This window comes from Methylobacterium sp. Leaf93, assembly GCF_001422345.1.
Taxonomy (GTDB): Bacteria; Pseudomonadota; Alphaproteobacteria; order Rhizobiales; family Beijerinckiaceae; genus Methylobacterium; species Methylobacterium bullatum.
This window is the reverse complement of the sequence record NZ_LMMS01000023.1, coordinates 223,464-278,764: the sequence shown is the minus strand read 5'-3', so window position 1 is coordinate 278,764 and position 55,301 is coordinate 223,464. Positions and strand designations below refer to the sequence as shown.

Below are 55,301 nucleotides of genomic sequence, written 5' to 3'. Positions count from 1 at the left end.
CTCCCTTCGGTGCGAGGCCGGGCGGAGAGTGTACTATGGCCTCGATGGGCCGAGGGCCGTCCCGGTCCGGCCGGATGTCCCGTCGATGGGGGGAGCACTCGACATTGTCGGCGTCGAGCCATCCCCGATCACTGATCCTGGCGTCGGCACGCCGAGTTTTCATGTCTCGCTGACGGCCGACAGGCCCTTCCGAGGGGTGATTCCGCGCCGTCCCCGCATCGGTCGAACACTTCAAGCCGGAGGGAGACACCTTGATGGATAGGGCGATGCAGGCGTTAAAGGCCGCGGATGCTGGCCGGTTTCTCGAGAAATAGTCATAAAACTCAAGTACAAAATTCATATTGCCTGGCTGTTGGCGCAGAGATAGGCTAACGCCGTAATCCTATCCTCTTTGGCGGGTGTGACGGAAAGGAACGTCATGGCGTATGTAATGGGTACTGGTCAGGCCGATCTCATCGACTACGGCGAGGGTGTCACCGACGAGGAAGACTATATTCTCGGCTATGGTGGCAATGACGTGATCTACGGTCGAGGCGGGGACGATACCATTTTTGGCGACTCCGATTCGGCGACGAATTACATCGGCAGCGACACCCTCCATGGCGGCGGTGGCAACGATCTACTGATCGGAGATAACGGCGTCGATACGCTCTACGGCGGATCTGGCGACGACCGGTTCGTCATGCGCTACGACTTGTTCGTCGACGACGTCTACGGCCAGTCGGGTACAGATACTCTCGCGTTTTTCGCTTTCGACCGAGCCGCCAACGTCAATCTGAGCCAGAAGTCTTATTTCATTGTCGGTGGTGAGGAAGGCAAGCACACCGTCTCCGGCGTTGAGAACGTCAGTGGGACCGACCAGAACGATAAGCTCACGGGCGATGCCGCCAACAATCTCCTGAGCGGCAACATCGGGGACGACCAACTCAATGGCGGTGCCGGCAACGACACGCTTCAGGGTGGGGACGGGGTGGACCGGGTCGTGGGCGCCAGCGGCGACGATGTCCTCTCGGGGGATGGCTCGTCGGACAAGCTGTTCGGGGGCGACGGGAAGGACGTGCTGAACGGGGGTTCCAGCGACGACACCCTGTTCGGCGATTCCGGCAACGACTCGCTCCGAGGCGATGACGGCAATGACACGCTGATCGGCGGGGCCGGCAACGACAGACTGACCGGCGGCGCCGGCCGCGATACCTTCGTTTTCGATCGCCTCACGGGCAATGACATCATCACCGACTTCAGCCCCGGATCGGGCCCACCCGACGTCATTCGCCTGGAGAAGGATGTTCTGCGCTCCTTCGCCGCCGTGCTCGATCATGCCGAGGACACAGGCGCCAGCGTCGTCATCCAGTACGACGAGGGCAGCATCCGGCTCGCCGACCTGCATGTCGCGGATCTGCACGCGAGCGATTTCCTGTTCGTCTGAGCCTCTCCCACGCCGCCTCCCTCGTGCGATGGGGCTCGAAACGAGGGCCTCGCACGAGGAGGAGCTTTTCGGTGCGCGTCAGGGACCGGGCGGCAGGCGCTTACCGGCCGGGTGCCGCCTGTCGGGCTCCCGTCGGAACGAAGGCGGCGAGCGCGGCCAGCAGCCAGCCGGCCATCAGCAAGAGTCCGCCGGCCGGGGCGGCCATGGGAAAGAGCGGAATGCCGTGCATCGCCCGTAAGGACAGATCGCCGGAGAACAGAGCGAGCCCCATCACCAGGGCGGCGGCGGCGCCTCGGGTCGTGAGGCGATGAGTGATCCCGGTTGCGGTCAGGGCCACCAGAGCGATGATGGCGGGCGCGTGGAACAGGAGGAATTGCGCCGCCGTCTTCAGGCTGTCGGTGCCAGGAATATGGGCTGCCGCCGCGCTCGCGGCGACGCCCAGCAGGCCGGCGAGAGCGCCGAGTGCGAGAAGGGCGCGGTCGAAGCCGGTCATGCGCCGCGCTCGGACAGGAGCCGGGCAACGCTGGCGCGCAGTTCCGGCACGCCGCGATCGTCGCGGCTCGATGTGAGCAGGATTTCGGGGTAGGCCGCCGGGCGTTTGGCGATGGCCGAGCGGATGCCGGCGATGCGCGCCTCGATCTCTGCCTTCTTCAGGGCATCGCCCTTGGTCAGGACGATCTGGTAGCTCACGGCGGCCTTGTCGAGCCCGTCGAGCACGTCGGTATCGATGCTCTTCAGCCCGTGGCGGGAATCGATCAGCATGAAGACGCGGGCGAGGTTGGCGCGGCCCTTCAGGTAATCGTGGATCAGATCGGTCCAGGCCTCGACCTTGGTCTTCTCCACGGCGGCGTAGCCATAGCCGGGCATGTCCACCAGGGTCAGGCGCCCGCCGATATCGAAGAAGTTGAGCTGCTGCGTCCGCCCCGGTGTGTGCGATGTCCGCGCCAGGGTGTTGCGGCCGGTCAGGGCGTTGACGAGACTCGACTTGCCGACGTTCGAGCGGCCGGCGAAGGCGATCTCGACGCCCTTCATCGGCGGCAGGGCGGCGACGGTGGGCGCGGAGGACAGGAAGTCGGCCACGCCCGCGAACAACAGGCGGCCGGATTCGAGGAGGGCCGCGTCGGCTTCGGCTTGGGACATGGTGCGGCTCCGGCGTCAGGCTCTGGTCGGGGCGTCCCACATCGCCACCTCATCCGGAGGTGCTTTCGTGAAACGAAGGCCTCGAAGGGGGCCTCCATGGCCCTTTACGGGTTCTGGAAGCCTCCTTCGAGGCCGCTGCGGGGCATCTCAGGATGAGGGCATCGGTTGGGAAACGTCCGAGAGTGGACGACTCAACTCTTGGCCGGCGCGCTCTTGTCGGCGGGCTTCTTCTTGAACATCCCGCCGAGGTTGTCCCACAACTCCACCTTCACGCCGTTGCGGCGCATGATGACGTATTGCTGGATCACCGAGAGGGTGTTGTTCCAGGCCCAGTAGATCACCAGACCGGCCGGGAACGAGCCGAGCATGAAGGTGAACACGATGGGCATGAAGGTGAAGATCTGCGCCTGGACCGGGTCCGGCGGCGCGGGGTTCATCTTCATCTGGATGAACATCGTGATGCCCATCACGATCGGCCAGATGCCGAGATGGATGAAGTCCGGGGCGGCGAAGGGAAGGAGCCCGAACAGGTTCAGGATGTTGGTCGGATCGGGCGCGGCGAGATCCTGGATCCAGCCGAAGAACGGCGCGTGCCGCATCTCGATGGTGATGAACAGGACCTTGTAGAGCGCGAAGAAGACCGGGATCTGGATCAGCACCGGCCAGCAGCCGGCGACCGGGTTGATCTTCTCCTTCTTGTACAGCTCCATCATCGCCTGCTGCTGCTTCATCTTGTCGTCGCCGTAGCGCTCGCGGATCGAGGCCATCTCCGGCTGCACGGCCTTCATCTTGGCCATGGACTGGTACGACTTGTTGGCGATCGGCAGGAACAGCAATTTCAGGCAGAAGGTCACCACCAGGATCGACACGCCGAAATTGCCGAACAGGTGGAAGAAGAAGTCCAGCGCCCGGAACATCGGCTTGGTGATGAAGTGGAACCAGCCCCAGTCGATCATCAGATCGAACTGCTTGATGCCGAGATCCTTCTGGTAGTTGTTGATCGTGTTGACTTCCTTGGCGCCGGCGAAGAGCTGCTGGGTCGCCGTCACAGTGGAGCCCGGCGCGACGTTGCGGCCATCGCCGCGCACGCTGGCTTGATAAACCTTGGTGGCGCCGTCGGTACGCTCGGTGAAGCTGCCGGTATAGGGCGTGGCCTGGTCGGGGATGGTGGCCGCCGCCCAGTACTTGTCGGTGATACCGACGAAGCCGCCCGTCACGTTCGCCCAGGCTTTGCCCTTGGTGGCGGCGTTTCCGAGCACCGGCTCCTTGGCGACGTGATCGTAGGTGTATTCCTGCAGGCCGTCGGCGCCGACCACGCCGATCATGCCCTCGTGCAGCACGTAATAGCCCTGCGTCGTCGGCTTGCCCCAGCGCGAGACGAGCCCGTAGGGATACAGGGTGACGGCGTTCGCGCCCTTGTTCTCGACCTCGTCGCGGATCGTGAACATGAACTTGTCGTCGACGGCGATGACGCGGCGGAATACAAGGCCGGCGCCATTGTTGTAGCTCAGCGTCAGGGGCTTGGTCGGCGTCAGAACGGTCTCGTCGGCGGTCCACACCGTGTCACCGGTGGGGAGGGGGCCGGTATTCTGCCCGACCCAGCCGAACTCGGCGTAATAGGGATTGGCGCTGCCAGTGGGCGAGAGCAGCACGATGCGCGGGCTCTTGTCGTCCACGGTCTCGTGGTAGCCCTTGAGCGAGACGTCGTCGACGCGGCCGCCCTTGAGGGCGATCGAACCGGCGAGCGCCGGGGTGTCGATGGTCACGCGCGGCGAGCGGGCGAGCGCCGCCTCGCGGCTTTCCGCCGGCGTCTGCGCATTCGGCAGGGTGCCCGGCACGGGGGCCGAGGGGCCGCCTTCCGCCGGGCTCGCCGAGGGCGCGCCGTTGGGGTTGGCCGCCTGTTGCGCCGCCTTGCTCTGCAGGGCGGCTTGACGCTGCTCTTCCACGCGCGGGGCGGCGATGAAATAGTTCCAACCGAGCAGGACCGCCAGCGACAAGGCGATCGCGACGATCATGTTCGTCTTGTCATTACCCATCGAGAGATCCGTCGCGTGTGTTCGGAGGAGGGGAGGGAAGGCAAGCGTCGCCTGAGGCAGGGGGCATCGTCCCCGCCTCGTTTCGCGCGGGCGAACGCGCCGACGTCAGGGCGAGTGATGCGGTTTTGGAGGATGCAATTCCATCGGAGCCCGAGCCGGGCTTGCCCGCATCGGGCTTTCCGGACCTGCGCCGTCCCCGCGAGGAGGAGCCCGATTCGCCACCCTTGGTCCCGCCGGGCTTGATCACCGCGCCGACGGAACGGCGCAGGTCGGCGATCAGCGTCTCGAACGGGGCATGGAGCGCAGGACGTCTCGCGATGAGAACGATGTCCGCCGAGGCATCGGGAAGGTCCGCCGAGGCACAGGCTACGGCATCGCGCAGCCGGCGGCGAATCCGGTTGCGCTCGGTGGCATGCCCGACACGCTTCGTGATCGTGAAGCCGATTCGCAGCCCCGCGATCGGCTCGGCATCGGCGAGTGGCGTCCCGGACGCCGCATCGCGCAGCCGCCCCTGGGCGCTCATGAGCTCAGTGTGAAACCGTCGCCCCCCAGCGGCAGCGAGGAAGTCCGGTCGCCGCTTGAGCCGTCCGATCGTCGACACTGCCGGTTCGATCCTGCGGCCTAGGGGCGAGGTCATGGTCTGAGCGGGGCTGGCCTCGGCGTTCCGTGCCGCCGAAGGCACGGATGCCTTAGGCCGAGAGCTTCTTGCGGCCGTGCGAGCGACGGGCTGCGATGACCTTGCGGCCGCCGGCCGTGGCCATGCGGGCGCGGAAACCGTGGCGGCGCTTACGCACGAGCTTGCTGGGCTGATAAGTTCTCTTCATGGCGCGATCTCCGATGGCCGAGGATCGATCCGGCTGGCTGCAGGAGCCCCACCGACATCTTCACTCGCCCTGAAATGTGTCTGCAAGCGCGAAGAGCGCCCACATGGGGCGCGGCGACGCGATGGCGCGGCTTATGACGGAGAGGGGGGGCGAAGTCAATTCTGGCGCGGGTATTTCCCATCGCGCGCGCCGCCGTCCGAGCGGGGTCGGCGTTAGCCGTGCATTAACCTTTTCAGCTTATGAAGGAATCATGTCCGGTTTTCCGGATGTGGGGCAGATTTCGATCTGCCGCTGTTTTTGATGCCTCTGTCGACTTTATCAAAGCCGCCCCTCCCGGGCGGCTTTTTTTTCGTCTTCGCTCATCCGCGCGTCCAGCGCCGTGCGACTCTGCTCGTTTGGCACGATGTCCGCTTGTTAACGTTAACCCTCGGTCAACGGCGCGGGGCGGCGCGTTCGGCGCTAGTGTTGCGCCTCTGGTCGCGAACGCACTGATCGTGTCCCAGGTCGGGACACAACGGTCCGATAGCGGCACAGGAGGCAGGATGAACGAGTTCAACGTCACCTTTCGCGACGAGCGCGACTGGGTCAGCTTCGGCGACACCTACGTGAACTCGGAGGCCTTCCGGGTTCTGTTCCGCGAGGGCATGACCATGGTCGAGGAGGCGGCGGCCTATCTCGATGGCGATGGGCGCGAGGAATCCCGCCTCCTGTCGCGCGACAGTACCCTGTCCTATGCCAGCGAGAGCATGCGTCTGACCACGCGGCTGATGCAGATCGCCTCCTGGCTGCTGGTGCAGCGCGCCGTGTCGGAGGGTGAGATCACCCCCGCCCAAGCGCTTCAGGAGAAGACCCGCGTCCGCCTCGCGACGCCGGAGGCCTTCCGCGCCGAGACGTTCGGCGCGCTCCCGGCCCGTCTTCAGGACCTCACCATCCGCTCGCGCCGGCTCCACGCCCGCATTCTGCATCTCGACGGGCTCATCTCCGACGACCACCCGACCCCGATGGTCCGCGAGAGCCCCGTCGCCGCCCAGCAGGGCCTGCTGCGCAGCGCCTTCGGCGTGGCGCATTGAGACTTGCGCATTGAGATGTGGCGCGTCGAGGCCCGGCGTGGCCTCGATGCCTGGAAACGCGAAAGGGCGGCGCCTCGTCAGCGCCGCCCTTTCGCGTTTCGAAAACCCTCCGCCGCCACCAGACGGTCGCGTCGGTCAGTCCGCAGAGATCACTTCTTGCCGAAGGAGAGGGCGCCGAAACGCGAATTGAACCGCGAGACGCGACCGCCGCGATCGAGCATCTTCTGCTCACCACCGGTCCAGGCCGGGTGCGTGTTCGGATCGATGTCGAGGTTGAGGGTGTCGCCCTCCTTGCCGTAGGTCGACCGGGTCATGTAGTCGGACCCATCGGTCATCACGACCTTGATGAAATGGTAGTCGGGATGCTCGGTACCCTTGGCCTTGTCGGCCGCACTCTTTGCCATGACGAAATCCTTGAATAGCCACGCCGACCGGCCCGCCTGGCGGCCCGCGGCCTTAGATCACGCGCAATCGGATGAAGGCGGGCCTATACCCCACGTGCTTCCTCCGAACAAGCGCCCGGGCGCGGGAGATCGCCCGGGCGCGTATTTTCTTGAGACGATGACGAGGCAAGATGGCTCGCGGGCGTAACAAAATTTCCGGCGGCGATGGCCGTGGCAAGGCACCCCTCGGGTCGCTGAAGCCGCTGATCCCGTTCGCACTGGTCTATCGCGGCCGCATCCTCGCGGCGTTCCTGTCGCTACTGGCGGCTTCCGGGGCGACTCTGGTCGTGCCCATCGCGCTCCGGCGGGTGATCGATCACGGCTTCTCGCCGGAGGGCCACAGCGTCATCGACGCCTATTTCATGGCGCTGATCGGCGTGGTGTCGGTCCTCGCCCTCTCGAGTGCCGCCCGCTATTACACCGTGGTGACGCTGGGCGAGCGCGTGGTCGCGGACCTGCGCAGCGCGGTCTTCGCCCGCCTCACCATCCTCGATCCGGCCTTCTTCGACCGCTCGCAATCGGGCGAGATCGTCTCCCGGCTCACCGCCGATGCGACGCAGGTGAAGGCGGTCTTCGGGGTCTCGATCTCCATTCTCCTGCGCAACGCTTTCCTGTTCGTCGGCGCGGTGGCGATGATGGTCATCACCAGCCCGAAGCTGTCGATCCTGGTGCTGGTGGCGATTCCCCTCATCGTGTTCCCGCTCATCCTGTCCGGGCGCGGCGTGCGGCGGCGTTCCCGCGCCGCGCAGGATCGGCTGGCCGATGCCTCGGCCTATGCGGCCGAAGCCATCGGGGCGATTCGCACCATGCAGGCCTTCGGCATGGGACGCGCCACGGCGGAGCATTTCGGGCAGGCCTCCGAGAATGCGTATTCCGCTGCGCGCAATTCGGTGCAGGCCCGCGCCCTCCTCACCGGGGTGGCGATCTTCCTGATCTCGGCCAGCGTCGTCGGGGTGATGTGGTACGGCGCGCAAGGGGTGCTGGCCGGCACGATGACGGCGGGCCAGCTCTCGCAATTCGTGCTCTACGCGGTGTTCGGCGCCAGCGCGCTGGGCCAGCTCTCCGAGGTCTACGGCGAGCTCGCCCAGGCGGCCGGCGCCGCCGAGCGCCTCGGCGAGATCCTGGCCGCCGAGCCGGCGATCCAGGCGCCTGCCGATCCGGTGCCGCTGCCGGTGCCGCCGCGCGGCGAGGTGGCGTTCGAGCAGGTGCGCCTCACCTATCCGACCCGGCCCGAGCACCCTTCGCTGGACGGGATCAGCTTCCAGGTGGCGCATGGCGAGCGCGTCGCTCTCGTCGGCCCCTCGGGCGCCGGCAAGACCACGGTGCTGCAGGCGCTGCTGCGCTTCTACGATCCGCAATCGGGGGTAGTCCGCGTCGACGGGGTCGACATCACCGCCGTCGATCCGGATTCGCTGCGCGAGCGGATGTCCCTGGTCCCGCAGGACCCCACCGTGTTCTCCGGCTCTGTCATGGACAACATCCGCTACGGCCGGCCCCTCGCCAGCGAGGCCGAGATCCATCGCGCCGCCGAACTCGCCCATGCGGACGGGTTCATCCGCGCCCTGCCGCAGGGCTACCACACCCAGGTCGGCGAGCGCGGCGTCACCTTGTCTGGCGGTCAGCGCCAGCGCGTCGCCATCGCCCGCGCCATCCTCAAGGACGCGCCGATCCTGCTCCTCGACGAGGCGACCTCGGCGCTGGACGCCGAGAGCGAGCGCGCGGTGCAGACCGCGTTGGATACCCTCATGCGCGGGCGCACCACCCTGGTCATCGCCCACCGTCTGGCCACCATTCGGGCCGCCGACCGCATCCTCGTCCTCGACGGCGGCAGGATCGTCGAGACCGGCACGCATGAGAGCCTACTGGCGCGAGGGGCGCTCTATGCGCAGCTCGCCGCGCTCCAGTTCACCGATGCGCTGGACGAGACCGCCCGCGGCAAGGAGCCGAGGCCGAAGCGCCTGGCGCTGCCGGCCGAATAGGCAAAGGCGGGGGAGGGGGGCTGTGACCCGAAAGGCCCTCTTCCACAGGCAATTGCGCCGGACGTGGTAATGGTAATGGACCGTGAACCGCGACTCGGGATGGGTTGAGTCATGGCGCGCATCCTCAAAGATCCCGGTTTCGTCCACCTCCACGTCCACTCGTCCTTCTCGCTCCTCGAAGGGGCACTGAAGGTCGCCGACATCGTCAAGGCGGCCGCCGCCGACCGGCAACCGGCCCTGGCGCTCACCGACACCAACAATCTGTTCGGGGCGCTGGAATTCTCCGAGAAGGCCGCCGGAACGGGCATCCAGCCCATCGCCGGCATGCAGCTCTCCGTGGCCTTCGAGGCGCCGGACCCGATGGCGCGGCTGTCGCAGATCGTCACCTCCAACGTCGTGGTGCTGGCCCAGAGCGAGGCCGGCTACGGAAACCTCCTGCGTCTCGCGAGCCGCGCCTATTTCGACGGCCCGCTGGGGGATGCGCCCCGGCTCACCGTGGAAGCCCTGACGGAGAACGCGGAAGGTCTCATCGCGCTCACCGGCGGCACAACCGGCCCCCTCGACACGGCCCTGCGCGGCGGACGTGTCGAACTCGCCGCCGCCCGCCTCGAGCAGCTGAAGGGAGCGTTCGGCGAGGACCGGCTCTACGTGGAGATCCTGCGCCACGGACTCGACGACGAGCGCATGGTCGAGCGCGAATTGCTGAGGCTCGCCGATTCCAATGGCCTCTCGATCGTGGCCACCAACGAGCCGTTCTTCGCCAAGCCCGACGATTACGACGCGCACGACGCGCTGCTCGCCATCGCCGAGGGACGCCTCGTCTCGGACGAGCGCCGCCGCAAGCTCACCCCGCGCCACGGCTTCAAGACCCGGGCCGAGATGGCCAAGCTGTTCCACGACCTGCCGGATGCCCTGTCCGCCACGGTGGAGATCGCCATGCGCTGCGCCTATCGCGTGCGCACCCGTAAGCCGATCCTGCCCAATTTCGGCGTCGTCGCCGCCCTCGATGCGCTCCCCGTGGAGACGGTCTCGCCGGATATCGCGGCGGAGATCGCCCTCGACGAGCCGTCCGAGCTGCGCCGTCAGGCCGAGGCCGGTCTCGAACTGCGTCTGGCCCAGCACGGCCCCTGCGAGGGCATGACCGAACAGGTCTATCGCGACCGTCTGGCCTTCGAGCTCGACGTCATCGTGAAGATGAAGTTCCCCGGCTACTTCCTCATCGTGTCGGACTTTATCAAATGGGCCAAGGACCACGACATCCCGGTGGGGCCGGGCCGTGGTTCGGGTGCCGGCTCGCTGGTGGCCTACGCGCTCCTCATCACCGATCTCGATCCGCTGCGCTTTGGCCTGCTGTTCGAGCGCTTCCTCAACCCCGAGCGCGTCTCGATGCCGGATTTCGACATCGACTTCTGCGTCGACGGCCGTGAGCGCGTGATCCAGTACGTGCAGGAACGCTACGGCCACGAGCAGGTGGCGCAGATCATCACCTTCGGTACGCTGCAGGCGCGCGGCGTGCTGCGCGACGTCGGCCGCGTGCTGGAGATGCCCTACGGGCAGGTGGACAAGCTGACGAAGCTGGTGCCGCAGAACCCGGCCAACCCCGTCACCCTGGTCCAGGCCATCGAGGGCGAGCCGAAGCTTCAGGCGGCGATGGAGGAGGAGCCCGTCGTCGCGCGCCTCATGCAGATCGCCAAGAAGCTCGAGGGGCTGCACCGCCACGCCTCGACCCACGCGGCGGGCGTGGTCATCGGCGACCGGCCGTTGGAACAGCTCGTACCGCTCTACCGCGACCCGAAGACCGGGATGCGGGTGACCCAGTTCAACATGAAATGGGTCGAGGCGGCGGGCCTCGTGAAGTTCGACTTCCTCGGCCTCAAGACCCTCACCATGCTGCGCTGCTGCACCGATCTCCTGGCGCAGCGCGGCATCATCGTCGATCTCGCCTCGCTGCCGCTGGACGATCCCAAGACCTACGCGCCGATGAAGCGCGGCGAGACGGTGGGCGTGTTCCAGGTGGAATCCGCCGGCATGCGCAAGGCGCTGGTCGAGATGCAGGCCGACCGGTTCGAGGACATCATCGCCCTCGTGGCGCTCTACCGCCCCGGCCCCATGGCCAACATCCCGGTCTATTGCGAGCGCAAGCTCGGCCGCGATGCCGGCAACGAGGCGAGCTGGTATCCGCACGAGAAGCTGGAGCCGATCCTCAAGGAGACCTTCGGCATCATCGTCTACCAGGAGCAGGTCATGGAGGTGGCCAAGCTTCTGGCCGGCTACTCGCTCGGCGACGCTGACATGCTCCGCCGCGCCATGGGCAAGAAGATCAAGGCCGAGATGGACGCCCAGCGCGACCGTTTCGTGAAGGGCTCCGTCGCGGGCGGGCTCACCGAGGCGAAGGCCAACGAGATCTTCGACCTGCTGGCGAAATTCGCCGATTACGGCTTCAACAAATCGCACGCCGCCGCCTACGCTCTGCTGACCTACCAGACCGCCTATCTCAAGGCGAACTACCCGGTGGAGTTCCTGGCCGCCGCGATGCAGCTCGACATCGACGTTACCGACAAGTTGGCCGAGTTCCGCCAGGACGCTCAGCGCCTCGGCATCCCGGTGGACCCGCCCTCGATCAACACCTCGGGAGTCAATTTCGAGGTCCATGACGGCCGAATCGGCTATGCGCTTGCCGCGATCAAGGGCGTGGGCCGGGCCGCCGTCGAGGCCGTGGTGGAGGCGCGCGGCGAGACGCCGTTCAAGGACCTCGCCTGCCTCGCACGCCGGCTCAACCCGCGCCTCATCAACAAGCGTACCCTGGAGAATCTCGTAGCGGCCGGCGCCATGGATTGCATCGAGATCGACCGGGCGCGGGCCTGCGCCGCCGTCGAGCCGATGATGAAGCTGGCGCAAGGGGCGGCGGAGGCGGCCAGTACCGGCATCGTCGACATGTTCGGCGGCATCGCCTCGGCCGACGTGACCCTGCGCGTCCCCGCCTACGAGCCCTGGCCGATGGCCGAGAAGCTGAAGAAGGAATACGAGGCCATCGGCTTCTTCCTCTCGGGCCATCCCCTCGACGAATATGCCGGCCTGCTGGAGAAGCTGCGCGTCCAGAGCTGGGCCGAGTTCTGCCGCTCGGTCCGCGCCGGCACGTCCAGCGTCGGCAAGGTCGCCGCCTCCGTCCTCGACCGGTCGGAGCGCCGCACCAAATCTGGCAACAAGCTCGGCATCGTCACGCTCTCGGACCAGACCGGGCATTTCGAGGCGATCATCTTCCAGGAAGGCCTCGGCCAGTACCGCGAGATCCTCGAACCCGGCCGCCCGCTGGTACTCCAGATACAGGCCAATCTCGAAGGCGAGGACGTGCGCGCGCGCATCGTCACCGCTGAGCCTCTCGACGAGGCGGTGGCCCGGTACCAGAAGGGCATGCGCGTCTATCTCCGCGACGAGCGCCCCATCGTCAGCGTCCAGCAGCGCCTGCAGGTGCGCGGCGAGGGCGAGGTCTCGCTGATCCTCCTCCTCGACGGCGGCGACCGGGAGGTCGAGGTCAAGCTCCCCGGCCGCTATCAGGCGACGCCGCAGATCGCCGGGGCCCTGCGCGCCGTGCCGGGGGTGGTGCAGGTGGAGGTTAACTGACGGGGTGCGTGACCGCCGAGAGTGTCAGCCTCCCGAGGGGAGGGGCCCGTCAAACGTCTCGCGCGCCGTCTCCACCGCCGCGAGGTTCTGCTCGGCCCAGATCCACACGCCGCAGAAGGCGGCGCCGAGGCTCTGGCCGAGTTCCGTCAGCCGGTACTCGACCTTGGGCGGCACCACCGGATGCACGGTGCGGATCACCAACCCGTCCCGCTCCATGTGGCGGAGCGTCTGGGTCAGCATCTTCTGGCTGATCGTGCCGATGGACCGGCTGAGTTCGGTGAAACGAAGCTCGCCCTTTTCCTCCAGGATTTCGAGGATCAGCATCGTCCATTTGTCGGCGACGCGGCCGATCAGGTCGTGGACCAGCGCCTCGACGCGTGGATCCGCATCGACGGGTGGGGGTGGAGCCGCCATCTCACGCTCTCCTTTTGGTAAGTACAAATCTTTTTGGTGCCTTCTACCCATCGGAGAGTAGGCGCGGCATCTCTTTGGGGCAACCAGGAGGGAAGTCCCAATGAAGACGAGCGGCAACACCATTCTCATCACCGGCGGCGCATCGGGGATCGGCCGCGAACTGGCGGAGCGCTTCCAGGCCCAGGGCAACACGGTGATCATCGCCGGCCGCCGCCGCGATCGGCTCGATGCGGTCACGGAGGCCAATCCCGGCATGGTCGGCTATGTGCTCGATGTCGAGGACCGGGCGGCAATCGACGCCTTCGCCGCGACGGTGATCGCCGCCCACCCCGACCTGAACGTCCTGATCAACAATGCCGGGATCATGCAGTTCGAGGATCTCACCCGCTCCCGCGATCTCGCGGATGCCGAGGCGATGGTGACCACCAACCTGCTGGGGCCGATCCGCCTCACCGACGCGCTGATCGACCATCTCTCCGCTCAGCCGGACGCGGCGGTCGTCAACGTCTCGTCGGGCCTCGCCTTCGTGCCGCTGGTCTCGACCCCGACCTATTCGGCGACGAAGGCGGCGATCCATTCCTACACGATCAGCCTTCGCGACGCCTTGAAGGGCAGGGTCGAGGTCATCGAACTCGTGCCGCCCGCCGTGCAGACGGAACTCACGCCCGGCCAGTCGACGCGGGAGGGGTACATGCCCCTCGGTGACTTCATGGACGAGGTGATGACGCTCTTCGCGACGCAGCCGACCCCGCCGGAAATCCTCGTGGAACGCGTAGAATTTCTACGCTTCGCCGAGGCCGAGAAACGGTTCGAGCAGACCTTCGCCACGGTGAACGAGGTCGCCGGGACGGCGGGCACGGAGCAGCACTGACGATCCGTAGCGGCCATGCGAGCCGGCTTGCCGGTCGGAAAGAGACGCGGCGGGAAACATCCGCCGCGTAACCGCGTCTTAATAATACCTTCAGCATGGTCGAGATCAGGCTGGACCCGGTGCTTGCCCGACAAGTCCCGGCATGACGCGAACTGGCGTCGCGGTTCGGTGGCACGCTTCGATGACGAGAACTCTCTTGCGCCTGTCGGTCTTCGTCATCCTCGCGATCCTGGTCTTCGTGACGCTGTCGCCGATCGGGCTCCGGCCGGTCGTCGCCTCGGCGAATGTCGAGCGGATGAGCGCCTACGCCCTGTTCGGCTTCCTGTTGATCCTGGCCTATCCCAAGCGCTGGTATCTCGGGCTCGTGACCGGAATGGCGGTGGCCGGCATCCTCGAATTTGGCCAGGAATTGTCGCCGACCCGCCATGCCCGGATGTCCGATTTCCTGGTCAAGGCGGTCGCCGCGGCGTTCGGCAGCCTCGTCGCTTACCTCGCCCTGGCCGCCTATGCCCGGTTCGAGCGGCCTTCGGCCTCGCGCTGACACAGGTGCCTGACGTGGATATCTCCGACGATCCCGGTTTTTACGCGCTCCTGACCGGGAGTTTCCACCGTGCCGTCGGCCGGCCGCTGGTGCCGGAGCCGGGGCGCGACGCGGCCTGGCTCGATGCCGACGCCCCCTTCGCGGTCCTCGCCCATGACGGAGGGGACGACCCGCGTTTCATCTATGCGAACCTGACCGCCCTGCGCGTCTTCGGCTACGAGAAGGCCGAGCTCATCGGCCTGCCCTCCCGCTTCTCGGCCGAGGCCCCGGAGCGGGCCGAGCGGCAGCGCCTCCTCGACGCGGTCACCCGCCACGGGTTCGTCGACAACTATGCCGGCATCCGCATCCGCAAGGACGGAACCCGCTTCCCGATCCGAGACGCCATCGTCTGGCAGCTCGTGGACGAGGCCGGCCTGTTCCACGGTCAGGCCGCGACCTTTTCCGTCTGAGCGGGGTCGCCGCTGTCGACGCGGGAAGGGCGTAACGATCCTCCTCCTCCACCCGACGACCTCATCCTGAGGCGCCGCGTAGCGGCCTCGAACGAGGGATCCAGAACCCGCTGTGCGAACTGGAGGGCTCCTTTGAGGCCTTCGCTGTGCGTCGGCACTTCAGGATGAGGCGGCGGGTGGGATCGCGATCGCATTGCTATCCTCGCCGAGTGTCATCAGGGCGGCATTGCCGCCTGCCGCTGCGGTGTTGGTGCTGACGCTGCGCTCCCGGAGCAGCCATTCGAGGGAGTAATCCTCGACTCCCTTCTTCAATCCGTCCGGCGACACGGCGAGGACCGGGATGATGGGGCCGGGCAGCGCGGCGGCTCTCCGCGTCGCCGTGAGGGTCGCCTCCGCTCCGCCCTCCACCAGGATCGCCGCGCAGCCCATGGCGTCCGGCCCATCGGCGATGTCGATCGTACCCCGAACCGCACGGGGCAGCAGGTCGAGCATGGGTCGCAGGCCGGCGGGCGGGACGAGGCGGATCGTGTTGCCGGTGGCGAGGCACGTCGCGATCTGTGCGAACAGCCCGGTCTCGCTGGCCGGCAGGCACAGGACCGTGCCGCGCGGATGCAGACTGTAGCGGTTGCTCTCGCCCACCGGGCCGGGCAGGGCGATGTCGAGCCCGAGGAGGCTCCGTTCGGCATAGGCGTCGCAGCGCGCCGCCTCCCTCTCCCTGCCCGCCGCCGACAGGGCGTCGCGCAGGGACGCCAGCGCCTCGGGCATCGCGGCGGGGCGCCGGACGAGGTCGGTCTCCACGGGCGCCGAAGCCAGGAGGCGGCGGAGGTAGAGCGGGCCGCCGGCCTTCGGTCCGGTCCCCGACAGGCCCTCGCCGCCGAAGGGCTGCATGCCGACCACGGCCCCGATGAGGTTGCGGTTGACGTAGAGGTTACCGGCGCGGACCCGGTCCAGGAAGCGCGCGACGGTGGCGTCGATCCGGCTGTGCACGCCGAAGGTCAGGCCGTAGCCGGTCTCGTCGATGGCGGCGGCGAGCCCGTCGAGACCGCCGCGCCGGTAGCGCAGGATGTGGAGGATCGGCCCGAAGACCTCGCCGGTGAGGTCGTCCAGCTTGTCGATGGCGATCAGGCTCGGCGGGACGAAATGGCCCGCCGCGCAGGAGGCGGGCAGCGGGAGCCGGTCTACGGCATGGCCGAGCTCCCGCATCCGCGCCACATGCGCCTCGATCCTTTGTTGCGCTGCCTCGCTGATGACCGGCCCGATATCGGTGGCGAGCTGGTCGGGATTGCCGATGGTGAGCTCGGCCATCGCCCCCTTCAGCATCGTGAGGATGCGCTCGGCGATCTCGTCCTGCAGGCAGAGCACGCGGAGCGCCGAGCAGCGCTGGCCGGCCGAATCGAAGGCCGACACCAGCACATCGGCCACCACCTGCTCCGGCAGGGCGGAGGAATCCACCACGAGGGCGTTCTGGCCGCCGGTTTCCGCGACGAACGGGATCGGTCGCCCCAGAGGGCCGAGGCGTCCGGCCAATTCGGTCTGTATCCCTTTGGCGACGTCGGTCGATCCGGTGAATAGGACGCCGTCGATGCGCGGATCGGCCACGAGGCGGGCGCCGACCCGCCCCTCTCCCGGCAGCAGGCCGAGCACGCCCTCCGGAATCCCGGCCTCGATCAGGATCTCCACCGCGAGCCCGGCCACCAGGGGCGTTTCGCCGGCGGGCTTGGCGAGGACGGCGTTGCCCGCCGCGAGGGCCGCCGCGACCTGCCCGATGAAGATGGCGAGGGGGAAGTTCCACGGGCTGATACAGGCGACCACGCCCAGGGGGACAGGGGGCGCGGCTTTGAAGCCCGCCGCCTGCACACCGTAATAGTGGAGGAAATCCACCGCTTCGCGGATCTCGGCCGCGGCGTTGGCGAGGGACTTGCCCGCCTCCCGCACCAGCAGCCCGAGGAACGCGTCGCGCCGCGCCTCGATCAGGCCGGCCGCATCGGCCAGGATCTCGGCCCGCCGCGACGGCGCCGTCGCCGCCCAGCCAACAGCCACCGAGCCCGCCCGCGCGATGGCGGCATCGACGCATCCGTCATCCGCCTCCACCACGTATCCGACGACATCGTCTCTGTCCGCCGGGTTGAGCACGGCCCGCCTCGCGCCTTCTGTCCCCTCCGACGGAACGGGTCGACAGAGGAAGGGCGTCGCCGCGCCGCGTGGCAGGGCCTCGCCGAGGGACGCGAGCACGTCCTCGTCGGCGAGATCGAGGCCGCGCGAATTGGGCCGGCTCCCGGCGAACAGGTCGCGCGGCAGGGGGATTCCCGGATGCCCCGAGCCGGGTGGCGAGACCCGGCGCGCCCGCTCCACCGGGTCGGCGACGAGGTCGTCCATTGAGACGGCGGGGTCGGCGATCCGGTTGACGAAGGAGGAATTCGCGCCGTTCTCGAGCAAGCGCCGGACGAGATAGGCGAGCAGGGTCTCGTGCGTGCCCACCGGGGCGTAGATCCGGCACGGACGGTTCAGGATCGATCCGCCGACCACCTCCTCGTAGAGCGTCTCGCCCATGCCGTGCAGGCACTGGAACTCGTAGTCGCCCGGCCGGAAGTCCGGCCCCGCCATGGCGACGATGTCGGCCAGCGTGCGGGCGTTGTGGGTGGCGAATTGCGGGAACACCGCGTCACCGGCCATCAGCAGCCTGCGCGCGCAGGCGAGATACGACACGTCCGTATGCACCTTCCGGGTGAAGACCGGGAAGCCGTCGAGGCCGTCGACCTGGGCGCGCTTGATCTCCGAATCCCAATACGCGCCCTTGACCAGGCGCACCATGAGGCGGTGCCCGCTCCGCCGCGCGAGGTCGACGACCCAATCCACCACCGGGAGCGCGCGCTTCTGGTAGGCCTGGACGACGAAGCCGAGCCCGTCCCAGCCGGCCAGGCGCTCGTCCATCGCCAGGGCTTCGAGGAGGTCGAGGGAGAGATCGAGGCGGTCGGCCTCCTCGGCGTCGATGTTGAAGCCGATGTCCTGACGGCTCGCCGCGAGGGCGAGGCCCGCCAATCGCGGCAGCAACTCGGCCATCACCCGCCCGCGCTGAGCTCGCTCATAGCGTGGATGCAGGGCCGAGAGCTTGACGGATATGCCCGGCCCGGCGAGCGGTCCGCGCCCACCCGATGCCGCGCCGATCGCCGCGATGGCGCCGGCATAATCCTCGGCGTACCGGGCGGCATCCCCGGCATTCATCGCCGCCTCGCCGAGCATGTCGTAGGAATAGGTAAAGCCCATGGCCTCCCTGCGCCGGCCGTTGCGCAACGCCTCGGCGATGCTGCGGCCGGTGACGAACTGGCCGCCGAGCATGCGCATGGCGAGATCGACGCCTTTTCGGATGGCGGGTTCTCCCGCGCGCCGCACCACCCGTGTCAGTGCCGCCGTCAGGCCGGGCTCGTCCGGCGCGCCCACGACCCGTCCCGTCAGGACCAGCCCCCATGTGGCCGCGCCGGCAAAGAGGGAGGTGGCATGGCCGAGATGCGACCACCAATCGCCATGCCCGATCTTGTCGCGGATCAACGCGTCCCGGCTCGCCGCATCCGGAATGCGCAGAAGCGCTTCGGCGAGACACATCAGGGCGACCCCCTCCGCGCTCGACAGGCTGAACTCGCGCATCAGTTGCTCGACGGGGGCGCGCGAGCCCTTGGCGCGAAGGGTGGCGACGAGGTGCCTCGCCAGATGCATCGCGGCCGCGTTCTCGCCCGGGTTCCGGCGCGCTGCGGCCATCAGGGGGGCGAGGCACTCGGATTCGGGGAGACGATGGGCGGACCGGATGGCGGCCCGGAGCGCGCCACTCGGTGCCGAAGGCCCCGCGAGGTCGGCGAAGGGCGCCCTTGGACCAGGCGGGATCGGCGCTGCGGAGGGGAGGGAGGGGCCTTTGCTCACGGGTCGAGACCCTCCCGCCGCTGCGCCGTGCGGCCGCCGGTTCCGGGCGGCGATCCCGCTGGGGCGGATGCTTCGGATGTCGCCGCCGCATCGGCCCCGTTGCACCCGGTGGAATCGGGACTATCCCGCGCCTGCAGGCAAAAGCGATGCTCGGCGGGGCGGTTCCGTCAACGCGCCGCGAGGCGGGGCTCCTGCTCCTGCCGGTGGCCCGCTTCCAGGCGCTCGGCGACGAGCCGCTGCAGCCGCCAGAGGTGGTCGTCGAGAATGCCGGCCTCGGCGCAGGCCTGCGCCGTGCGAAAGAGGTATTCCGCGCTCGGGCCGAGATGCCCCGCGCCGGTGGCGATCCGGTCGGCGATCTCTTCCTCGGTGAGGCGGCCGGTGTAGCGGTCGCTGGCGCGGTTGACGACGAAGGTCAGGGCGGTGACCGGGCCTGTGCCCGTCTCCACCGTGACCCAGCGTCCCTCATAGCCGCCGCCGCGCATCTCGCGGCGCCACACCGGCATCAGGGTCGCGGCCGGGTCGATGCCCTCCAGTCTGAACGCGATTCCCCGGCAGATGCCGCCCCGGTCGAGGGCGAGGACGAGGCCCGGCCGGTCGCGGCTTCCGCGAAAGCGCCGCTGCAACAGGCAGAAGCGCCGGTGATAGCCCCGCACCGTGCCGGTGCGCCGCTCGACCACGGCGAATTCCGGCTGCCAGATCAGCGAGCCGTAGCCGAACACCCAGAGCCCGTCCCCCTGCCTCGGCCTTCCATGGAGCATCCGGTCGAGGCCGGGCGCGAGATCGCGATCGGTGAGGAGATGCAGGGCGCTCGCATCGTCGGCGACGGGAGTCGGGTGGGCGCGGGCGATGAGATCGAGGGTGAGCGAGAGGGGGCGATGCGGCATGGCCCGTATCGGAGCATCACCGGCCTGTCCGGGCAACCCATTCGAACGATTGACGTCCTCAGCCCTTCGCGTTCCCCAGCGCCTCCAGCTCCTTGAACGGCTCCGTCTTGTGGCCCTCGCAGACCTCCTCGACATCCTCGAGGATGCTGAGCTTGCCGGCCTCCTCGCGGATGACGGCCTTGGCCTTCTCGCCCTTGAGGAACCGGCGGCCCATCATCCGGGCAGACACGCAATAGAGGGTGCGGCCGTCATCCTGGAACGGTCCGGCGATGCGGCTGTGCTCGAACCGGACCGGGATCACCGAGATCGAACCGAAGCCGCTCTGGCGCAGGGCCAGGGCGGCCACCCGCTCGCGCATCGTGAAGGAGGCGCCGGGCGCGGGCGTCGGATCGGGCCGCCCGCATCCGGTGAGCGCGACGGCGACGAGGCCTAGCCATGCGCCGGCAGCGCGGCGGGAGGTTGCGCGGTTCGTGCGGGCGCGCGGTAAGACGTGCATGGTCGTCGGGTCTCGAACGAGAGGAGCACAAGGCATAGCGTCGAACACGCGGTGCGGGAATGTCGGTATCGATGCAATCCACGTGCTTAAGTGGAAGGATCGAGCCGTTTCCAATGCACCCTCCGCGCTCTAAGGAGGGGCCATGCAATGGACCGACGACGGCGTGGTGCTGGGACTGCGCAGGCAAGGCGAGACCGGCGTCGTCCTCGAAGTGATGACCCTGGACCATGGTCGCCATCTCGGCCTCGTCCATGGCGGGCGCTCGCGGCGGATGCAGCCGGTGCTCCAGACCGGCAATCACGTCCGGCTGACTTGGCGGGCGCGCCTCGACGAGAGCCTGGGCGCCTTCGCGGTGGAGCCCCTCGAATCCGCCGCCGCGCGGCTCATGGGCTCCGGCCTCGCCCTCTACGGCGTCACTCACATGGCCGCGCTCCTGCGCCTCCTGCCCGAGCGCGATCCCCATCCCGCCGTCTACGAGGCCGCCCGCATCCTCGTCGCCCATCTCGACGACCGGGTGATCGCGCCGCTCCTGATGGTGCGGTTCGAACTCGCGATCCTGGCCGAACTCGGCTTCGGCCTCGATCTCAGCGCCTGCGCCGCCACGGGCGGCAACGACGCGCTGATCTACGTCTCGCCCAGGACCGGGCGGGCGGTCAGCGCCTCGGCCGGGGAGCCCTTCCGGGACAGGCTGCTGGCGCTGCCGGGCTTCCTTCTCGACCGGGAGGGCGGCCGCACCGGCTTCATGCCGCCCGACGAGCGGGATGTAGCCAATGGGTTTACCTTGACGGGGTATTTCCTCGACCAGCACATCTGGGGGCCGCGCGCCATCGCGCCTCCGGCGGAGCGGGCGCGATTCGTTGCGTTGGGGACGCAGAGCGCCTAAGTCACGTTCGCGTTATGTTCTGATTTGGGCCATGTCCGGCCCGGGAGTTCGTCATGGGCCAGCCCTTCGATCCGCCATCGGGATCCGACGGCATCGAGAGCGTCGAGCTGAAGTCGGCGCTGGAAGAGCGCTACCTCGCCTATGCGCTCTCCACCATCATGAACCGGGCGCTGCCGGACGCCCGCGACGGGCTCAAGCCCGTCCATCGCCGCATCCTCTACGGCATGCGTCTGCTCCGACTCGACCCGAACACCGCCTTCAAGAAATGCGCGAAGATCGTCGGCGACGTGATGGGCGATTTCCATCCTCACGGCGACCAGGCGATCTACGATGCGCTGGTGCGGCTCAGCCAGGACTTCGCGCAGCGCTATCCGCTGGTGGATGGCCAGGGCAATTTCGGCAACATCGACGGCGATGGCCCCGCCGCATACCGCTACACCGAGGCGCGGCTGACGGAGGTCGCCCGCCTCCTGCTCGACGGGATCGACGAGGACACGGTCGATTTCCGGCCCTCCTACAATGGCGAGAAGGACGAGCCCATCGTCCTGCCGGCGGCCTTCCCGAACCTGCTCGCCAACGGCTCCCAGGGCATCGCGGTGGGCATGGCCACCTCGATCCCGCCCCACAACGCCGCCGAACTCTGCGACGCGGCGCTCTATCTCATCGGCCATCGCGATGCGACCTCGGCCCAGCTCCTCACCTTCGTGAAGGGGCCGGATTTCCCCACCGGCGGCATTCTCATCGACAGTGCCGAGTCGATCGCTGAGGCCTACCGCACCGGGCGCGGCGGTTTTCGCGTGCGGGCGCGCTGGGCGAAGGAGGATACGGGGCGCGGCACCTGGAACATCGTCGTCACCGAGATTCCCTACGGCATTCCCAAGGCCCGGCTCATCGAGAAGCTGGCCGAACTGCTGCAGGAGAAGAAGCTGCCGCTGCTGGCCGACGTGCGCGACGAATCGGCAGAGGACGTCCGTGTCGTCTTGGAGCCGCGCTCGCGCAGCGTCGATCCGGTGATCCTGATGGAATCGGTGTTCCGGCTCACCGAGCTCGAGGCCCGCATCCCCCTCAACATGAACGTCCTGGTGGGCGGTCTCGTCCCGCGCGTGATCGGGCTGGCCGAGGCCCTGCGCGAATGGCTCGACCATCGCCGCGTCGTGCTCCAGCGCCGCTCGCGCCACCGCCTCGCGCAGATCGAGCGCCGCCTCGAAATCCTCGGCGGCCTCCTCATCGTCTATCTCGATCTCGACGAGGTGATCCGCATCATCCGCGAGGAGGACGAACCGAAACCGTCCCTGATGAAGCGGTTCGAACTCACCGAACTCCAGGCCAACGCCATCCTCGACACCCGCCTGCGCTCCCTGCGCAAGCTGGAGGAGATGGAGCTCAAGCGCGAACTCGATACGCTGACCAAGGAGAAGGACGGGCTCGAAGAGCTCCTCGGCTCCGAGAAGATGCAATGGTCGGACATCACCAAGCAGATCCGCGCCGTGAAGAAGGCCTTCGGGCCCGAGACCAAGCTCGGTGCCCGCCGCACCACCCTGGAGAACCCGCCCGATACCGCCGGGATCGACTTCACCTCCGCCATGGTGGAGCGCGAGCCGATCACCGTCATCGTCTCGGCCAAGGGCTGGATCCGCGCCCTCAAGGGGCATGTCGCCGATCTGTCGGGCGTCGCCTTCAAGGGCGACGACGCCCTCAAGATCTCGTTCCTCAGCGAGACCACGGCCAAGATCCTGGTGCTCGCCTCCAACGGCAAGGTGTTCACCCTCGAAGCGGCGAAGCTTCCGGGCGGGCGCGGCTTCGGTGATCCGATCCGGTTGATGGTGGATTTCGACGACGGCGCCGAGATCGTCGCCGCGCTGCCGTATCAGCCGGGCGGCAAGCTCCTGATCGCAGGCTCGGATGGGCGCGGCTTCCTCGCCCCCGCCGACGCGCTGGTGGCCAATACCCGCAAGGGCAAGGGCATCATGGGGCTCGACGAGCCGGCCCAGGCCATGCTGCTCGTGCCTGCCGGCGGCGGCGATCATGTCGCCGTCTGCAGCGCAGACCGGTTGCTACTGGTCTTCCCACTCTCGGAAATGCCGGAACTGTCGCGCGGCAAGGGCGTGCGCCTGCAGCGCTGCCGCCAGAGCACGCTCACCGACGCCCACGTCTTCACCCTGGCCGAGGGCCTGCCCTGGCGCGACAGCGCCGGTCAGGAGCGGCTCGCCAACGCGGCGCTGCTGGAGAAGTGGATGGGCCACCGGGCCGAGGCCGGCACGCTGATGACCCGGAGCTTCCCGAAATTCGAGCGGTTCGGGAAGTAGATGCTGAACATACCATCGCGGCTTGATCCGCGCTGGTGCTGCGACGATGTTTATCGGGTAGTCGCGTGATGAAGGAGTAATCGGATGGCCGACGCCGTAAGCCCGCTGACGCCCGATCTCGAAGAGCAGCTCGGCCGCATTCGGCGAGCGCGCGAAGAGAGTGAGAAATTCGTTGCCGAGCAGAAGAAACTCACGGCCGAAGCATTAAAGCTGGATCGCGACCGCATGCTCGCGCCCTGGCAGATCGCGTTGTCCGGCATGGCTGCCGGAGCCGCGTTCTTTGGCGCTGGCGCTGCCTTCGTGAAGATCCTCGGTCCCTAGCGGACAGACAAGATATCCGACAGCGCTCTCGCTCAGCGGCGGCGAAACTGGCCGCGGATCGGCGGGCGCGGACCGGAGGAGCGCTCGTCCTTGTGACGGAACACGAGGCGGCCCTTCTCGAGATCGTAGGGGGACATCTCGACGGTGACACGGTCGCCGGCCAGAGTCTTGATGCGGTTCTTCTTCATCTTGCCGGCCGTGTAGGCCACGATCTCGTGGCCCTGGTCGAGCTGCACGCGGTAGCGTGCGTCCGGCAGGATCTCGATCACGAGACCGTCGAACTGCATCAACTCTTCTTTCGCCATCCACACTCTCCAGCCGGAACGCCAGAACGGGGCATTCCGGGACACCTAAAACATAGCCGTTCGGCAAAACGCTGCGGGCGGCGGGTCCGATCCCATCGGATGCGCAACACCGGCGAGCGTCGGCACGACATAATGTTCGCGCGTCCCGTAAGCAAGCTTTTACCGCCTGGAACGCTATCGCGTCGACAGAAAATCACATGCTGTCTTGGTCCCTCGACAGTGTCGCGGGGGGCTCAACTGCCCGATTCGGCAGGCTCGTGCCGGACGACGACAAGGAGACCTCATCGCCGTCCGCCCGCGCGACTGCGCGGTGGCGGGTGTTCGCCGAACGCGCCGATCACGACCATAGGTCGTGATCGGCGCCGCATGGTATCGCGCCGCATCCGTGGTGAATACGGCCTTCCCGGGCCGGCGGCGATACGCTGGCCCCTCGCCTCAGGGCGTCACGGCGTTGCCGGCGTAATCGATGCGGCCGTCCGGCGTCTTCCTCCAGACCTGCAGCACGTAGCCGGGTGCCTTGGACTGGCCGTTGGCATCGAACGCGATCTCGCCGATGGCGGTCTTGAGTGGCGCACCGCCGTGCAGGACATCCGCGACCTTGCGGCCCTCGCTCGACTTCGCCTGCTCCACGGCCTGTCTGAGAATCTCCACCGCCGCATAGCCCTGCGCCGCCACCATGTCGGCCTCGGGCGTCCTCGGCCTGGCCGCCGCGCCCTTGGATTCGGGCAGCTTTCGCGGCTCCGGCAGGAGGGTCATCACCGTCCCCTCGGCGCCCGGGCCGGCCCCCGTGGCGAAGTCCTTGTCGAGCAGCCCGTCGCTGCCGACGAGGGGAATGGCGAGACCCACCTCGCGTAGGGAGCGGATCAACTGGCTCGCTTCGGGCGCGAGGCCGCCGAAATAGACGACCTCGACCTGCGCGCGTTTCAGGCGGGCGACGAGGGACGACAGGTCCCTGTCGCCGCGGTTGAGGCTCTCGAAAGCCGTCTCGGCCTGCCCGTTCGCCTTGAGGATGCGAGCGACGTCGTCCACCAATCCGCGCCCGAACGTGCTCTTGTCGTGAACGAAGCCGATCCGCCGCCCGCGGAAACGTGCAAGGAGATAGGTGGCCGCGATCGGCCCCTGCTCGGCGTCACTGCCGCCGATACGAAAGACGTTCCAGGCCCCGCGCGTGGTCAAGGCAGGCCAGGCGATGCCGGGCGTCACAGCGGCGATTCCCGCGTCCTCGTAGATCGGCAGGACCGACGCCGCCACGGTGGCGTTGAAGGGCCCGACGACGAGGGGGACCCGATCGGCGATGAACTTCCGCGCGATCGCGAGCCCCTGCTTGCCGTCGCCGGCATCGTCGGCCACCACGAGGGCGAGCTTGAGCCCCTTTGGGCCGGCTGCGCGGTTGAGATCCGCCACCGCCTGTTCGGCTCCCGCCCGGAGCCCCTGTCCGAAGGCAGCATCCGGCCCGGTGAGAGGGAGCGAGAGGCCGATCCGTACCGGTGCCTGGGCCGGGCTCTGTGCGACGGCGCCGGATGCGGCGAAGGCCAGCGCGGCGAGGAACGGTGCGGCGGCCGCGGGTAAGATGCGTCTCATGGTGCGAGGTCCGGATGGTCGGCACGCGACCGATCCAGCCTCCTTAGCGCAGCCTGACGTAATTGGCGCTGCCCGATCAGGATGGTCCGTCCTTCCACGGGACGATCCAGTGGGCGATGCCTGTGTGCCGGTCGGCACGCTTTGGGGACCGGGGATGGCACTGGCTTCGCCTGCGCATTGCGCCGAGGGTGCCGGAGCCTATCTCCCTGAGGCGGCGTTGCGTGAGTGCCGTCATGCCCTGTACGCGCAGCGCACGGAGTGTCCCATGCTCTCCACCGAAACAGACATCCTCCACGCGGCCGAGGCGTGGCGCCGTAGCGGGCGCGGCGTGGCACTCGCCACCGTGGTCGAGACCTGGGGCTCCGCGCCCCGTCCGGTGGGCAGCCACCTCGTCGTCGATGAGGGCGGCAACTTCCTCGGTTCGGTCTCGGGCGGCTGCGTCGAGGGGGCCGTCATCACGGAAGCGCTGGACGCCATCGCCGACGGACGACCCCGGGTGATCGAGTTCGGCGTCGCCGACGAGACCGCCTGGCGGGTCGGTCTCTCCTGCGGCGGGCGCATCCGCGTCTTCGTCGAACGCATCGACTAAAAGCGCCGTCATGAAGCTCGATTCCCTCCATGCCCTCAACGTCGAGCGTGCCGCGCGCCGCGCCGCCCTTCTCGTCACCGATCTCGACGACGGCAGCCAGCGCGTGGTCCGCGAGGCTGAGATCCCGGCCGATCCCCTGGCCGACATCCTGGCGCGACGCCTCGCCTCGGGAAAGAGCGGCCTCGTCGAGGCGGAGGGGCGGCAGTTCTTCCTCACCGTGCAGGTGCCCGCCGTGCGGCTCGTCCTGATCGGGGCGGTGCATATCAGCCAGGCGCTCTGCCCGATGGCGACGGCGGTCGACCTGTCCGTGAGCGTCATCGACCCGCGGACGGCCTTCGCCACGCCCGAGCGCTTTCCGGAGGTTCCCCTCCTGCCCCTCTGGCCCGACGAGGCCCTGGCCGGCCCCGTTCCGCCCCTCGACCGCTATTGCGCCGTCGCGGCCCTGACCCACGATCCGAAGATCGACGATCCCGCGCTGATCGCGGCCCTGAAAGCCGAATGTTTCTATGTGGGCGCCCTCGGCTCGCGGAAGACCCATGCCGCACGGGTCGAACGCCTGTCGCAGGCCGGGCTCTCGCCCGAGCAGATCGGGCGGATCGAGGCGCCGATAGGCCTCGACATCGGCGCCGTGAGCCCGGCCGAGATCGCCGTCTCCATCCTGGCGCAGATCGTCTCCGCCCTGCGTGGCGGCGGTCCGCGTGCCGTCAAAGGTGGAGTCCCCGCGTGAAGTTCGGTTCGGTCGCGATCACGCGGGCCGCGGGGCTCATCGCCGCCCATACCCTGCGGGCCGATGACGTGATCGTCCGCAAGGGGCGGCCGATCCAGGGCGACGACGCGCGTCGTCTCGCCGAGGCCGGCCTCGACAGCGTGGTGGCGGTGACCCTGGAGACGGGCGATGTCGGCGAGGACGAGGCCGCCGCCCGTCTCGCCGGTCGGGTGGCGGGCGCGGGTCTCTCCACCGGCCCCGCCTTCACCGGGCGCTGCAACCTTCAGGCGGAGGTGGCGGGTATTCTGATGATCGACCGTCCTGTCGTCGACGCGGTGAATGCGGTGGACGAGGCCATCACGCTCGCGACCCTGCCGCCGTTCCGCCCGGTGGGCCCGGGCGAGATGGTGGCGACGGTGAAGATCATTCCCTATGCCGTGTCCGGCTCCGCCCTCGACCGCGCCTGTGGGATCGCGGCCCCGGCGCCCCTCACGGTCATGCCCTATCGCCGCTTCCGGGTGGGTGTCGTCTCCACCCTGCTGCCGGGGCTCAAGGAGGCCACCGTCGCCAAGACCCTCCGCAACCTGGAACGCCGGCTCGGGCCGACCGGGGCGGGGATCGCCTCCGACCGTCGGGTTTCCCACGAGGCCGGCGCGGTGGCGACCGCCATCCGCGAGGCCATCGACCGCGACGAATGCGATCTCGTCGTGGTGTTCGGCGCCTCGGCCATCGCCGACCGGCGCGACGTCATCCCCGCCGGCCTCGAGGCGGCGGGCGGGGAGGTGGAGCATTTCGGCATGCCCGTCGATCCTGGCAACCTGCTCCTCGTCGGCCGTCGCGGCGAGATCCCGGTGATCGGCGCTCCCGGCTGCGCGCGCTCGCCCGCCGAGAATGGGTTCGACTGGGTTCTCCACCGCCTCCTGGCCGGCCTCGTGGTGAGCCGCGCCGACATCGTCGGGCTCGGTGTCGGCGGGCTGCTCATGGAGATCGTGTCCCGGCCTCAGCCGAGATCGGGGCGGCAGAGTACGTCGGAAGAAGGCACGTCGGAGGATGCCTGACGCCGTCGGCATCGTCCTCCTCGCCGCCGGCCAGGGAACGCGCTTCGGTGCGGCCGCGAAGATGCTCGCACTCCTCGATGGCCGGCCGCTCGTCCGCCACGCGGCCGACACCGCGGTCGCTGCGAATCTCGGTCCCGTGGCGGTGGTTCTCGGCTCGCATGGCGCTGAAGTCCGGCAGGCGCTGGCGGGCCTCGACCTGCAGATCGTCGACAACCCGGCCCATGCCGAGGGCCTGTCCACCTCTCTGAGATGCGGGCTCGACGCCATGCCGGAGACCGCCCGCATCATCGTGATGCTCGGGGACATGCCGCGTATCCGGCCCAGCCACCTCGCGTCCCTGGTTAAGGCCTTCCAGGCTGCCGACCCGCCACCGGCCGCCATCGTCCCGGTCCATCGCGGATCGCGCGGAAACCCGGTTCTCCTCAATCGCGCGCTCCTCGCGTCGGATCTGGCGTCGCTCACCGGGGATCAGGGCGCCGGCCGGATCCTGGCGGCGCGGACGGATGTCGTGGAACTAGAGATGGATGCGGCCGTCGCCCTCGATATCGATACGCAGGCCGCCCTGATCGCTGCCGCCCGCGCCTGATCAGGAGGCCTTGTGATCAGGAGGCCTTGCCCGGCCGCTTCGCCTCGTTCCGGCAGCGGTCGGAGCAGTAGCGGACCTCGTCCCACACCCGTTCCCATTTCTTGCGCCAAGCGAAGGGCTTGCCGCAGGTGGCGCAGACCTTGGTGGGCAGATCCGCCTTCTTGCGCATGCGCGGCATGGGAGGCTTGTCCTATCGTCCGAGCTGCCCGGCATCCGCGACGGCGACCGGGCTCCAGCGGGTGATCTGGATGAAGCCGTCGCGGGCGGCGACGACGATGTGGCGGCGGTAGCGGTGGACGATCGTTCCCGGCGAGTGGCGGTGCGGCTCGCGCCAGCCTTCCGCCGCCGCGACGAAGACACGGTTGTCGCCCAACTGTACGATGGTCTCGATGGTGCCGAAGGCCCGCATGCGCCGCAGAATCGCCTCCACGTCCGTGCGGAAATCGAGGGTCCTGTCCGCATCCGTCACGCGGGGCCAGTAGGAGCCTTCGCCCTGGGGCTGGGCCGCCCGCCAGCGAGTCGGCAGGTCGCGCGCGATCGGTCCCGAGGCCAGCCGCCGGGCTGCGATCTGGCATTTGGCGAGCAGGGTCTCGTGGGTCTCCTGCGGCGCCATGGCGAACGTCTCCTGCGCGAGGATGTCACCCGTGTCGAACCCCTCCTCGGCCAGCACGTGCGCGGTCACGCCCCAGCTGTCGCGTGCGTCGGTGATCGCCTTGAACAGGGGGTAGGGGCCGCGCCCGACCGGCAGGGGCGAGGGATGGAAGTTCAGGGCGTAGCCGGCCCGGTTGCGCCAGCCCCGGATGAGCCAGGGATAACCGGCCACCACAAGCGCCCAGTCCGTCCCGTGGGTCTGCGCCAGGGCATCGAGATCCGCGAGCTTGATCCGCGAGAGTTGCATCGGGATGCGGTGACGGCGGCTCTGGGCCACGACCGCCTCGTTGTGGTCGTAGAGCCCATCGCAGGGCCGGGTGAACAGCTTGATCGGCGTCCATCCAGCATCCACCAGCGCTTCGAACACGCCGCCGAGGAAATCGATGCCGGCGAAGGCAAACTTCATGAAGAACCCCGGGAGCGGATGCGCGGCGTGCGACTCTACGGATGGTACCCTGCGGGCTCCACGGTCGCGCCGTCCGCCTTACCTAACCGATCCGGCACGGAATGGGAGCGGTCATGAATCGAGTTGTGATCTACGGCGGAACCGGAGGTATCGGCATGGCCACGGCGCGGGCCCTGCGCAAGCGCGGGATCCCGCTGCATCTCGCGGCGCGCGATGCCGTGCGGCTCGAGGAAGTCGCCGCCGACCTCGGTGAGACCACCTTCACCGTAGGCGACGTCACGGACCCCGCCCATTTCGCGATCGTCACGCAGGAGGCGGGCGACACCTTGGCCGGGCTCGTCTACGCGGTCGGCACCATCAACCTGAAGCCGCTGGCGAAGCTGACCGCCGACGACGCGGTGACGGATTTCAAGCTCAACGCGCTTGGCGCTCTCCTGGCCCTCCAGGCCGCGGCGCCGGCGCTCAAGGCGGGGGCGGGCGAGGCGGGGGCGGGCGTTGTCCTGTTCTCCACCGTGGCGGTGGCGCAGGGATTTGCGGCCCACGCCTCCGTCGCCATGGCAAAGGGCGCCGTGGAAGGACTCGCACTGTCCCTCGCCGCCGAACTCAGCCCTCATATCCGGATCAACGTGGTCGCGCCCTCGCTGACGCGCACGCCGCTCGCCGCTGCCATCACCGGCAACGAGACGCTGGCGTCGGGAATCGCGTCCATGCACGCACTCCAGCGCCTCGGCACACCCGAGGATATCGGCGCGCTGGCCGCCTTCCTCGTCTCGGCGGAAGCCGGCTGGATCAGCGGGCAGGTCATCGGCGCGGATGGCGGCCGCTCCACGCTGCGGACGAAGGGGTGACGTCGCTGCGCACCCTCCGTTTCGTCCTCGGCGACCAACTTCACCGACGCGTCTCCTCCCTCACCGATCTCGACCCGCAATCCGACGTCGTGCTCATGGTCGAGGTGCGGGAGGAGGCAACCTATGTCCGCCACCACAAGCAGAAGATCGCTTTCCTGTTCGCGGCCATGCGCCATTTCGCGGCCGATCTGGAGGCCGAAGGCGTCACCGTCGACTACGTGCGTCTCGATGCGCCGGGCAATACCGGCTCGTTCACCGGCGAACTCCGGCGAGCGGTCAAACGGCATGAGCCCGGCAAAGTTGTCGTCACCGAGCCCGGCGAATGGCGCGTCTGGGAGATGATGCAGGGGTGGCGCGATGACCTGCCGGTGCCCGTGGAAATACGCGACGACAACCGCTTCCTCTGCCCGCGCGCGGATTTCGCGCGCTGGGCGGAGGGGCGGCACACCTTGCGAATGGAGACGTTCTACCGCGGCATGAGGAAGCGCACCGGCCTGCTGATGAAGGACGGCGAGCCGGTGGGCGGCCAGTGGAACTTCGATCACGACAACCGCAAGAAGCTGCCGCGCGGGCACCGCTCCCCGGAACGCCCCGGCTTCGTGCCCGATGCGATCACGTCCGAGGTCATCGCCCTGGTATCGGACCGCTTCTCCGACCATTTCGGCGATCTCGACGCATTCCGCTGGCCGGTGACCCGCGCCGACGCCCTCACCGCCCTGAAGCATTTCCTGGACGAGTGCCTGCCGCATTTCGGCGATTACCAGGATGCGATGAAGACGGGCGCCCCCTTCCTCTACCATGCTCTTCTCTCACCGGCGCTCAATGCGGGCCTGCTCACGGCGGAGGAGGTCTGCCGGGCGGCTGCCCGCGCCTATGACGAAGGGGCGGCGCCGCTCAACTGCGTCGAGGGCTTCATCCGCCAGATCCTCGGATGGCGCGAATACGTCCGGGGACTCTACTGGGCCAGGATGCCGGCCTATGCCGAGACCAACGCTCTCGCCGCCAAGCGCGACCTGCCGTGGTTCTACTGGTCGGGCGAGACGCGCATGAACTGCCTCGCGCAAGGCGTCGCCAATACGCGGGCCCATGCCTATGCCCATCACATCCAGCGGCTGATGGTGACGGGCAATTTCGCCCTGCTGGCCGGGCTCGAACCGGCGCAGGTGGAGGAATGGTATCTCGTCGTCTACGCCGACGCCTACGAATGGGTGGAGTTGCCCAACGTCCACGGCATGGTCCTGTGGGCGGATGGCGGCGTCATGGGCTCGAAACCGTATGCGGCCTCGGGCGCATACATCAACCGCATGTCGGATTATTGCCGGGGCTGCACCTACGACGTCGCTGCCAAGTCCGGCGAGAGTGCCTGCCCGTTCAACTACCTTTACTGGAACTTCCTCATCGAGAATGCGGATCGTCTGGCGGGGAACCCGAGGATGGCCATGCCCTACCGTACCCTCGACGGATTGGGCGAGCAGCGACGGGAGGAGATCAGGACTGACGCGGCCTGCTTCCTGGACGGCCCGGAGATGCGTCCCGCCCCGCCCTGAACGTCACCACGGCTGCCAGACACCGAGGGTGACGTAGGGACTTCCACCGCCCTCCGATTCGGTCTGGAAGCCCAGAGACGCTCGAAAGCTCACGTCACCGATGCGAAAGTCCGTGGCGTGGACACCGATCCCGAGCTTGGAATAGCCGGTCCCATCCACGTAGAGGGCGGCCTCCGGGCCGAGATAGGCACCGAGCACGTCGTAACCCCAGGCAAGGCGGCACCAGGCGCTCTGGCGCGTCGAGCCGAGGATCGCGGTGGCGGTGAGGAGGGATTGCTCTGTCGGCCGCGCCCAGACTTCCCCGTGCAGCCTGATGCCGTAGCGGTCGGGCAGCACCGTTGTGCCGAGGATACTCCGCTCCACCTCGATGCTTCCCTCAGGCCCTGCGAAAGCGGCGACGACGCCCCAATCGTGGAACCATTGGTATCCGGCGAGCACCGCTCCGAGCGCCGTCAGGCGGGTCTGACTCGTGGCGATGCCCCGTATCGACGGACCACGCTCGACCCTCGCTCCCGCTCCCCCGCTTGCGAGGATGGCGAAACCGTCCCGATCGCGCCCGTCGAACGTAATCTTCGTGCCCGCCGTGATGAAGGAAGATGCTCCGGCATCGAGGCTGCCGAAGATCAATGCCGAAATCGAATCCCCTTCCGATTGAGCCGGGTTCGAGACGAGGCCACAGTAGAGTGTGGCACAGCACATGAGTATCGGCCGAGCCGAAGGCAGTGACCGTTTCGTCGATCTGGCCGGTCGTCCCACGTCCCTTCTCGCTCCGTCTCACCGTAGGGCAGGTGTACGGCACCCTAAGATAAGTTGTAGTGACTAGTGAATAGTTGACTGTGGGTGGTACGCGTAGACCGCCCAAGCCGATTCCTGAGTAGGCGCTGTTTTGCTTTTGTTCTATTTGATAAAATTTCAGGATGTATCTATCTTATCTGAGGTTGTGTGGCGTCCGTGTTCGATCTGCCGGTGTGTTCGGACCGTGTTGGCAAGGGAGGACCCGCCATGCCGCATGGAGGCGAAAGCTGATTCGGTTGGCGTCGGGCGGGGACTAGGATAGAGCCCGCGGCAGGACCGTCGCCAAAGGCCGAGTTTCTTGTCACCAGCTGCTCGAACGTCCGAAGTTCTCACGGTGCTCGCGGCACAGGAGACGGATCGCTTGACCATCGGCGACATCGTCGCGGTGCTGAAGGACCGTGCCTTCGCCCTGCTCATCGTCATCCTCGGCCTGCCGAATTGCCTGCCGATGCCGCCGCCGATCCCCCTGGTCTGCGGCCTGCTGCTGTTGCTCGTGGCGGTTCAGATCACGGCGGGGATGTCGTCGCCGTGGCTGCCCCGCGTCCTCTTGAGCCGCTCGATCGCCCGAAGCGACGTGGAGCGTGCCGCCAAGCGCGCGGTACCGCTGCTGCGGCGCCTGGAACGCTGGTCGCGTCCGCGCATGAGCCTGTTCGAGACCGGCCTCGGCATGCGGACGGTGGGGCTCATCCTTCTCACCCTGTCGCTCGCCCTCGTGGTAGCGGCGCCCCTCGTCGGGCAGATCCCCCTCGGTCTGGCGATCTGCCTCGTCGGCCTCGGCCTCGTCGAGCGGGATGGGCTGCTCGTTGTCATGGGGCTCGGCGTCGGTGCCGTCGGCGTGCTTCTGAACGCCGGCTTCGTCTACGCCATCGTCTCGGGCCTCATGAGCCTGTTCAACGTGTAGTTTCAGCCTTCGAGGTGGCGCGGTCTGAACAGGCGCCAGACGAGGCCGCCCCTCGGTCCGAACAGGAGCGAGATGAGATAGAGGCTTCCCGCCGCCAGCACGATCGCAGGCCCCGTGGGCAGGTCGGCGCGATACGAGGCGGTGAGTCCGGCAAAGCTCGACACCATCGCCACCACCATCGCCATGGGGATCAGGCCCGACAGGTCGGCCGCCCAGAACCGCGCGGTGATCGCCGGCAGCAGCATCAGCCCCACCGCGAGCAGTGTCCCGAGGGCCTGGAAGCCTCCCACGAGGTTCATTACCACAAGGCCGAGGAAGGTGTAATGCACCGGCCCGCCGGCACGGCTGACCGTGCGCAGGAACAGCGGGTCGACACATTCCATGACCAGGGGGCGGTAGAGTGCGGCGAGGGCGAACAGCGTCACCGTGGCGATCCCGCCGAGGAGCATGAGCGCCGGATCGTCGAGGGCCAGAACCGTGCCGAACAGGATGTGCAGGAGATCGATCTGCGAGCCGCGCAGGGAGACGAGCAGCACGCCAGCGGCGAGGGAGATCAGATAGAAGGCGGCGAGACTCGCATCCTCCTTGATCGAGGTCGTGCGGGTGACGATGCCGGCGAGCAGCGCCACGAACAGGCCGGCGGCGAGCCCGCCGATGGTCATCGCCGGCAGCGATAGGCCAGCGACGAGGAAACCGACTGCGGCGCCCGGTAGGATCGCATGGCTCATGGCATCGCTCATCAGGCTCATGCGGCGCAGCATGAGGAAGACCCCCACCGGCGGGGCCGAGAGCGAGAGGGCGAAGCAGCCGGCCAGCGCCCGGCGCATGAAGCCGAACTCGATGAAGGGTCCGAACAGGAGATCGATCACGCGGCGTGTCCGTGGTCGTGACGATGATCGTGCGCGTGACCATGGGGATGGTCGTGATCGTGGTGATGCAGGTTCCTGCCATCGGCAGGGGGCGGTGCATGATGATGGCCCTCGCCCCGCCCGCAGATGGCGGCATCCTCGTCCCAGGCTTCGGACAAGGCCTGGGCGCGCGCGAGATTCTCCCGGGTCAGCACCGTCTCCGTGGCGCCCCAGGCCACCGGCTCGCGCGCCAGAAGCAATGTCGTCAGAAAATGTGCCTTGACCTGGTTCAGGTCGTGAAGCGCGGCGACGATGGTGCGGCCCTCCCCGTGCCATCCGCGTATCAGGGCGATCAGGTCGGCGGTGGTGCGTCCGTCGATCCCGGTGAACGGCTCGTCGAGGAGAATGATGCGGGCGTCCTGCACGATGAGACGCGCGAACAGGGCGCGTTGGAACTGGCCACCCGACAGGGTTCCGATCAGCCGGTCCTCGAAACCGAGGAGGCCCACAGCCGAGAGGGCGCTGACCAGCGTCCGGCGGTCGGGGAGCGCGCTGCGCCAGAAGCCGAGGCGGCGCCAGCGTCCCATCGCCACGAGGTCGAGGACGCTCAGGGGAAAGCTGCGGTCGATCTCGCCGGCCTGGGGCAGGTAGGCGATGGCGTCGGTTCCGCCAGGCAGGTCGATCCGGCCGTCGAGGCAGCGGATCTCGCCGATGATCCCCTTGAGCAGAGTCGATTTGCCGGCGCCGTTGGGGCCGACCAGGGCCATCAGGGCTCCGGCGGGGATGGTACCGTCGAGATGGTGCACGGCGGGATGGCGGTCGTAGCCAAGCGTCAATCCGCGCAAGGCGATGGCGCCGGGCTGAACGGGGGCGTCCCCCACGAGAGCGTGTGTCATCGTTATCCCATGGCCCAGAGGATCGCCCCCCAGACCAGCCCGGACAGGATCGCGGCGACGATCAGTCGTGAGGCGGCGCCAGCCTGGAACAGGGAGCGACGGGGGGACGGTTTGATCTGGGGAGGACGCGTCACAGCGGTTCGGGTACCAGGCAGGGGCGGAATTGTCCGAACGGGAGCGGCGAACTATCTCTGGTACTGATACACTGTAACATCGCATCAGTTCAACGTGCCGGACCACATCGACCGGCGATCAGGGGAGGATGGCGTGCACGATCATAGTGCCGTCCACGACCACGGCGCCTGCTGTGGCAATGCCACGGATGCGCTAGCGCGAGCGGAGCGTCTCTGCGCCGAGCGCGACCTGCAGTTCACGCGGCTGCGGCGGGACGTCCTCGAGGCGGTGGCGTCCGAGGCGAAGCCGCTCGGCGCCTACGACATCGCGGAGCGGCTGAGCGGTCAAGGTCGCCGGGTCGCCGCGGTCTCGGTGTACCGCGCCCTCGACTTTCTCACGGAAAACGGCCTCGTCCACCGCATCGCAAGCCGCAACGCCTTCGTCTCCTGTGGCCACCAGCATGGCGATGGGGTCGGGCTCGTCTTCCTGATCTGCCGGACATGCGGCAGCATCGACGAGACGACCTCGCCGGAGGTGGACGACCAGCTCGACAGGACCTTGGCGAAAGCCGGGTTCAAGCCGTCGAGCCGGATCCTCGAAGTGGAGGGCGAATGCGGCGCCTGCCTCGGACACGAACCGAACCCCTGAGCGACACGGTGCGCGAGGTTCAGCGCGCGTTGCGATAGGCCCGCCGTGAGGCGATGGTCTGGATCATGATCTGGATGTCGAGCCAGACCGACCAATTGTCGATGTAATGCAGGTCGTGGTTCACACGCCGCTCCATGTCGAGATCGGTCAGGGTCTCGCCGCGCAGACCGTTCACCTGTGCCCAGCCGGTGATGCCGGGCATTACGTTGTGGCGACGGGCATATTGGGCGATCCGCCGCTCGAAGCTGCGATCGTGGGCGAGGGCGTGAGGACGCGGACCCACCAGGGACATCTCCCCCATCAGGACATTGATGAGCTGGGGCAGCTCGTCGAGATTAGTCCGGCGCAGGATTGCGCCGATCCGGGTGATCCGTGAATCGTTGCGGGTCGCCTGTCGGAAGACGGCGTTCTGCTCGGTCTTCATGCTGCGGAACTTGAACACGCCGAAGGCCTGCTGGTTGAAGCCGTAGCGGCGCTGGCGGAAAAACACTGGCCCAGGGCTGTCGAGCTTGATCAGCAGGGCGATGGACGCCAGGAGCGGCGCGAGCAGCACCAGCGCGATGGCGGACAGGACGACATCGAGGCCGCGCTTCAGGGCGATCTCGCCGAAGGTGAGCGGCCGGCGGCCGATATTGATGCCCGACAGCCGTCCCACCCGCGCGAGCTTGAGATCGGGAAATCGGTCCATGACCGAGCCTGGACGGAGATGGAGGGCGGCTGGGACGCGCAGGAACGCATCGACGCAGCGCTCGATATCCGCCGCATCCGTCCAGGGGACCAGGATGAAGACGTCGTCCGGCCGCAGGAACCGCACCACCGACACCGCGAGGTCGAGGTCTTCCGACATCTGTGCCTGCCGCACCGACACATCCTCCCGCGGGTCAACGCGACGCAGATAGCTGGTGCCGATGACCCGGAGATTCAGTGCCTGCGCGTCGTTGTTGGCGTGGAAGCTGGCAATGTCCTCCTCGAAGCCGACGAGGTGAATGCGACTGATCGAGGGTGAGCCGGAGGTCATCGTCTGCCGGACGAGGCCCACGATGACGAGACGAGACAGGTAAAGCGCCGGCAAGCCCGTGAGGAAGAAGCCGATCGCCACCGCGCGCGAGAAGTCGGTCGTGGTCTTGGTGGCGAAGCCGACGACGAGCACGATTCCCCAAGCGGCGAGCCAGAGACTCGCCATCCGGCGGCGGTGAAGGCCCCGGGTCAACTGCGTCTCGATGCTGTACTCTTCCCGCACGAGGTTGGTCAGGAGCACGAAGACGGCCACGAGGCCCGCCAGCTGAAAGCTCCCGGTCATGCCCGTGGCGATCTGCTGGTCGAAGGCGAACTCGTAATAGATCGCCTCCACGAAGTAGGCGGTGACGAGGATCGCGACGAGGTCGGAAACGGCCAGAGCCGTGGACAGCCCGAAGCGGATCGCTCCGCGCCACCGCCGCGGAAGGACGGCCGCCCACGCGTCGCGTCGCGTGTCGCGCGCGGAAGGCAGGGTCTGGTAGATTTCGGGAAGACGTTGCTGGAACATCTGGGCCGCTGTGTATCGGGATGAGATTTGGTTTGTGCCATAATGGGACGTTATCCCATCCGGCCATCGTCATGTCTGTCCGGGGCGCAAGCCTCGGACCCGCCAACGCCGCCAAAATCTCTCCTCCATGCTGTCGGAAAGCTTGGCTGGCCGTTATGGCGAAAGGCCTAGGTCCGTTCCGTGGTCTGCCGGGGGAGCTTTCATGCCGCGCGTGACGCTTTCAGGAACACATCGCCGGTACAACGCCGTCGCGGCGGTGGAAGACGGCGGCACATGGCGGATGTTCCTGCCATTTCCGGATGGATCGATCCGTGACGCAGCGTTCGTCGACCCGGACCGCCTTGTCTGCCTGTCCGCCGATGGGGAGATCTGCCTCATCGATTGGCGGCTCGACAGGGAGATCGCGCGGCAACCCGCCGGGACGGATCGCCACCGCCACATTTTCGTGCCGGCCGATTCCGGATGGATCGTCCTGTACGACGGCAAGCGTCCCCTCGACGAGGAGCGCTACCTCCATGCCCTTCAGGTTCGGCGCACGCTGGACCTCGCGATCGTCGCGGACGGAGACGGTCTGCAATGGACGGCCGGCCAAACCTTAGGCCGATTGGCGGGTGGCGGTGAATTTGTCCCCGAGCCCGGCGAGCCGACCGCCCTCACGATCCAGGATAACGTGTTTCGGGATCCGGCCGGCCTGCTGGCGTTCGTCGGCTTCGAATGCGGTGCGCCGGAATCGCGGTATGGGCTGTACCGATTGGATCCTTCCACGGGAATGGTGCGCTGCGAACCGCTGCCGGATGCGGCGAAACCGTGGTGGTTCAGCCCGAGCGGTCGCTACGCCGTCACGCCCTCCTCCGCCCTGCTGGTGGTCCACGATGGCTCCGCCGGTGCGCCTTCGTCGCACCGGGATGCGGTCGCGGATGGAACGCGCCGAGTGAGCCAGGCTCTCGAACTTTGGACGACCATGCCTCTCGGCCTGGCACGAACCATCGTGGCGCGCATGACGGCCGAGCCCCCACTGGCGATACGGAATGTGGTTTGGGAGCCGGCCGAGACGGCGTTCTGGATTCAGTACGGCCATTTCTGGGACAAGCGAGCTGAGTTTCAGCGCATCAGCCTGGACGGCTCGCTCTCGCCCGTCTTCCATTTTCAACGCTTTCACGGAACCAAGATCCTGGCCGATATCGCCGACGTGGCGCATGCCGAACATGTGGAAATCCAGGTCTTGCCGGATGCCGTCCGCATCCAGCGCGATTGGTGCGCGAGCGACCTTCCGGTCCGGGCGATCTCGCAGGACGAAGACGGCTTCCGGGCTTCGGCTTGGTCGGGTCCGAAAGAGGCGGCGGTCCGGCGCTTCCTGGCCCGGTCGAGCCGCCGCCACGTGGTGGTCGTCGAGGCGTTGTCACAGGCAGCCGTCGCCGAGGGCCTATCTCGTCTTACCCAGGACATCCGCGAGCGACTGGCCGACCTGCTGCAGACCGATGTCCTGGAACTGTCCTTCGTGGTTGGCGGCCGGACGATGACAGAATCAGCCTTCTTCGCACGCGTGACACGCGACCGTATCGCGGCCGCTCCGATGCTGCGGGAGCTCCTGACGACCTATCTCGACGTGCATCCGCGCACCGTCGAAGCCAAGGGCCTGTATCGTCAAATCTGGGGACCGAAGGAGAGCCACGGCGCGCTCGCCCCTGCCATGCAGGCCCTGCTGCGTCTCGACCCGGATGCGCACGACGTGTTTCGCAGCTATCTCGCCAGGCGTGACGGCGAGCATGAGACCTACGCGACCGACGTGATGATGAAGACATACATTGCCGAAACCGGCTGGCGCGACCGAGCCATGATCGGCTTTGGCATCTACTTTGCGCTGATCCGGCACCGGGACGGTCTCATCAACCTGAACGGTAGTTTCTTGGAAGAGTACGGCCTCCTCGACGCCGTCGAGCCGATGATGAACCCCGAGGATTTCGCTGAGGCAATGCTCGGTGAGCTCGACCAGTTCGTGGAGATCCCGGATATCGACTGCCGCTTTGGATGGAACGAACTGTATCTCGGGCTCAGAGACGGCCTACCAGACACGGCGTTCGCCCGGCGGGTTGTCGCTGCACTCGCGGCGCGGCGCGGCCACGTCATCGTGGCCGTTCGGGACTGAGCAAGGCGGAGGACGGCTGGTAGCCGGCCTCGAAGCGTGGTGGCATCCCCTTCGGACGGTGCGGGGCGAGGATGCCGCCGGATGGCGAGGTCGTTCAGGCCACCGCTTCGGAATGCCGCTCCGCCGACGTGTCTTCCTGTGCCATGCTCAAGGTTTGAATCGGCTCGAACCCTTCGAATTGCGGATGGCCGAGGTAGAGAGGTTTCGTCGTCGGTGCGCGGCTATGCGCCTTGCGGAACTGCTCCGACCGGGTCCAGGCCTCAAACGCCGATTTGGAGGCCCAGACGGTGTGCGAGGCATACAGCACATGATCCTCGTAGGTCGGGCCGCGAAGCAACTGAAACTCGACGAAGCCCTCCATCTCGCCGAGTTGGCTGTCCCGCCCGAGCCAGACCTGCTCGAATTCTGTCGTTGCGTCCGGAACAACTTTGAATCGATTCATGGCGATGAACATGAAGCACCTTCGTCTCGAGGCCGGGAGCGGGGGCGGCCGGCCGTCCGCGCGGTATTCTAAACCGCGATATCCCGATTGGAAAATGATGGGAAAGGCCACATAATTTCGTATTAAAATAGCACTATTTCTGTCATGAGGTTGTTGGACATAAGAACGTTTACCTCACATCGTTGTGGAGCCTGTGTCCGGCCATTCTCGGTTTGCGGCGGCAAGTTCATGGTGACTCTTGCCATCCTTGCCCGGTTTGTGGTCAAGCTGGTTTCACGCTCGTTGGATTCAGGGGGCGCTCCTGGTTCCTTGGTCGTTTCTGGAGATTTCTTCTCTCCTCGCGGGAGGGCCGTGGAGACCACGGGTTCACTTTCTTTTAACTTCCGACCGTACCGAATGCGGCATATTAAAGTTGGCGCATCGGTTGCGGAGACCGACACAACCGGCCGAGACCGTATTAAGCACCGAAACGAGTGACGATGCCCAAGCAAACTACCGATGTCGACCGCCTGGTTGGGTTGCGGATCACGGCCCTGCGCAAGGCTCGTGGCCTTAGTCAGACTGCCCTCGGGACTGCCGTCGGAGTGACCTTCCAGCAGGTTCAGAAATACGAGAAGGGGCAAAACCGCGTTGGCGCTGGCCGACTGCGGGAGATTTCCCGTCTCCTCGAAGTGCCGGTCTCGGCGTTCTTCGAGGAGGACGATGCGGGAGGAGCACAATCTGAGGTGTTCGGTTTTCTGAGCGCGCACGGTGCGATCGAATTACTCCAGGCTTACGCCCTGATCGAGGACGACCAACTCCGGCGGGACGTTTTGGCGATCGTGCGGACTGCGGCAAAGATGGGAAAACGTTCAGAGACCCCTGCGGCCGTCTGAACGGTTTCCACTCATCCGATGAGATGGAAGAAGCTGCCCGACACACGGCCGCGTCGGTGGCCTGCCATGCCTAACGGAACTCCTTCCGCGTCGGTCACCACCGCGAGAGCGACATGCTCGGCGGGAGTCGGCGTCAGTTCGCTGGCATAATGGAATTCGTGGCCGACGAGGCGCGATCCGCGTTGCCCGAGGGGACCATCGCCGATGAGCGTCGCGACGCGGTAGCCGAGATGCAGGCGGCGCACCTTGTAGGAGGTCGCAACGGGGAGCAGGCCCGCCATCGCATGCGTGACGCCCGCCGCGTCTTCCAGCTCGAGACCGAGAGCCATGTAGCCGCCGCACTCGCCATGGACGGGATGGTGTTCGGCAAAGCTCCGGAGGCCGTCCAGGAATCGGCCCGCCGCTGCCAGTTTCCCGGCATGAAGCTCAGGATATCCGCCCGGTAGCCAACAGGCATCGCAGCCCTCCGGCGGCGCCTCGTCGGCGAGGGGTGAGAAAGCGACCAGTTCGGCGCCCCCCGCGCGCCAGCCCGCCTCCATATGTGGATAGAGGAACGAGAAGGCCTCATCCGATGCGATGGCGATGCGCTGCCCCGGGGGAGGGGGCAGGGCGGCATCCGACACGTCCGGCAGGCGTCCCGATGCGGCCGCGAGGATGGCGTCGAGGTCGAGACCGGCCTCCGCCAGATCGGCGAGGCAGTCTAGCCGCGCGGTGAGATCGCCCGTCTCGCGAGCCTGGACGAGACCGAGATGACGCTCGGGCAGGGAGAGGGTCGCGTCGCGCATGAGCACTCCGAGAACCGGGATGCCGACCCGCGCGAGACCGGCTTCGACCAGACGCCGATGGCGGGCGCTGGCGACCTTGTTCAGGATCACCCCGGCGATGCGGATACGAGGATCGTAGCGGGCGCAGCCGAGTGCCACGGCGGCGGCCGATTGGGCGGCACCCGAGACATCTACGACGAGAAGCACGGGCCAGCCGTAGCGGGCGGCGATGTCGGCATTGGCGCCGGTCCGGCCCTCGCTGGCGACGATGCCGTCGAACAGGCCCATGGAGCCCTCGGCGATGACGATATCAGCCCCATGGCCCGCCATCGCCGCCACCGAATCGAGCATGGCATCCGGCATGGCGAAGCTGTCGAGATTGACGCTGGGATAGCCCGTGGCAGCCTGGTGGAAGGCCGGGTCGATATAGTCCGGTCCGCATTTGGCACCACGCACGGCAAGGCCGCGCCGGGCGAGCGCCCGCATCAGCGCCAGCGTCACGGTGGTCTTGCCGGAGCTCGACCGTGGGGCGGCGACGAGAAGGCCGGGCGGATGCGATCGGTCCATCATCGTCATGACTCGACTCCGGGGGCCGGCTGCCCCGTGGGGCGGAAGCGGCGGTCGTAATCGGTGGAGTAGAGCGCGCTCTCGCGGAATTCGCTGGCCGCGAGGGCCGGGCCGACGAGGATCAGCGCCGTCCGCTCGAGACCGGCGGCGCGCACATCCTCCGCGATGCTGGCGAGGGTGCCCGAGATGACGCGCTCGTTCGGCCAGGTGGCCCGGAACACCACGGCGGTGGCGCAATTCGCCCCGTAGAACGGTACGAGCTCGGTCACCACGGTATCGATGACGTGGATGGAGAGGTGCAGGGCCAGCGTCGCGCCGGTGGCGGCGAAGGCTTGGAGCGTCTCGCGTTCGGGCATGGCGCTGGCCCGGCCCGAGGTCCGGGTGAGGACCACGGATTGGGCAAGGCCCGGCACGGTGAGTTCGCGCCGGAGTAGGGCGGCGGCGGCGGCGAAGGACGGTACGCCCGGCGTCACCGTGTAGGGAATGCCGAGCCGGTCGAGGCGGCGGGTCTGTTCGGCCAGCGCGCTCCAGATCGAGAGGTCGCCCGAATGCAGCCGCGCCACATCCTGCCCGGCCTCGTGCGCGGCGACGATCTCGGCCACGATGGCGTCGAGGTCGAGGGGCGCGGTGTCGACGATGCGGGCGTCGGACGGGCACCAGGACAGGATTTCCGGCGCCACCAGCGAGCCGGCGTAGAGGCAGACGGGGCAGCGCGCGATGAGATCGCGCCCGCGGATCGTGATGAGGTCGGCCGCACCGGGGCCGGCGCCGATGAAATGTACGGTCATCCCGCCTGAGTGGCGAAATACGCGGGAAGCGCAAGGGCGCATGTCACCGCTGGTGACGCGATGCGCGGCAGAATCAGGGTTCCGCCCTCGCCGGCCACGGCCAGCGCGGCGGCTTCCGCCACCGATCCGACTTGCCGGCTCGCCTCGATCCGGCCCGAGCGGGTGGGTACGCGCGCATCGACGGCGATCATCTCGGCGGGTGATATTCCGACGGGCACGAGGCCGAACACAGCGGCGGCCTCGACGATCGACGGCTCGTTCGCGCGGTCTTCGGCGGTGGCGATCGCACCGAGCTGGTCCGGCTCATGGCCGCTTTCGGCAAGCGCTCGGTGGATCAGGGCGACGATCTCGTCGGGCATGGCCCCGTGCCGGAAGCCGATGCCGGCTACGATGAGACGGGTTATCCGCGTATCTCGAGGGGCCAGATCATCGTCAGACAAGTCGCAGGCCCCTCCTCCCCCTTGTGGGGAGGAGCCGGAGGTGGGGGTGGTGTCGGATAAGGTGCGCCCTGTTCGGAGCCACCCCCACCCCTGACCCCTCCCCACAAGGGGGAGGGGAAGCGCGTCGGGCACCGCCCAGCCGCCCGTCACCGCTTCGTCCAGACCCATTGCGTCACCGGCATTGCGGCGCGCCAGCCGTGGAGATGGCCGACCGGATCGGCATGGGCCACCGACAGCCGCTTCAGCTGCCCGCCGAGACGGGCGAGGGCGCCAAGCAGGACCGCCTCGCCCTCAAGGGTGACGACGTTGGCGACCAGACGGCCCCCGGGCCCGAGGGCATCAAGGGCACGGTCGAGCACGCCAGGACGCGCGACTCCGCCGCCGATGAAGATCGCGTCCGGACGTTCGAGGCCTTCCAGGGCGGCGGGCGCCTCGCCCTCCACGACGCGCAGGTCCGGTACACCGAGGCGGGCGGCGTTGCGGGCGATCCGCGCCGCACGGGCCGGGTTCGCCTCGATGGCCAACGAGCGCAGGCTGGGATGGCGCAGCATCCATTCGATGGAGATCGAGCCGGCTCCGGCGCCGATGTCCCAGAGGCGCTGGCCGGCGCGGGGGCGCAGGGCGGCGAGGGTCACGGCGCGAATATCGGCCTTGGTGAGCTGGCCGTCATTCTCGAACCAGGTATCATCGAGGCCAGGGCTCAGGCTGACGACGCGAGCATCGGCATCGGCGACGACCTCCACCGCCAGGGTGTTGAGCGGATCGATCCCGGTGAGGGAGAACGCATCGGCCCTTGCTTCGAGCCGGCGCTCGCGCGGGCCATCCATGGCCTCGAGGACGACGAGGCGAGAGGCGCCGAAACCGCGTTCCGTGAGCAGGGCGGCGGCGGCCTCCGGCGTGGTCTCGTCCCAGGTCAGGGTGAGGAGCCGGGCGCCCGGCTGGAGGTGGGGTACGATCCGCTCCAGCGCCCGCCCGTGCAGGGTGAGGCAGGTGGTCTCGGCGAGCGGCCAGCCGAGCCGTGCCGCCGCTAGGCTGAATGCCGAGAGGTGGGGGAACACGCACATCTCGGCCGCCGGCAGCAGCCGCGCGATCTCGGCGCCGATGCCGTAATGGAACGGGTCGCCGGTGGCGAGGATGCAGGTCGGGCGTCCGCGCCGGGCGAGGAGGCCGGGATAAGCGTCGGAGATCGGGCGCGGCCAGACCCGCGTCTCGGCCCTCAACGGTCCCCCGAGGGCGAAATGGCGGGCTCCGCCATAGACCACCTCCGCCCCGTCGAGGGCGGCTGTGGCGGCGGGGCTCAGGCCCGCGCGCCCGTCCTCTCCGATCCCAACGATGGTGAGCCAGGGGGCGGTGCTCGACACGGGGGCGGCGCTCATGGACAAGGTTGCCGGATAGGGAGAGGGCGACGATGCGAGTTCTGATCCTCGGCGGCACCACCGAGGCGAGCGCTCTTGTGAAGGGGCTCGATCCGCGGATCGACGCGACCCTGTCGCTCGCCGGCCGTACCAGCGCGCCGAAGCGCGAACCGGTCTCCACCCGCATCGGTGGCTTCGGCGGAGCTGAGGGCCTCGCCGCCTGGATCGCCGAGAATCGGATCGACGTGGTGATCGACGCCACGCATCCCTTCGCGGCGCGGATCAGCCGCAACGCGGCGCTTGCCTGCGAGCGGACCGGTGTGGCGCTCCTCGCCATCCGCCGCCCGGCCTGGGAGCGGAGGCAGGGAGATCGCTGGACCGAGGTCGAGACCATGTCGGAGGCCGTCCTCGCCCTCGGCGAGACGCCCCGGCGGGTGTTCCTGACGATTGGCCGCCTCGAAGTAGGCGCCTTCGCGACTGCCCCGCAGCACGATTACATCGTCCGCGCCATCGAGCCGATCGGCGACGCCCTGCCGGTGCCACGCCTCACCGAGATCGCCGCACGCGGTCCCTTCGGTGAGGCCGCCGAGATGACGTTCCTCGCCGAGCGGTGGATCGACATCCTGGTCACCAAGAATTCCGGCGGCCCCGCCACCTACGGCAAGATCGCCGCAGCCCGCGCGCTCGGTCTGCCGGTGGTGATCGTGCGCCCGCCCGATAAGCCGGATGTCGACAGCGTGTCGGATGCCGAGGGCGCGCTGGCGTGGCTGCGGGAGCGCCTGAACCACTGAAGCCCGGCCCTGACCCTGAGGTGCCCGCGATGCGGGCCTCGAAGGAGCCCTCCAGGTCTCGCAGGGCTGAATGGAGGGCTCCTTCGAGGCCTTCGCTTCGCTGCGGCACCTCAGGACGAGGTGGATTGATTGGGGAATTGTGGGAGCCACGCTGCTGCGTCCCGCTCTCACGCCGGCACGCTGCGCGGGGTGTAGACGAAGGGTGTCGCGTCACCGCGCGGGATCAGCCGGGTGGCGGATGCACCGATGATGACCATCGTGGCCATGTCCGCCTTCATCTCACGCGCCTGCGCCAGGGTCAGGATCCGGATCGCCTCGTCCGGGCGGGAGACCGCGCGGGCGAAGATCACCGGCGTTTCCGGTGCGCGGTGGTCGGCGGCGAGACCGAGCGCGGCCCCGAGCTGCCAGGGCCGGGCCGAGGAGATCGGGTTGTAGAGCGAGATCACGAAATCGGCCCGCAGCACCGCCTCGAGCCGGGCGGTGATGACCTCCCAGGGCTTGAGGTTGTCGGACAGCGACATCGCGCAGAAATCGCCTCCCAGCGGCGCGCCGAGGCGGGCGGCGGCGGCCAGCATCGCCGTGATGCCGGGCTCGACGGTGATGGCGAGGTGGCGCCATGCCGGATCGCCGGTCTCCACGGCCTCGAAGATCGCCGCCGCCATGGCGAAGACCCCCGGATCGCCGCCCGACACTACCGCGACCCGGCGGCCGGAAGCGGCTAGCCGGAGGGCATGGCCGGCCCGGTCGACCTCGACGCGGTTGTCGGTGGCGTGTTTCGTCAGCCCCGGCCGGTCGGGCACGCGGGCGACGTAGGGGATGTAGCCGATGAGGTCCTGCGCCTGCGCCAGGGCCTCGCTCGCCGCCTGGGTGAGGAGACGCGGATCGCCCGGCCCGAGGCCGACGACCGTGACGGAACCGGTCACGGGCGGCGCCCCTCGCCGGGCACCAGGACCATCGAGAAATAGGGGGCGTCGTCGTCCGGCTTCTCGGCCAGCGCGATCACCTTCTCGCCGGCCATGGTGCCGCGTTCCACATAGACCGCGCGGTCGAGGAGGCCGGTCTCGGCCAGGGCGCGGCGCACCTTCGGCAGGTGGCGGCCGAGCTTCATGATGACGGCGGCGTCGGTGATGCGGAGGCGCTCCACCAGGGCGTCATGGCTCAGCGTCGCCGGGAGAATCGTCAGCACGTCGTCGCCCCAGGTGATCGGGGTTCCGGCCCTGGTCCAGCAGCCGGACATGCCGGTGACGCCGGGCACCACCTCTACCGGGAAACGGTCCTTCAGGCGGCGCCACAGATGCATGAACGAGCCGTAGAAGAACGGATCGCCCTCCGACAGGATCGCCACGTCCCGCCCGGCCCCGAGATGGTCGGCGATCCGCGTCGCCGCATCGTCGTAGAAGGACGCGAGGGCGGAGACGTACTCGCCATGCTCCGGGGGAAGCTCGGTGGTGTAGGGATAGACCAGGGGCATCTCGCGGGCCGGGTCATGCATCACCGCATCGGCGATGGTGCGGGAATTGCCGCGCCGGCCCTTCTTGCAGAAATGCACCAGGACCGGCGCCTCGGCGAGAAGCTTCATGGCGCGGACGGTGAGATAATCCGGGTCGCCCGGTCCCATCCCGACGCCGTAGAGCGTACCGGTGGTGACCTGTCGCGGGATCTCGGTGATGTCCGCCGGCTCTGCGGGGGGAAGCCGCTCGCTCGAATCCATCACTCGATCTCGTTGGCGAGGGCGTTGATCGCGGAGGCGGTCATGGCGCTGCCGCCGCGCCTTCCATGAACGACGATGAAGGGCACCCGCCCGTCGCGGGCGAGGGCTTCCTTGGACTCGGCGGCCCCCACGAAGCCGACGGGGATTCCGATGACCGCCGCCGGCGGGGCGACGCCTTCATCGAGCAATTCGAGCAGCCGGAACAGGGCGGTCGGCGCGTTGCCGACAGCGACGATGCTGCCGGGAAGATGCTCGCGCCAGAGTTCCATGGCGGCGGCCGTGCGGGTCGTGTTCATCTCGGCGGCGAGGCCGGGCACGCGCGGGTCGGTGAGGGTGCAGATCACCCGGTTGTCGGCGGGAAGACGCGAGCGGGTGACACCGTCGGCGACCATGCGCACATCGCACAGGATCGGTGCCCCGGCTTTGAGCGCGGCCTCGCCGCTGGCGGCAAAATCCTCGGAGGCTTCCACGTCCTTGGGCAGGTCGGTCATGCCGCAGGCATGGATCATCCGCACGACGACGCGTTCGGCGGTGCCGGAGAAGCGGGCGAGGTCGGCCTCGGCGCGGATCATGGCGAAGGATCGGGCGTAGATCGCCTGTCCGTCGCGCAGATAGTCGAGGCGCGAACTCATGGGGATGTCCTGAAAGCGTGGGCGAGGGTGGCGGGATAGGCCGGATCGGCCCTCCTTACGCGCTCCAGCGCTGCGTCGAAAGTGAGGAGGGTTTCCAGCAACGCATCGGGCCGGCCGTCGAGGACGATGCCATAGAGGCCATCGCGCCCGACCAGGGTGAGCGAGGCGGCGGCAGGATGGGCGCAGCCCTTGGCGCAGCCGGAGACATGGGCCGACAGGCCTCGCGCCGAAAAGGCCTCGAAGGCGTCGGCCAGCCGTGCCGCGTCGACAAGCGTCGTCGTCGAGCCGGAAGCGCAGGCCGGCGCTCCCGGACAGGCGGCAACCGCCCGCCTCGGATCGTCCGGCTCCGTCAAGAAGCCTGCCGCCGCGAGGATGGGTCGCACCGCCTCCGCCGCTGCCGCGCTGGGGGCAACGAGAAGAAAGCCCCTCGTCGGCGAGAGCCGCAGAGGCTCTGTCCCGAGAATTTCGGTTGCATCTGCGAGGGCGTCCAGGGCGTCCGCCGTGCAGCGGCCGAAGGGCGCGTCGAGCAGGATGCTGACGGGCGAAGCTTCGCTTGGGGGGGATTCGTGCTGCCCGCGAGCGGTGGGAAGATGTGAGTTCAGGGCAAGTAGGCCAGGACGCGGCAGCGATGCGCCGGGAGGAGGCGTTGCGGAGCGCAGGCTGAGGCCAAGCGCCAGGCCGCTCCTGTCCAAAGAGGATAGATCCCGCATCCGGCGCTGACCGCTCCCGGCGAGCCGGCGCAAGGTGGCGTCGAGGACAGAATGCACGCCGTCGGCGGGGACATGCCACCAAGCCGCGTCGCCTGCGAGTTGCAACGCCAAGCCCTCCGCCGTGGCGACGAGATGGCAATCCGGCTGGGCCCCGCCGAGGCAGGCGCCGCACTCCGCCGCCTCGACGGCGACCAGCGCCTTGGGCGGCAGGCCCGGGATCGCCAACCCGATTGCCTCGATCGCCCCGGCCAGGGTCAGAATGTCGATAAGAGTAGAATCTAGGCCGGCGAGCGGCGTGGTCAGGGTAAGCCGTTGTGGCCCACCGTCGCTACGCACATCGTTGAGCGCAGCCGCGTCCAGGGCCTCCGCGAGGCCGCAGCGGGTTGCCTCGGTGACGCCCCGCACCTGCAGGTTCGCCCGCGCCGTCACGTCGATATGGCCGTTGCCGAAGCGGCGCGCGCCTTCCGCCACCGCCCGCGCCTGCGCCTGCGTAAGGATGCCCAGTGGTGGATGCACGCGGGCAAGCAGCCCGTCCCCCGTCAGCATCGGCCGGGCGAGGCTCGGGCACCAGCCCCGGCGTGCAGGCTCCGGAGAGACGCGGCGCGGCGCGCTCATTCGGCCGCCTCCGGCATCAGCTCGTCGGCGGCCATGGCGTTGCGGCGTGTGGTCCAGAACCCGCGCCGGCGCGCTTCGTCGAACCGTTCGAGGATGGCGCGGGCGGCATCGGGATTGGCCGCGCGCAGGGCATCGAACGTATCGAGATCGGCGATCATCGCCCCGTAGAGCCGGTCGAGATCGGCGTCGGAGATGGCGTCCGTGGCGGCGGCGAGGACGAAGACCGCGTCGATCCCCTGTGCCAGTTCCTGAGCGCCGCGATAGCCGTGGCGCAGCTGCGCCGCGATCCATCGCGGGTTCGCGAGTTTGGCGCGGATGAGGCGCGCCGCATCCTCGCGGGCGGTGCGCGCCTTGGGCTTTTCCGGGTCGGCCACGTCGAGGCTGTAGAGTGCGGGAGCGCGCCCGCCGAGCGCGGCGGCAGCCGAGAACCCTCCCATGGCATCGGCCGCGGCGTCGCCGTCGAGGAGGTCCCGTTCGGCGACATCGAAGGCGTGGACATAAGCGTCCGCCTGCGCGACGCGGGTGGCGAAGCCCACATCGGCCATATCCTCGGTCCCGCCATAGGCATGCGAGGTGGCGTCGAGATAGGCTTGGCCGAGATCGTCGCGGCTCTGCCATTGTCCGTCGAGGGCGAGTTCGCCGGCACCGGCGCCGTAGCGGCCTGGTGCTGCGCCGTAGACACGGGCGGGGGCCTCGCCCCGGCGGCGTGCGGCGGCGAGCGGGTTCTCGTCGTCTTCCTCTTCGCGCTCGGCGACGGCAGATGCCGCGCGGGCGAGGAAAGAGAGGGTCTCGGGAAAGGTATCGCGGAACGCGCCCGAGACACGCAGGGTCACGTCGATGCGCGGTCGGTCGAGAAGGGCGAGCGGCAACACCTCGAAACCGGTGACGCGGGTGGAGGCATGGTCCCAGGTCGGGCGCACGCCCATGAGTGCCAGGGCATGCGCCACGTCCTCGCCGCCGGTGCGGAGGGTCGGCGAGGCCCAGAGATCCATGACGATGCGGGCCGGGTAGTCGCCCTCGTCCTGCAGGTAGCGCCGGACCACCGCATCGGCGGCTTTCGCGCCGAGCAGCGTGGCGGCCCGCGTCGGCAGGCTGCGCGGATCGAGAGTAGTGAGGTTGCGCCCCGTGGGCATCACGTCGGTCCGCCCGCGAGAGGGCGAGCCGGCGGGGCCGGGGGGAACGAAGCGTCCGTCGAGGGCCGCCAGCAGCCCCTTGCGCTCGGCGGCCGCGCAGGCTTTCACAGGGGCCGGCGCGTCGTCCGGTGCCGATCCGAACACGTGGAGCCCGTCGCGGGTGGTCACCTCGCCGAGGTCGCACAGATGCGCGTCGAGGGCGGTGAGCGCGTCGGCCATGGGCGTGTCGGCGTCGATCCCGGCGCCGGACAGAAGGCCGGCATCGGCCGCATCGTCGAGGATCGCGCGGGCGATGATGTCGGCCCGTCGCGGATCGAGGACGCTGGCCGAGGAATATTCCTCCACGAGTTCGCGTAGCCGCGCGGCTTCCGGGGTCAGGCCGGCGCATTCGGTCTGGGGCGTCAGGTGGCCCAGGGCGATGCCGCCGAGCCGGCGTTTCACGGGGGCCGCCTCGCCGGGATCGTCGACGATGAAGGGGTAGATCACGGGCAGATGCCCGATCGCCCGCGCCGGCCAGCAGGCCGGCGACAGGGCCACCGCCTTGCCGGGCAACCATTCGGTGGTGCCGTGGGTACCGAGATGGATCAGGGCGTCGAACCCCTCCCGCAATCCGAGATGGAAGGCGAGATAGGCATGGGTCGGCGGCTCGTCGGGGTCGTGATAGCCCGCTTTGCGATCCGCCGCCCGGCCACGGTCGGGCTGAAGGAAGACGGCGAGGCCAACGCTTCGTTCTCGGTCGTCCCCACCATCCACCTCATCCTGAGGTGCCGGCGCGCAGCGCTGGCCTCGAAGGAGGTTTCCAGAACCCTCAGCGGATACTGGAGGCCTCCTTCGAGGCCGCTGACGCGGCGCCTCAGGATGAGGTTGAGGGTTGGACGGAGAATTGTCGTGCACCATCGGGAAGCGGAACGCCCCATCGACACAGACCGGGTCGGCCTCCGGCTCGCCCCACCGTCGATCGAGCGTGTCCCGCTCGTCCGGTGACAGTGTAGAGAGCCAGTCGCGATAGGCCGCGAGCGGCACCGCGAAGGTCGGAGCCTCCTTCATCAGCGCGTGCATCAGAGCGTCCGGCTCCGGCAGGTGGCCCACCGCATAGCCGGCCCGCCGCAGCGTCTCCGCGATCACCCCCGCGCTCGCCGGCGTGTCGAGCCCCACGGCGAAGCCCGCCCGGCCGCCACGGGCAGGGTAGTCGGACAGGACCAGGGCGAGGCGACGCGTTGCGCGCGGCCGGTGTTTCAGCGCCACCCAGGCCGATGCGCGGTCGGCCAAGGCGGCGATGCCAGCCGGGAAGGGCATGGCCCGGCGCTCGCTGAACCCGTCGAGTTCCGGCCCGTCCTCCTTGAACGAGATCGGGAAACCGGAGAGCCGGCCGTCGAATTCGGGAAGCGCCACCTGCATGGCGAGGTCGGCGGCGTTCATGCCCCGCGCCGAGGCCTCCCAGGCCTCCCGTGAGGCCCCGATCGTGTAGGCTTGAAGGATGGGCGCGTCGGCGCCATCAAGGACGAAGCCGCCATCCTCCCGCGCCGAGAAGGCCGTTGCCGCGATGACGATGTCCGGGTTGCGCGCGGCCAGTATCTCCCGCACGGCATCGAGGGCGAGCGCGTCCTTGAGGCTTGCGACCGCGAGGGTGGCGGCACCGATGCCGCGCTCACCGAGGGCTGCGATGAGGTCGGCCACGGGCCGGGTGTCGCCGCCGAGCACCGCCGACCGATAGACCAGGATGAGGGCGAGGGGGCGATCCCGACCTGCGGCGGCCAGGGCGGTCTCGTGTGCGACCGGTCCGCAACCCGGGCACCAGGCGAAGCCGCGCGGCAGGGCGACTGGCGGCAGCGCTTCGATCACATACCCAATTTCGCCGGAGAGACGCCGGATCATTCTACGCAGGTTTTCGCCTCCGCCCGCGCGGCAATAGCCCTCCAGCGTCGCCACGAGTTCCGGAGCCACCGTCGAGAAGGCGGTGAGGCGGGGATCGGGCTTGTCGCAACCCGGAATGACGGCGAGCTTCACGCCGTTCGCGCGAGCCGCGGCGGCGGCGCGCTCGACGCCGTAGCGCCAGTAATCGAGGCCACCGAGGCAGCGGATGACCACGAATTTCGACCGCGCGATCACGTTGTCCACGTAGAGATCGACGGACATCGGATGGCGCAGCCGGGCCAGCTTGGCGAGGCGGAGCGTCGGGACGTCGCTCGCCGACGAGTCCCGTGCCGCTGCCTCCCGCTCGGCCGCATGCGCGCCGGCCATGCCGGAAAGGTCGGAATCGGTGAAGGACAGGAACACGATGTCGCCGGGCGCCTGGCCCAGATCGATGGCGGCTTCGCCTTCGTCGAGGGAGACCGTGTCGATTCGGATCAGATGCATGGGCGGCGCGCCGTCATGGCTGTGCCCTGGAGGACGTCCGCTCGGTCATGGCGCTTCGGCGGCTGCGCCGGCGCCACAGCGCGCGAAGGAGCAACACGCCGATCAGCACCAGCGGTAACCATGGCAGGCCGGCCACGACGAAGCGCAAGGCCGATCCGGCGCTCGCGCCGAAGGTCTGGCCCGCCTGGGCCCAGGCTTCCTCCACGGGGGCGAGAGGCCCGGCGCGCGCCTCGTCGGAGCGCAGGGCGACGGAGACGAGCTCCGTATCGACGCGCTGGCTCAGGCCGCGCTGTTTGGCATCGGCTTCCTCGATCTGCGACTGAACCTGCGCCAATTCCTGCGCGATGCGGATCAGATCCTCCACGCGCGGGTCGGGCCGTGCGGCGATCGCATCGAGCCGGGCGCGATAGGCGGTGAGCTGGGCCAAGCGCCTGCCGCCATCCTCGATGGCATCCGTCAGGTCGTCGGCACGCGTCGACTGGCTCCGGAGCACGACGTCGCCCGTCGCCTCGCCGGGCAGGGGCGACGTGACGAAGGCCATGAAGGGCGCAACGGATTCATGCGGCAGTCGGACCTGGACCTGCGCCTGCGGACGGCCCGCAGGCCTCCGGCCATCGTCGATGGACGCAGCGACGAGGATGCATTTCAGGGCCGCCTCGTTCAGGCAGCGGTCGCGGGCCGCCTCGAAATGCGCGTTCACCCGCTGGGGCGGCAATCCGATGGTCAGGTCGTGGGTATAGGCGAGCTTCGCATCGCCCGTCTGGGCGAGGGGGCGAGCCACCGGAGAGAGGCGTGCCATCGCCCGGCTGTCCGAGGCCTGAAACTCCGGTTTGGGCGGACGTGAATCCGAGCACCCACCGATCGCCGCGAGAGCCGCCAGGCCGGACGCGACCACAAGGCCGCGGCACCCGCGCGCCGGAATCCGTCGGGCGGTCAACGCGCTCACCCCGCCAGGGCGGCTGCCACCGCCCCTTGGTCGAAACCCTTCAGCCCGATGACCACGAGCCGGCCGTCGCGGTTCTCGCTCGCCCGCCAGGGGCGGTCGTAATGATGGGCGATGCGGGCGCCGACGCCCTGGACTACGAGGCGCATCGGCTTTCCGGTGACCTCGGCGAAGCCCTTGATCCGCAGGACGCCGCTGGTCTCGGCGGCGCGGGCGACGCGGGAGGCCAGATCCTCGGCGCTCGCCGTCGCGGGGACCGTGATCGCCACCGAGTCGAAATCGTCGTGATCGTGATCCTCGCCCTCGCCGTGATGGGAGGGGCGGGCGTCGAGATCGTCCTCGGCGGCGGCGCCGAGACCGAGGATCACGCGCGGATCGAGGCGGCCATGCTCGGCCTCGACCATCTTCACCGCGCGCGGCAGCTGGCGCTCCACCTCGGCGCGGACCTTGGCCTTGCCGGCTTCGTCGAGGAGGTCGGCCTTGTTCATGACTACGAGGTCGGCGCAGAGGAGCTGGTCCTCGAACACCTCTTCCAGCGGGTTGTCGTGATCGACGCTGGCATCGTCGGCCCGCTGGGCGGCGAGGGCCGCCGGATCGTCGGCGAAGAAGCCGGCAGCGACGGCGGGGCCGTCGATGACCGCGATCACCCCGTCCACGGTCACCCGCGAGCGGATGGCGGGCCAGTGGAAGGCTTGGACCAGGGGCTTCGGCAGAGCGAGGCCTGACGTCTCGATGAGGATGTGCTCCGGCGGGTCGGCCCGGTCGAGGAGCTTGTTCAGGGCCGGCACGAAATCGTCCGCCACGGTGCAGCAGATGCAGCCATTGGCCAGTTCCACGATGTCCTCGTCCTGGCAGCCCTCGATGCCGCAGGCGGCCAGGAACGATCCGTCGAAGCCGATATCGCCGAACTCGTTGACGATGATGGCGAGCCGACGACCGCCGGCATTCTCCACGAGGTGACGCACGAGGGTCGTCTTGCCGGCTCCGAGGAAGCCGGTGACGATCGTGCAGGGGATCTTCTCGACGATGCTCATTCGGCGGCGTCCGGAATTCTGTCCGCGCGCGGCGGAGGAAACGGGGGAATGCGGGCGACGACGCCTTTGCGGAACGCTTCCGGCCGTGCCTTCCAGGGCACGATGCCGTCGGGCGTCTCCGCGTACAGGCCGATGCCCGCGAGGATGGTTCTGGCCGATTCGACCGGGTCGAGATCGCCGTAGACGTAGGTCCAGCGGCCTTCGGACGCCACGGCGACGGTGCAGGGGCGCTTGCAGACCGAGAGGCATTCCACGCTCTCGACCGCGATGCCATCGATGGCGGCTTCCGTCACCGCATCGCGCAGCGCCGAGACGAGGCGTGCCCCGGCGCGGGGCTCGGACGTGTCGCCGGCCATGCGGCAGGTGGCACAGACGTA

The 55,301-nt window shown here is 68.4% G+C and carries 53 protein-coding genes (1 of these 53 only partly in view); 21 read left to right on the top strand and 32 right to left on the bottom strand.

The window, feature by feature from the left end:
- The first annotated feature begins 400 nt into the window (after positions 1-400).
- Positions 401-1,426, top strand: coding sequence for a calcium-binding protein (locus tag ASF26_RS13055; RefSeq protein ID WP_280136356.1), 1,026 nt, complete (start codon positions 401-403; stop codon positions 1,424-1,426).
- 100 nt (positions 1,427-1,526) lie between these two features.
- On the opposite strand, the gene ASF26_RS13050 is transcribed toward ASF26_RS13055, so the two are convergent.
- From ASF26_RS13050 to rpmH, 5 genes are all read right to left on the bottom strand, one after another.
- On the bottom strand, positions 1,527-1,919 hold the full coding sequence (locus ASF26_RS13050; protein WP_056254498.1) for a DUF423 domain-containing protein: 393 nt from the start codon (positions 1,917-1,919) through the stop codon (positions 1,527-1,529).
- A complete protein-coding gene (yihA, locus tag ASF26_RS13045) occupies positions 1,916-2,566 on the bottom strand; it encodes a ribosome biogenesis GTP-binding protein YihA/YsxC (protein ID WP_018045314.1) in 651 nt (216 codons plus the stop codon). Before yihA ends, ASF26_RS13050 begins: the two co-directional genes overlap by 4 nt.
- 191 nt (positions 2,567-2,757) lie before the next feature.
- A complete protein-coding gene (gene yidC / locus ASF26_RS13040) occupies positions 2,758-4,602 on the bottom strand; it encodes a membrane protein insertase YidC (protein WP_056254495.1) in 1,845 nt (614 codons plus the stop codon).
- Positions 4,595-5,239 (bottom strand): ribonuclease P protein component, encoded by a 645-nt coding sequence (rnpA, locus tag ASF26_RS13035; RefSeq protein ID WP_082477619.1) that lies wholly within the window; start codon positions 5,237-5,239, stop codon positions 4,595-4,597. The genes yidC and rnpA overlap by 8 nt, the downstream gene beginning before the upstream one ends.
- Before the next feature lie 52 nt (positions 5,240-5,291).
- A complete protein-coding gene (gene rpmH, locus ASF26_RS13030) occupies positions 5,292-5,426 on the bottom strand; it encodes a 50S ribosomal protein L34 (protein WP_018045311.1) in 135 nt (44 codons plus the stop codon).
- 542 nt (positions 5,427-5,968) lie between these two features.
- Here rpmH and ASF26_RS13025 point away from each other — a divergent pair.
- On the top strand, positions 5,969-6,496 hold the full coding sequence (locus ASF26_RS13025) for a DUF1465 family protein (protein ID WP_056254490.1): 528 nt from the start codon (positions 5,969-5,971) through the stop codon (positions 6,494-6,496).
- A gap of 149 nt (positions 6,497-6,645) precedes the next feature.
- On the opposite strand, the gene rpmE is transcribed toward ASF26_RS13025, so the two are convergent.
- Entirely contained in the window at positions 6,646-6,900 is a 255-nt protein-coding gene (gene rpmE / locus ASF26_RS13020) for a 50S ribosomal protein L31 (RefSeq protein ID WP_018045309.1), read from the bottom strand.
- A 170-nt stretch (positions 6,901-7,070) separates the two neighbouring features.
- Between rpmE and ASF26_RS13015 the strand changes: the two genes are divergently transcribed.
- Together ASF26_RS13015 and dnaE are read left to right on the top strand one after the other, a co-directional pair.
- Positions 7,071-8,918 carry an ABC transporter transmembrane domain-containing protein gene (locus ASF26_RS13015; RefSeq protein WP_056254487.1) on the top strand — a complete coding sequence of 616 codons (1,848 nt, stop codon included), beginning with the start codon at positions 7,071-7,073 and terminating at the stop codon, positions 8,916-8,918.
- Between the two features lie 111 nt (positions 8,919-9,029).
- Positions 9,030-12,539 (top strand): DNA polymerase III subunit alpha, encoded by a 3,510-nt coding sequence (gene dnaE / locus ASF26_RS13010; RefSeq protein ID WP_056254483.1) that lies wholly within the window; start codon positions 9,030-9,032, stop codon positions 12,537-12,539.
- Between the two features lie 24 nt (positions 12,540-12,563).
- Here dnaE and ASF26_RS13005 read toward each other — a convergent pair whose 3' ends face one another.
- On the bottom strand, positions 12,564-12,953 hold the full coding sequence (locus ASF26_RS13005) for a helix-turn-helix domain-containing protein (protein WP_056254481.1): 390 nt from the start codon (positions 12,951-12,953) through the stop codon (positions 12,564-12,566).
- A gap of 100 nt (positions 12,954-13,053) precedes the next feature.
- On the opposite strand from ASF26_RS13005, the gene ASF26_RS13000 reads away from it, so the two are divergent.
- The 3 genes from ASF26_RS13000 to ASF26_RS12990 all read left to right on the top strand — a co-directional run bounded on the left by ASF26_RS13000 (position 13,054) and on the right by ASF26_RS12990 (position 14,814).
- A complete protein-coding gene (locus tag ASF26_RS13000) occupies positions 13,054-13,824 on the top strand; it encodes an SDR family oxidoreductase (RefSeq protein WP_056254477.1) in 771 nt (256 codons plus the stop codon).
- Positions 13,825-14,005: 181 nt separating this feature from the next.
- Positions 14,006-14,365: a hypothetical protein gene (locus tag ASF26_RS12995; RefSeq protein ID WP_026176196.1), complete on the top strand. Its 360-nt coding sequence runs from the start codon at positions 14,006-14,008 to the stop codon at positions 14,363-14,365.
- Positions 14,366-14,379: 14 nt separating this feature from the next.
- Positions 14,380-14,814, top strand: coding sequence for an MEKHLA domain-containing protein (locus tag ASF26_RS12990; protein WP_056254474.1), 435 nt, complete (start codon positions 14,380-14,382; stop codon positions 14,812-14,814).
- A 159-nt stretch (positions 14,815-14,973) separates the two neighbouring features.
- Here the strand turns inward: ASF26_RS12990 and putA are convergent, their stop codons facing one another.
- The 3 genes from putA to ASF26_RS12975 all read right to left on the bottom strand — a co-directional run bounded on the left by putA (position 14,974) and on the right by ASF26_RS12975 (position 20,106).
- Complete coding sequence (putA, locus tag ASF26_RS12985) at positions 14,974-18,726, bottom strand: bifunctional proline dehydrogenase/L-glutamate gamma-semialdehyde dehydrogenase PutA (protein WP_244475920.1); 3,753 nt, start codon at positions 18,724-18,726, stop codon at positions 14,974-14,976.
- A 167-nt stretch (positions 18,727-18,893) separates the two neighbouring features.
- Entirely contained in the window at positions 18,894-19,610 is a 717-nt protein-coding gene (locus tag ASF26_RS12980) for a gamma-glutamylcyclotransferase (RefSeq protein WP_056254469.1), read from the bottom strand.
- A 58-nt stretch (positions 19,611-19,668) separates the two neighbouring features.
- Positions 19,669-20,106, bottom strand: a complete 438-nt coding sequence (locus ASF26_RS12975; RefSeq protein WP_056254466.1) for a hypothetical protein — start codon at positions 20,104-20,106, stop codon at positions 19,669-19,671.
- A gap of 142 nt (positions 20,107-20,248) precedes the next feature.
- On the opposite strand from ASF26_RS12975, the gene recO reads away from it, so the two are divergent.
- The 3 genes from recO (at position 20,249) to ASF26_RS12960 (ending at position 23,616) form a co-directional block, all read left to right on the top strand.
- Positions 20,249-20,989: a DNA repair protein RecO gene (gene recO / locus ASF26_RS12970; protein ID WP_018045299.1), complete on the top strand. Its 741-nt coding sequence runs from the start codon at positions 20,249-20,251 to the stop codon at positions 20,987-20,989.
- A 53-nt stretch (positions 20,990-21,042) separates the two neighbouring features.
- Positions 21,043-23,295 carry a DNA topoisomerase IV subunit A gene (parC, locus tag ASF26_RS12965; protein WP_056254463.1) on the top strand — a complete coding sequence of 751 codons (2,253 nt, stop codon included), beginning with the start codon at positions 21,043-21,045 and terminating at the stop codon, positions 23,293-23,295.
- A gap of 84 nt (positions 23,296-23,379) precedes the next feature.
- Positions 23,380-23,616, top strand: a complete 237-nt coding sequence (locus ASF26_RS12960) for a hypothetical protein (RefSeq protein WP_056254458.1) — start codon at positions 23,380-23,382, stop codon at positions 23,614-23,616.
- 32 nt (positions 23,617-23,648) lie between these two features.
- Here the strand turns inward: ASF26_RS12960 and infA are convergent, their stop codons facing one another.
- Both infA and ASF26_RS12950 read right to left on the bottom strand, forming a co-directional pair.
- A complete protein-coding gene (gene infA, locus ASF26_RS12955; protein ID WP_018045296.1) occupies positions 23,649-23,921 on the bottom strand; it encodes a translation initiation factor IF-1 in 273 nt (90 codons plus the stop codon).
- A gap of 435 nt (positions 23,922-24,356) precedes the next feature.
- Positions 24,357-25,502: a branched-chain amino acid ABC transporter substrate-binding protein gene (locus ASF26_RS12950; protein WP_056254456.1), complete on the bottom strand. Its 1,146-nt coding sequence runs from the start codon at positions 25,500-25,502 to the stop codon at positions 24,357-24,359.
- 265 nt (positions 25,503-25,767) lie between these two features.
- On the opposite strand from ASF26_RS12950, the gene ASF26_RS12945 reads away from it, so the two are divergent.
- Genes ASF26_RS12945 through ASF26_RS12930 form a run of 4 tightly spaced genes read left to right on the top strand, consistent with a single transcriptional unit; the run spans position 25,768 to position 28,441 of the window.
- Positions 25,768-26,091 carry an XdhC family protein gene (locus ASF26_RS12945; RefSeq protein WP_018045293.1) on the top strand — a complete coding sequence of 108 codons (324 nt, stop codon included), beginning with the start codon at positions 25,768-25,770 and terminating at the stop codon, positions 26,089-26,091.
- A 10-nt stretch (positions 26,092-26,101) separates the two neighbouring features.
- Positions 26,102-26,818 carry an XdhC family protein gene (locus ASF26_RS12940; protein WP_056254453.1) on the top strand — a complete coding sequence of 239 codons (717 nt, stop codon included), beginning with the start codon at positions 26,102-26,104 and terminating at the stop codon, positions 26,816-26,818.
- Positions 26,815-27,855, top strand: coding sequence for a molybdopterin-binding protein (locus ASF26_RS12935; protein ID WP_056254450.1), 1,041 nt, complete (start codon positions 26,815-26,817; stop codon positions 27,853-27,855). The genes ASF26_RS12940 and ASF26_RS12935 overlap by 4 nt, the downstream gene beginning before the upstream one ends.
- Positions 27,848-28,441, top strand: a complete 594-nt coding sequence (locus ASF26_RS12930) for a nucleotidyltransferase family protein (protein WP_056254447.1) — start codon at positions 27,848-27,850, stop codon at positions 28,439-28,441. The genes ASF26_RS12935 and ASF26_RS12930 overlap by 8 nt, the downstream gene beginning before the upstream one ends.
- Before the next feature lie 16 nt (positions 28,442-28,457).
- On the opposite strand, the gene ASF26_RS22090 is transcribed toward ASF26_RS12930, so the two are convergent.
- Both ASF26_RS22090 and ASF26_RS12925 read right to left on the bottom strand, forming a co-directional pair.
- A complete protein-coding gene (locus ASF26_RS22090) occupies positions 28,458-28,619 on the bottom strand; it encodes a DUF2256 domain-containing protein (RefSeq protein ID WP_187273466.1) in 162 nt (53 codons plus the stop codon).
- Between the two features lie 12 nt (positions 28,620-28,631).
- On the bottom strand, positions 28,632-29,498 hold the full coding sequence (locus ASF26_RS12925; RefSeq protein WP_056140061.1) for a formyltransferase family protein: 867 nt from the start codon (positions 29,496-29,498) through the stop codon (positions 28,632-28,634).
- A gap of 113 nt (positions 29,499-29,611) precedes the next feature.
- Between ASF26_RS12925 and ASF26_RS12920 the strand changes: the two genes are divergently transcribed.
- Together ASF26_RS12920 and ASF26_RS12915 are read left to right on the top strand one after the other, a co-directional pair.
- A complete protein-coding gene (locus ASF26_RS12920; RefSeq protein ID WP_056254911.1) occupies positions 29,612-30,346 on the top strand; it encodes an SDR family oxidoreductase in 735 nt (244 codons plus the stop codon).
- Complete coding sequence (locus tag ASF26_RS12915; RefSeq protein WP_200925928.1) at positions 30,343-31,893, top strand: cryptochrome/photolyase family protein; 1,551 nt, start codon at positions 30,343-30,345, stop codon at positions 31,891-31,893. The genes ASF26_RS12920 and ASF26_RS12915 overlap by 4 nt, the downstream gene beginning before the upstream one ends.
- A gap of 3 nt (positions 31,894-31,896) precedes the next feature.
- On the opposite strand, the gene bcsS is transcribed toward ASF26_RS12915, so the two are convergent.
- A complete protein-coding gene (gene bcsS / locus ASF26_RS12910; protein ID WP_244475919.1) occupies positions 31,897-32,592 on the bottom strand; it encodes a cellulose biosynthesis protein BcsS in 696 nt (231 codons plus the stop codon).
- Positions 32,593-32,986: 394 nt separating this feature from the next.
- On the opposite strand from bcsS, the gene ASF26_RS12905 reads away from it, so the two are divergent.
- Entirely contained in the window at positions 32,987-33,589 is a 603-nt protein-coding gene (locus ASF26_RS12905; RefSeq protein WP_280136355.1) for an exopolysaccharide biosynthesis protein, read from the top strand.
- 2 nt (positions 33,590-33,591) lie between these two features.
- Here the strand turns inward: ASF26_RS12905 and ASF26_RS12900 are convergent, their stop codons facing one another.
- The 3 genes from ASF26_RS12900 to ASF26_RS23675 are packed head-to-tail and all read right to left on the bottom strand — an operon-like array spanning position 33,592 to position 35,467.
- Positions 33,592-34,416, bottom strand: coding sequence for a metal ABC transporter permease (locus ASF26_RS12900; RefSeq protein WP_200925933.1), 825 nt, complete (start codon positions 34,414-34,416; stop codon positions 33,592-33,594).
- 38 nt (positions 34,417-34,454) lie between these two features.
- Positions 34,455-35,333, bottom strand: coding sequence for an ABC transporter ATP-binding protein (locus tag ASF26_RS12895; RefSeq protein ID WP_056254437.1), 879 nt, complete (start codon positions 35,331-35,333; stop codon positions 34,455-34,457).
- A 2-nt stretch (positions 35,334-35,335) separates the two neighbouring features.
- Positions 35,336-35,467 carry a hypothetical protein gene (locus ASF26_RS23675; RefSeq protein WP_280136354.1) on the bottom strand — a complete coding sequence of 44 codons (132 nt, stop codon included), beginning with the start codon at positions 35,465-35,467 and terminating at the stop codon, positions 35,336-35,338.
- A gap of 133 nt (positions 35,468-35,600) precedes the next feature.
- Here ASF26_RS23675 and ASF26_RS12890 point away from each other — a divergent pair, with 133 nt between their 5' ends.
- Positions 35,601-36,095 carry a Fur family transcriptional regulator gene (locus tag ASF26_RS12890; RefSeq protein WP_156462983.1) on the top strand — a complete coding sequence of 165 codons (495 nt, stop codon included), beginning with the start codon at positions 35,601-35,603 and terminating at the stop codon, positions 36,093-36,095.
- 19 nt (positions 36,096-36,114) lie between these two features.
- On the opposite strand, the gene ASF26_RS12885 is transcribed toward ASF26_RS12890, so the two are convergent.
- Positions 36,115-37,620, bottom strand: coding sequence for an exopolysaccharide biosynthesis polyprenyl glycosylphosphotransferase (locus tag ASF26_RS12885; protein ID WP_056254434.1), 1,506 nt, complete (start codon positions 37,618-37,620; stop codon positions 36,115-36,117).
- Between the two features lie 202 nt (positions 37,621-37,822).
- On the opposite strand from ASF26_RS12885, the gene ASF26_RS12880 reads away from it, so the two are divergent.
- On the top strand, positions 37,823-39,766 hold the full coding sequence (locus ASF26_RS12880; RefSeq protein ID WP_244475918.1) for a hypothetical protein: 1,944 nt from the start codon (positions 37,823-37,825) through the stop codon (positions 39,764-39,766).
- Positions 39,767-39,860: 94 nt separating this feature from the next.
- Here ASF26_RS12880 and ASF26_RS12875 read toward each other — a convergent pair whose 3' ends face one another.
- Complete coding sequence (locus tag ASF26_RS12875) at positions 39,861-40,220, bottom strand: antibiotic biosynthesis monooxygenase (RefSeq protein ID WP_056254428.1); 360 nt, start codon at positions 40,218-40,220, stop codon at positions 39,861-39,863.
- Between the two features lie 467 nt (positions 40,221-40,687).
- On the opposite strand from ASF26_RS12875, the gene ASF26_RS12870 reads away from it, so the two are divergent.
- Positions 40,688-41,083, top strand: a complete 396-nt coding sequence (locus tag ASF26_RS12870) for a helix-turn-helix transcriptional regulator (RefSeq protein ID WP_056254426.1) — start codon at positions 40,688-40,690, stop codon at positions 41,081-41,083.
- Positions 41,084-41,094: 11 nt separating this feature from the next.
- Here the strand turns inward: ASF26_RS12870 and ASF26_RS12865 are convergent, their stop codons facing one another.
- The 4 genes from ASF26_RS12865 to ASF26_RS12850 form a co-directional block, all read right to left on the bottom strand.
- Positions 41,095-42,423 carry a cobyrinate a,c-diamide synthase gene (locus ASF26_RS12865; RefSeq protein ID WP_056254423.1) on the bottom strand — a complete coding sequence of 443 codons (1,329 nt, stop codon included), beginning with the start codon at positions 42,421-42,423 and terminating at the stop codon, positions 41,095-41,097.
- Positions 42,420-43,202: a precorrin-4 C(11)-methyltransferase gene (gene cobM, locus ASF26_RS12860; protein ID WP_056254420.1), complete on the bottom strand. Its 783-nt coding sequence runs from the start codon at positions 43,200-43,202 to the stop codon at positions 42,420-42,422. Before cobM ends, ASF26_RS12865 begins: the two co-directional genes overlap by 4 nt.
- Positions 43,199-43,606, bottom strand: a complete 408-nt coding sequence (locus tag ASF26_RS12855) for a cobalamin biosynthesis protein (RefSeq protein ID WP_056254901.1) — start codon at positions 43,604-43,606, stop codon at positions 43,199-43,201. The genes cobM and ASF26_RS12855 overlap by 4 nt, the downstream gene beginning before the upstream one ends.
- 182 nt (positions 43,607-43,788) lie before the next feature.
- Positions 43,789-45,018: a bifunctional cobalt-precorrin-7 (C(5))-methyltransferase/cobalt-precorrin-6B (C(15))-methyltransferase gene (locus ASF26_RS12850; RefSeq protein ID WP_056254897.1), complete on the bottom strand. Its 1,230-nt coding sequence runs from the start codon at positions 45,016-45,018 to the stop codon at positions 43,789-43,791.
- 32 nt (positions 45,019-45,050) lie between these two features.
- Between ASF26_RS12850 and ASF26_RS12845 the strand changes: the two genes are divergently transcribed.
- Positions 45,051-45,788, top strand: coding sequence for a cobalt-precorrin-6A reductase (locus ASF26_RS12845; protein ID WP_200925927.1), 738 nt, complete (start codon positions 45,051-45,053; stop codon positions 45,786-45,788).
- 167 nt (positions 45,789-45,955) lie between these two features.
- On the opposite strand, the gene cobJ is transcribed toward ASF26_RS12845, so the two are convergent.
- The 8 genes from cobJ to ASF26_RS12805 all read right to left on the bottom strand — a co-directional run.
- The gene (gene cobJ / locus ASF26_RS12840; protein WP_056254414.1) at positions 45,956-46,711 is read right to left on the bottom strand and encodes a precorrin-3B C(17)-methyltransferase; all 756 of its coding nucleotides are present in this window, start codon (positions 46,709-46,711) and stop codon (positions 45,956-45,958) included.
- Entirely contained in the window at positions 46,708-47,499 is a 792-nt protein-coding gene (locus tag ASF26_RS12835; protein WP_056254411.1) for a precorrin-2 C(20)-methyltransferase, read from the bottom strand. The genes cobJ and ASF26_RS12835 overlap by 4 nt, the downstream gene beginning before the upstream one ends.
- Positions 47,499-48,131: a precorrin-8X methylmutase gene (locus ASF26_RS12830; protein ID WP_056254407.1), complete on the bottom strand. Its 633-nt coding sequence runs from the start codon at positions 48,129-48,131 to the stop codon at positions 47,499-47,501. The genes ASF26_RS12835 and ASF26_RS12830 overlap by 1 nt, the downstream gene beginning before the upstream one ends.
- Entirely contained in the window at positions 48,128-49,456 is a 1,329-nt protein-coding gene (locus tag ASF26_RS12825) for a hypothetical protein (protein ID WP_056254404.1), read from the bottom strand. Before ASF26_RS12825 ends, ASF26_RS12830 begins: the two co-directional genes overlap by 4 nt.
- Entirely contained in the window at positions 49,453-52,947 is a 3,495-nt protein-coding gene (gene cobN, locus ASF26_RS12820) for a cobaltochelatase subunit CobN (protein ID WP_056254402.1), read from the bottom strand. Before cobN ends, ASF26_RS12825 begins: the two co-directional genes overlap by 4 nt.
- A 13-nt stretch (positions 52,948-52,960) precedes the next feature.
- Positions 52,961-53,746: a DUF4349 domain-containing protein gene (locus tag ASF26_RS12815; protein ID WP_244475916.1), complete on the bottom strand. Its 786-nt coding sequence runs from the start codon at positions 53,744-53,746 to the stop codon at positions 52,961-52,963.
- 143 nt (positions 53,747-53,889) lie between these two features.
- Positions 53,890-54,924, bottom strand: a complete 1,035-nt coding sequence (gene cobW / locus ASF26_RS12810) for a cobalamin biosynthesis protein CobW (protein WP_056254398.1) — start codon at positions 54,922-54,924, stop codon at positions 53,890-53,892.
- Positions 54,921-55,301: the 3' portion of a DUF1636 domain-containing protein gene (locus ASF26_RS12805; RefSeq protein WP_056254394.1), read on the bottom strand. Its footprint extends 42 nt past the window's final position; 381 of the gene's 423 nt are visible here — the last part of the coding sequence; the start codon falls outside the window, past its right edge — the gene reads right to left on this strand; its stop codon occupies positions 54,921-54,923. Before ASF26_RS12805 ends, cobW begins: the two co-directional genes overlap by 4 nt.

What these genes read in the sequence shown, in the direction of transcription:
- ASF26_RS13050 (WP_056254498.1), bottom strand. Translation starts at nt 1,919, where the DNA reads ATGACCGGCTTCGACCGCGCCCTTCTCGCACTCGGCGCTCTCGCCGGC.
- yihA (WP_018045314.1), bottom strand. Translation starts at nt 2,566, where the DNA reads ATGTCCCAAGCCGAAGCCGACGCGGCCCTCCTCGAATCCGGCCGCCTG.
- yidC (WP_056254495.1), bottom strand. Translation starts at nt 4,602, where the DNA reads ATGGGTAATGACAAGACGAACATGATCGTCGCGATCGCCTTGTCGCTG.
- rnpA (WP_082477619.1), bottom strand. Translation starts at nt 5,239, where the DNA reads ATGACCTCGCCCCTAGGCCGCAGGATCGAACCGGCAGTGTCGACGATC.
- rpmH (WP_018045311.1), bottom strand. Translation starts at nt 5,426, where the DNA reads ATGAAGAGAACTTATCAGCCCAGCAAGCTCGTGCGTAAGCGCCGCCAC.
- ASF26_RS13025 (WP_056254490.1), top strand. Translation starts at nt 5,969, where the DNA reads ATGAACGAGTTCAACGTCACCTTTCGCGACGAGCGCGACTGGGTCAGC.
- rpmE (WP_018045309.1), bottom strand. Translation starts at nt 6,900, where the DNA reads ATGGCAAAGAGTGCGGCCGACAAGGCCAAGGGTACCGAGCATCCCGAC.
- ASF26_RS13015 (WP_056254487.1), top strand. Translation starts at nt 7,071, where the DNA reads ATGGCTCGCGGGCGTAACAAAATTTCCGGCGGCGATGGCCGTGGCAAG.
- dnaE (WP_056254483.1), top strand. Translation starts at nt 9,030, where the DNA reads ATGGCGCGCATCCTCAAAGATCCCGGTTTCGTCCACCTCCACGTCCAC.
- ASF26_RS13005 (WP_056254481.1), bottom strand. Translation starts at nt 12,953, where the DNA reads ATGGCGGCTCCACCCCCACCCGTCGATGCGGATCCACGCGTCGAGGCG.
- ASF26_RS13000 (WP_056254477.1), top strand. Translation starts at nt 13,054, where the DNA reads ATGAAGACGAGCGGCAACACCATTCTCATCACCGGCGGCGCATCGGGG.
- ASF26_RS12995 (WP_026176196.1), top strand. Translation starts at nt 14,006, where the DNA reads ATGACGAGAACTCTCTTGCGCCTGTCGGTCTTCGTCATCCTCGCGATC.
- ASF26_RS12980 (WP_056254469.1), bottom strand. Translation starts at nt 19,610, where the DNA reads ATGCCGCATCGCCCCCTCTCGCTCACCCTCGATCTCATCGCCCGCGCC.
- ASF26_RS12975 (WP_056254466.1), bottom strand. Translation starts at nt 20,106, where the DNA reads ATGCACGTCTTACCGCGCGCCCGCACGAACCGCGCAACCTCCCGCCGC.
- recO (WP_018045299.1), top strand. Translation starts at nt 20,249, where the DNA reads ATGCAATGGACCGACGACGGCGTGGTGCTGGGACTGCGCAGGCAAGGC.
- parC (WP_056254463.1), top strand. Translation starts at nt 21,043, where the DNA reads ATGGGCCAGCCCTTCGATCCGCCATCGGGATCCGACGGCATCGAGAGC.
- ASF26_RS12960 (WP_056254458.1), top strand. Translation starts at nt 23,380, where the DNA reads ATGGCCGACGCCGTAAGCCCGCTGACGCCCGATCTCGAAGAGCAGCTC.
- infA (WP_018045296.1), bottom strand. Translation starts at nt 23,921, where the DNA reads ATGGCGAAAGAAGAGTTGATGCAGTTCGACGGTCTCGTGATCGAGATC.
- ASF26_RS12950 (WP_056254456.1), bottom strand. Translation starts at nt 25,502, where the DNA reads ATGAGACGCATCTTACCCGCGGCCGCCGCACCGTTCCTCGCCGCGCTG.
- ASF26_RS12945 (WP_018045293.1), top strand. Translation starts at nt 25,768, where the DNA reads ATGCTCTCCACCGAAACAGACATCCTCCACGCGGCCGAGGCGTGGCGC.
- ASF26_RS12940 (WP_056254453.1), top strand. Translation starts at nt 26,102, where the DNA reads ATGAAGCTCGATTCCCTCCATGCCCTCAACGTCGAGCGTGCCGCGCGC.
- ASF26_RS12930 (WP_056254447.1), top strand. Translation starts at nt 27,848, where the DNA reads ATGCCTGACGCCGTCGGCATCGTCCTCCTCGCCGCCGGCCAGGGAACG.
- ASF26_RS22090 (WP_187273466.1), bottom strand. Translation starts at nt 28,619, where the DNA reads ATGCCGCGCATGCGCAAGAAGGCGGATCTGCCCACCAAGGTCTGCGCC.
- ASF26_RS12925 (WP_056140061.1), bottom strand. Translation starts at nt 29,498, where the DNA reads ATGAAGTTTGCCTTCGCCGGCATCGATTTCCTCGGCGGCGTGTTCGAA.
- ASF26_RS12920 (WP_056254911.1), top strand. Translation starts at nt 29,612, where the DNA reads ATGAATCGAGTTGTGATCTACGGCGGAACCGGAGGTATCGGCATGGCC.
- bcsS (WP_244475919.1), bottom strand. Translation starts at nt 32,592, where the DNA reads ATGTGCTGTGCCACACTCTACTGTGGCCTCGTCTCGAACCCGGCTCAA.
- ASF26_RS12900 (WP_200925933.1), bottom strand. Translation starts at nt 34,416, where the DNA reads ATGCGCCGGGCGCTGGCCGGCTGCTTCGCCCTCTCGCTCTCGGCCCCG.
- ASF26_RS12895 (WP_056254437.1), bottom strand. Translation starts at nt 35,333, where the DNA reads ATGACACACGCTCTCGTGGGGGACGCCCCCGTTCAGCCCGGCGCCATC.
- ASF26_RS12885 (WP_056254434.1), bottom strand. Translation starts at nt 37,620, where the DNA reads ATGTTCCAGCAACGTCTTCCCGAAATCTACCAGACCCTGCCTTCCGCG.
- ASF26_RS12880 (WP_244475918.1), top strand. Translation starts at nt 37,823, where the DNA reads ATGCCGCGCGTGACGCTTTCAGGAACACATCGCCGGTACAACGCCGTC.
- ASF26_RS12875 (WP_056254428.1), bottom strand. Translation starts at nt 40,220, where the DNA reads ATGTTCATCGCCATGAATCGATTCAAAGTTGTTCCGGACGCAACGACA.
- ASF26_RS12870 (WP_056254426.1), top strand. Translation starts at nt 40,688, where the DNA reads ATGCCCAAGCAAACTACCGATGTCGACCGCCTGGTTGGGTTGCGGATC.
- ASF26_RS12865 (WP_056254423.1), bottom strand. Translation starts at nt 42,423, where the DNA reads ATGACGATGATGGACCGATCGCATCCGCCCGGCCTTCTCGTCGCCGCC.
- cobM (WP_056254420.1), bottom strand. Translation starts at nt 43,202, where the DNA reads ATGACCGTACATTTCATCGGCGCCGGCCCCGGTGCGGCCGACCTCATC.
- ASF26_RS12850 (WP_056254897.1), bottom strand. Translation starts at nt 45,018, where the DNA reads ATGAGCGCCGCCCCCGTGTCGAGCACCGCCCCCTGGCTCACCATCGTT.
- ASF26_RS12845 (WP_200925927.1), top strand. Translation starts at nt 45,051, where the DNA reads ATGCGAGTTCTGATCCTCGGCGGCACCACCGAGGCGAGCGCTCTTGTG.
- ASF26_RS12835 (WP_056254411.1), bottom strand. Translation starts at nt 47,499, where the DNA reads ATGGATTCGAGCGAGCGGCTTCCCCCCGCAGAGCCGGCGGACATCACC.
- ASF26_RS12830 (WP_056254407.1), bottom strand. Translation starts at nt 48,131, where the DNA reads ATGAGTTCGCGCCTCGACTATCTGCGCGACGGACAGGCGATCTACGCC.
- ASF26_RS12825 (WP_056254404.1), bottom strand. Translation starts at nt 49,456, where the DNA reads ATGAGCGCGCCGCGCCGCGTCTCTCCGGAGCCTGCACGCCGGGGCTGG.
- cobN (WP_056254402.1), bottom strand. Translation starts at nt 52,947, where the DNA reads ATGCATCTGATCCGAATCGACACGGTCTCCCTCGACGAAGGCGAAGCC.
- ASF26_RS12815 (WP_244475916.1), bottom strand. Translation starts at nt 53,746, where the DNA reads ATGGCACGCCTCTCTCCGGTGGCTCGCCCCCTCGCCCAGACGGGCGAT.
- cobW (WP_056254398.1), bottom strand. Translation starts at nt 54,924, where the DNA reads ATGAGCATCGTCGAGAAGATCCCCTGCACGATCGTCACCGGCTTCCTC.